We start from the raw sequence: 57,671 nt of genomic DNA, 5'->3' as shown, positions 1-57,671 counted from the left end.
TGCCCGACATCGCAGACCACGGCCCGCCATCCCGGTGGCGGCCAGCCGGTGAGGATACGGGTGACGGGTGCCGGGCGGCAGATCGCCAGGATCAGGGCCAGGGCACAGAGCACACAGAGCCAGCGGTGGCGCAGCGCTCTGCGGCCCACCGCGACCAGGGCGGCGGTGGCGGCCGCCAACAACAGGCCGCCCGGCCAGCCGCCCGGCCACTCCAGCTCCGCTCCGGGCAGCGACGCGCCCGTGCGGGCAATCCAGGCGATGCCTTCCGCGGGCCAGGCCGCGCACCACGCCAGTGCCTGGGCGACCGGTGGAGCGATCGGGGCGAGGGCTAGGGCCGCGAAGCCGAGCACGGTGGCCGGGGCCACGGCCAGCTCGGCGAGCAGGTTGCAGGGCACGGCGACCAGGCCGACCCGGGCGGCGAGCACGGCGACGACGGGAGCGCAGACCGCCTGTGCGGCGGCCGCGGCGGCCAGCACCTCGGCCAGGCGGGGCGGCACCCGGCGCCGCTGGAGGGCGGCGCTCCAGCGCGGCGCGAGCAGGAGCAGCGCGCCGGTCGCCAGGACGGACAGCAAGAAGCCGTAACTGCGGGCGAGCCACGGGTCGTAGAGCACCAGCAGCAGGACCGCGGCGGCAAGCGCCGGGAGCAGGGAGCGTCGGCGGCCGCTGCCGATCGCGAGCAGGGTGATCAGCCCGCAGGCGGCGGCACGCAGCACACTCGGGTCCGGTCGGCACACGACGACGAAGGCGAGGGCGAGTGCGCCGCCGAGGAGAGCGGTGCCACGCAGCGACAGGCCCAGGCGAGGCGCCAGACCGCGGCGTTCGGCACGCAGCGCGAGATGGGGCGGGCCGATCAGAAGGGCCAGCACGATGGTCAGGTTGCTGCCGGAGACGGCGAGCAGATGCGTCAGGTCGGTGGCGCGGAAGGCGTCGTCCAGGTCCGGCGGCACCCGCGACGTATCGCCCACGACCAGGCCGGGCAGCAGCGCTCGGGCATCGGGACGCAGCCCGTCCGTGGCCTCGCGGAGCCCGGCGCGCAGGCTTCCGGCCAGCCGCTGGAGGGCGGAGGGCGACCCGGTCCTGACCGGCGGCGTATCGGCGCTGACCCGCAGCACGGCGGCGACCCGGTCGGCCGGCGACAGCGGCGGGGCGGCACGCGCCACCACACGGATACGGGTCGACGGCAGCAGCCCGCGCCACCCGGGGGGCGGCCCGCGGACCGCCTCGCCGTCCGCCGGCCCCCGGCCGTGCCCCTGGACGACGACCAGCGTCGGCGTGCGGAGAGCGGTCGCGGTGCCGTCCGGCGCGGTCAGCCGCACCGCGTCGGCGGTGAACACCAGTGCCGGAGGCGTCCGTTGGGACCCGCGTACCTTGGGCCGGGTCGGCCGAGGGTCGCCGGTGACCGTCAGGTCGACCGTGACCCGCGCATATCGCTGCGCCCAGCCGGGCAGGGGTCCCCGCCGCAGATCCGCCGCATGCAGCGCCGCCGACGCGGCCCCGGCCACCGCGCACAGCAGCACCGCCGCCAGCGCGACGAACGCGCCGGGCGACCAGCGCCGGGAAGACCGGTCGCTCCGCCGCACCACCGCGACCCGCAACGCGACCACCGCGAGGACGACGGCCCCTGCACAGGCAGCCACCACCGCGCCGCCCGGTGCGCCGAGGCCCGCCGCCGCGGCGCCCCAGGCGGCCAGGGCCGGCCCGACGAGCCGGAGGTCGGCCGGGCCCTCCTGATACGGCTCCGAGTGGCCGTACGGCGAATGTGCCGAGGCGTGCACGGGAGGGCGGGTGGTGTTCATGGCTGCACCAGAGGGCGGAGATCGGCGAACCGGCGATCACCGATCCCGGTCACCTGACGGAGCTGGTCCACCGCGGTGAACCCGCCGTGCTGCGTACGGAATTCGATGATGTGCCGGGCGAGCACGGGTCCGACTCCGGGGAGCGTGTCGAGTTGCTGCTCGGTCGCCGTGCTCAGGCTGACCGGCCCGCCGGCCCCGCCCCCGCCGCCCGTCGCCGCGCTCCCGTCGCCGCCGTCCCCTGCGGCGCCGCTCCCGGCATCCGGCATACCGCCCGCACCCGCCTCGCCCACCACGATCTGTTCGCCGTCCGTCAGCAGCCGCGCCCGGTTCAGCCCACGCATGCCGGCCCCGCGCAGGGCACCGCCCGCGGCGCGTAAGGCATCGGTCACCCGCGAGCCCGGCGGCAGCCGGTGGATCCCGGGATGCCGCACCTTGCCCGCGACATCGACGACCAGCTCACGCGCCGCGGCGCCCGGCGGCCCGCTCCCCGCCGAGCCGGTCGGCGAAAGGGACGGCGAGAGAGGCGGCGACAGCGATGGCTGTCCGGAGCCGGCGCCCGGTGCCGCCTCCGTCCGCGCGGCCGCCGGGGTACGTACCGGCTCCGGCCGCGCGCCCCAGAAGTGGTGCACGGCGAACCCCAGGGCCACCACGAGCACCAGGGTCAGAGCGGCGAGCGCCTTCAGGTCCGTTCCGCACCGTAACTGCACCCACAGCGGGAGCCGTTCGCGTACCGCAAGCCGCAGCCTTTCCCCTCGGCGGTCGCCCGGCGGATCGGGAGGACGAGGCGGCCCGTGGTCGCGAAGGCCGCTCGGGGGGTCGTGCTCGCGGCGCGGCGGATCGGGAGCGTCGGGCGGCGCGCCCGGCCCGGGACCGACGGGCGCGACTCCCGCCTCGGCGAACAATGCGGCGGCCCGCTCCCGAACCGACGGAACCGAACGCCCGGAAGGCGCCGGGCCGGAAGGCGCTACCCGAGGAGTCGGAGGGGCGGGCTGCGCTGCGCGAGGAGGCGGAGGAGCGGAAGCCCAGGGGACAGCGGCCGGCGGGCCGGAAGCCGAAGGGGCCGAAAACGAAGGCACCGAAGTCTCGGATGAGACCAACCAGTCCGGCGAGTCCATCGACCCCGGCGGCGCCATCGCCTCCGCCGACCCCGGCGACCCCACCCACCCCGGCGAATCCACTGAACCGAACAGAGAAGACGAAGCTGATCGAGAGTTCATGCCCTCGACGCTAAGCACCTCGCGCCGATCTCGCCGATCCACCTCAAATTCCGTGGATAACGGGCCAGTTGTGGAAAACTACGTCACCCACAGGAGCGTTCCGACACGCCCCTCACCTCGGCGACACCACGGCCCCCAACAGCCCCGGCCCGGTGTGCGCGCCGATCACCGCGCCCACCTCGCTCACATGCAGCTCGTTCAGCCCAGGCACCCGCTCCCGAAGCCGCTGGGCCAGCGCGTCCGCACGCTCCGCCGCCGCAAGATGGTGGACCGCGATATCGACCTCGCCCTCCCCCGCCCGCTCCGCGGCGATCTCCTCCAGCCGTGCGATGGCCTTGGACGCCGTACGGACCTTCTCCCGCAGTTCGATCCGCCCGTCGGCCAGTTGGAGGATCGGCTTGACGGCCAGCGCCGAGCCGAGCAGCTTCTGTGTCGCGCCGATCCGGCCGCCGCGACGCAGGTAGTCGAGGGTGTCGACGTAGAAATACGCGGAGGTGCCGGCGGCCCGCTTCTCCGCGGCCGCCACCGCCTCGTCGGCGTCCCCGCCGCTCTCCGCCACCTCGGCCGCCGCCAGGGCACAGAACCCGAGGGCCATCGCGACCATCCCGGTGTCCACGACACGCACCGGCACCGGCGCGTCCTTGGCCGCGAGCACCGCCGCGTCATAGGTGCCGGAGAACTCCGAGGAGAGGTGCAGCGAGACGATGCCGCTCGCGCCGCTCTCCGCGACCGCGCGATAGGTGTCCGCGAAGGTCGCGGGGCTGGGCCGCGAGGTCGTCACCGCGCGGCGCTTCTGCAACGCCTGGGCGACGGATCTCGCGGAGATCTCGGTGCCCTCTTCCAGGGCCTGGTCCCCCAGGACGACGGTCAGTGGTACGGCCGTGATGTGGTGACGCTCGATTTCCGTCCGCGGCAAGTAGGCCGTGGAATCGGTGACGATGACGACATGGCGGGACATGACTGGGAGGTTAGCCGGGGAACCCGGCACCCGACAGTGTGGGCCCCTCCCCAAGATCTTCCAAGTTTGGCCAAGGCTCCGCCAAGAGGCCTCCGGCCGGCGTGATCAACGCTACGGCTCTCCTCTCCCCCGCTCCACCCCCGCCCCGCCCCTCCCCCTCCCGTGCCGTGTGGTCAGATCACGTCGACGTGCCCTCCGCCCGGGACGGGCGCTCCATCGGGGGCGCCTCCTCCTCGGCCCGCGGCGGCTTCTCCCACGCATAGGTCGGCCGGGCGTGCGGGTCCCTGGCCGTGATCGCCGGAGCCTCCTCGCCCACCGGGCCCCAGGAACGCGAGGCATCGGCCCCGCCAGGAGACGCCGCCGCATCCCCAGCGGGCGCCTGCATCGATTCCCCCGCCGGCCCCTCCGTCCAGTGCCGCAGCGCGCCCGCCTCGACATCGATCTGGTCGCTCAGCGCAGCCAGATCGTCGTCCGCGAACTTCCGGGCCCGGTCGCGGGCCGCCCAGCGCAGGGACTCCGCGGAGTGGGTGATCCGCTCCATGCGCTCGCGCAGCTCCGGCAGGCGGGCCGCGATGGTGGCGCGGTCGGGCTCGCGCTCCAGGCGCTTGAGCTCGTCGTCGAGCTCACGGCCGTGCGCGCTGAGGCGCTCGAAGAGCCTTACCGACTCGCTCAGGGAGGCATCGTCCGGTGAGCCGGTACGCAGCGCTTCCTGCGTGGCGCGCATGGAGGTGCGCAGCGAGAGCCGCAGCTGTGCCAGGTCACCGACCACGCCCGGCTGTGTGAGCCGGCGGGCATGCAGGCTGGTGTCCTCGACGGTGCGCCGGGCCTGGGCGACCGTACGGTCCACGCCGCGCTTGGCCGCCTTGACGGCCTTGACCGTGACGATCGCCCCGGCAGCGACGAACAGCACGAAGAGCAGCGCGAAGATCGCGACGGCTACTTCCATGGGCTCTCCCCAACGGTCTCGGAGGCGCAGGTTCGTGCCCCGCGCTCTCTCCCTCAACCGTAAACGGCGCGGGCAGGCCAGGGGTTCCAAACGAACCCCCAACCTGCCCGTAGGGGAAACCCCCTATGCGCCTCAACCACGGCGCGCGTGCGGCGTTCCCCGGCGCCCGGCCGTCGACCCACCGGCGCGCGTCAGCCGGCTACGCGGGGACGATATTCACCAGCTTCGGCGCCCGGACGATCACCTTCCGGATGCCCGCGCCGCCCAGCGCCGCGACCACACCCTGATCGGCCAGCGCGGCGGCCTCCAGGTCGGCGTCGGAGATCGTCGGGGCGACCTCCAGCCGCGCCTTGACCTTGCCCTTGACCTGAACGACGCAGGTCACGGTCTCGTCCACGACATACGTGGGGTCGGCGACGGGGAAGTCGGCGTGCACGACGGAGTCGCTGTGGCCCAGCTTGCGCCACAGCTCCTCGGCGATGTGCGGGGCCAGCGGCGCGATCAGCAGCACCAGCCGCTCCGCGACCGTGCGCGAAACCGGCCCGCCCGTCTTGGTCAGGTGGTTGTTCAGTTCGGTCACCTTGGCGATGGCGGTGTTGAAGCGCAGGTTCGCCATGTCCTGGGTGACGCCGTCGATGGCCTTGTGCAGGGCGCGCAGGGTGGCCTCGTCCGGCTCGGTGTCGACGACGGTGACCTCGCCGGTCGCCTCGTCGACGACATTGCGCCACAGACGCTGCAGCAGGCGGTACTGGCCGACGACGGCCCGGGTGTCCCAGGGGCGGGACACATCCAGCGGGCCCATCGCCATCTCGTACAGCCGCAGCGTGTCCGCGCCGTACTCGGCGCAGATCTCGTCCGGCGTGACGGCGTTCTTCAGGGACTTGCCCATCTTGCCCAGCAGCCGGGAGACCTTGCCGCCCTCGTAGTAGAAGACGCCGTCGCGCTCCTCGGCCTCCGTCGCCGGGACGGCGATGCCGCGGGCGTCCCGGTAGACGTACGCCTGGATCATGCCCTGGTTGTACAGCTTGTGGAACGGCTCGCGGGACGAGGTGTGGCCCAGGTCGTGCAGCACCTTGGACCAGAAGCGGGCGTACAGCAGGTGCAGTACGGCGTGCTCGGCGCCGCCCACGTACAGGTCGACGCCGCCGTGCGGCTGGCCCTCCCGCGGGCCCATCCAGTACTGCTCGGTGGCCGGGTCGACCAGTGCGTCGCTGTTGTTGGGGTCCAGGTAGCGCATCTCGTACCAGCACGAACCCGCCCAGTTGGGCATGGTGTTGGTCTCGCGGCGGAAGCGCCGCACGCCCTTGCCGTCGCCCAGGTCCAGCTCGACGTTGACCCAGTCCTCGTTACGGGACAGCGGGGTCTCGGGCTGGGTGTCGGCGTCGTCTGGGTCGAAGGTGCGCGGGGAGTAGTCCTCGACCTCGGGCAGTTCCAGCGGCAGCATCGACTCGGGCAGCGAGTGCGCCACGCCGTCCTCGTCGTAGACGATGGGGAACGGCTCGCCCCAGTAGCGCTGACGGCTGAACAGCCAGTCACGCAGCCGGAAGTTGACGGTGCCCTCGCCGATGCCCTGGGCCGCCAGCCAGTCGGTGATCTTCTCCTTGGCGCCGGTCACGCCCAGGCCGTCCAGCGAAATCGTCGAGTTGGACGAGTTGACGATCTTCGCGTCGTACGAGGAGAAGGCGTCGTCCCAGGTGGCGGGGTCCATGCCGCGGTCGTCCGACGGCTCGACCACGCAGCGCATCGGCAGCTCGAAGGCGCGGGCGAAGGCGAAGTCGCGGCCGTCGTGCGCCGGGACGGCCATGATCGCGCCGGTGCCGTAGCCCATCAGGACGTAGTCGGCGATGAAGACCGGGACCCGCTCGCCGCTGACCGGGTTGGTCGCGTAGGCACCGGTGAAGACGCCGGTCTTGTCCTTGGCCTCCGCCTGACGCTCGACGTCCGACTTCGCGGCGGCCTGCTTGCGGTAGGCGGCGACGGCTTCGGCGGGGTTGGCGTGGCCGCCGGTCCACACCTCGTGGGTGCCCTCGGGCCAGGCGTCCGGGACGATGGAGGGCGTGCCGTTGGAGCCCGAGATCAGGTCGTGCTCGGGCGCCAGCACCATGTAGGTCGCGCCGAACAGCGTGTCCTGGCGGGTGGTGAAGACGGTGATCTTGTTGTCGCCCACCGGGAAGTCGACCCGGGCGCCCTCGGAGCGCCCGATCCAGTTGCGCTGCTGCAGCTTGATGGCCTCGGGCCAGTCCAGCGCGTCCAGGTCGTTCAGCAGCCGGTCGGCGTAGGCGGTGATGCGCATGTTCCACTGGCGCAGCTTGGCCTTGAAGACCGGGTAGTTCCCGCGCTCGGAGCGGCCCTCGGCGGTGACCTCCTCGTTGGCCAGCACCGTGCCCAGGCCGGGGCACCAGTTGACCGGCGCGTCGGAGGCGTACGCCAGGCGGTACCCGCCCAGGACGTTGGCCCGCTCCACGGCGCTCAGCTCGCTCCAGGCGCGGCCGTCGGGGGTCGGGCGGGCGCCGGACTCGAACTGGGTGACCAGGGTGTCGATCGGGCGTGCCGCGTCCGCCTCCGGGTCGTACCAGGAGTTGAAGATCTGCAGGAAGATCCACTGCGTCCACTTGTAGTACGCCGGGTCGATCGTCTCGATCGAGCGGCGCTGGTCGTGACCCAGGCCCAGGCGGCGCAGCTGGCGCCGCATGTTGACGATGTTGGCCTCGGTGGAGACCCGCGGGTGGGTGCCGGTCTGGACGGCGTACTGCTCGGCGGGCAGGCCGAAGGCGTCGAAGCCCAGGGTGTGCAGGACGTTGTGGCCCGTCATGCGCTGGTGGCGGGCGTAGACGTCGGTGGCGATGAAGCCCAGCGGGTGGCCGACGTGCAGCCCCGCGCCCGAGGGGTACGGGAACATGTCCATGATGAACTTCTTGGGACGGGCCGCCACGTCGGCGTCGCCGGCCAGGTCACCCGTCGGGTTCGGGGCCTCGTAGGTGCCCTCCGTCTCCCAGAAGTCCTGCCAGCGTGCCTCGATGTCGGCGGCCAGCGCGGCCGTGTAGCGGTGCGGCGCTGCCACCTCGATGGGGGCACCGCCCGCGCCATTACCAGCGGGGGAGGTGGTCGTCTCGCTCATCGTCCTCAAAGCTCCATCAATCGTCTCTGCCTGCGGCTGCTGCGGACACGGTTTCTGCGGAAACAAAAATGCCCCTCGCACAGGAGGGGACGCCACGCCGATGCCGACCCAGGCGGCCACAGCGGTTGGCCCGGTCGGGACTGATCAGCGCGGCCCGCTAAGCAGAAGGCGTACGGCACGCATGGCGCCAGGGTACCGCAGGGCGTACGGGGCCCGCGCGGAGGATTCCCCGCGCGGGCCCCGTCACCTGTGCGCCCCGTTACGGGGCGGTCGTGGCCCCTCAGGGCCGGTAGGAGCTCACATATCCGGCACCCGGGGTGCCCACGCCCGTGACGTCGTCATAGCCGACGGTCGCCTTGAGCGAGCTGTCCTTGCCCAGGCTGCGCAGCGAGGTAGTGGTGCCCTTGCTGTCGTCGGTGCTGTTGACGTAGTCGACGCGGACGACCGCCAGATCACGGCCGACGCCCAGCGGGTGGTCGGTGACGTCGTGGTACGCGGCGGTGCCGTAGCGCTGGTAGATGCCGGGGTTGGCGAAGCCGATGGCGACGCCGTGCCGGGCCTGCTGTGCCAGCGCCTGGACGCCGGCGATCACCGGGGCAGCCAGCGAGGTGCCGCCGATGCGGTACTCGTCGTACCCGAGCTTGCCGCCGGGCAGGGTCTGGGTCTGGCCGACCAGGAATCCGGTGTTGGGGTCGGCGACCGCGGCGATGTCCGGGACGGTGCGCATCTTGCCCTTGAGGGGCACGGTGGAGAGCCCGTCGGGGACGATGCCGCGCTGGTAGTAGGGCTGCTGGACGGAGTGGCTGACGCCGCCGCCCGCACCGCTGGTGAAGGCGCCCGGGAAGCCGGTCCAGTCCTGGCCGTCCTTGGCGAGCGTCGCCTTGAGGGTGCCCCAGCCGGTCTCCCACTTGTACGCGTCCCGCTTGCCGACCGCCAGCGAGGTGCCGCCGACCGCGGTCACCCAGGCGGAGTTCGCCGGGGTGTCGACCTGCTTGATGCCGGTGCGGGCGACCTCGTCGCCGTTGTCGCCGGAGGAGAAGTAGAAGCCGATGCCCTGGACGGCGCCCTGCTGGAAGAGCTGGTCGTAGGCCGCGGCCACGTCCGGGGTCTCGTTGGCCTCGATGTCGCCCCAGGAGTTGGAGACGATGTCGGCGAGATGCCCGTCGACGATCTTGCCGAGCGAGTCGAGCAGATCGTTGTCCTGGCAGGAGGCGCCGCCGACGTAGACGATGTCGGAATCGGGGGCGACCGCGTGCACGGCCTCGACGTCGAGGGTCTCCTCGCCGTACCAGCCGGCCGCGTCGCAGTCCTCGATGTGCGAGTAGTCCTTGGGCAGCACCTGGGAGAGCTGGCCGCGGCGGTAGGGCCGGTCGCCGTTGCGGGCGGCGTACTTGCTCGCGTCCTGGGCGATGGTCGGCGAGGCGTAGGCGTCGGTGATCGCTACGGTGACGCCCTTGCCGGTCCACTTCTTGGCCCCGTAGGCGGCGCGCAGCTGCTTGCCGGTGTAGCCCTTGACCGCGTACGGCGCCTTGCTCCCGTAGGCCGACGGCAGGCTCGTGTCCGTCCTGGACCCGTAGTAGGAGGAGAACGGACCGGAGTTACGGAAGACCGGCGACGGCGGCGGCAGTTCGGCGGAGTGGTGCTTGGCGAACTTCGGCGCATTGTCCAGGCCGGTGACCGTGAGGACCGCGTCGGCCAGAGAGGCGGGCGCGGAGGCGGTGGCCGACGGCGCGTGGTACGTGTGGCCGCTCTTGAGGTAGTTGTGCAGGTCGGTGGCGAAGGCGCGCTCGGCGGCGGCCGCGTCGCCCCGGACCGTGACATAGCGGTTGGTGGTTCCGGTGACCTTCAGGCCGGACTGCTTCAGCCAGTCGGTCACCTTGGCTATCTGGTCGTGCGTGGCCCCGTAGCGGGCACGCACCTGGGCGGCGCTCAGATACTTCCCGTACGCGGCGGAGTGCGGGTCGGACACCGCCTTGGCGTAGTCGGCCAGGCCCTTGGCGTCGCGGCCGGCCAGGTAGACGCGGGCGGAGATGCCGGTGGAGCCGGAGGTGGCACCCCGGTCGGCCTTGCTGGTGGCCCAGAGCGGCTTGGTGCCCAGCAACGCGTGCCGGCCGCCGTCGTGGCCCGCGGCGTCGGCCGCCGGGGCGCCGAGTGCGAGCGCGCCGGCGACCAGCGGCAGAGCCGCCGCCCAGGCCAGACCGGTACGGGCGCGCAGTGCTCTGGTGCGGCTTGATCTCATGTAACCCCCTGCTGTGGCGATGCGGTGGGCTGCGTGGTGACGCGCTGCGCCGGTGCGCCGGTGCGCGTCACCGCACGAGCGGTGAAAGGCGTTGGTGACGCTCACGCGATCCGCCACTCTCTCGGTGAACTGTTCATGTCAGGGGAATGCGATCACCAAGAAGAAGTCAAGGAACGGCAAGGATCGGACAGGAATGACCCCTGAAGCACCCAGAAGAGGAAGCCAACTCACCACATCGCGCGGCCCACTGACTGAATATCAGGGCAACTCGGGAAAAACCCCCCGCGATCCGGGTGGCACCACACGACAACACACAACAAAGTGGGCCGTCCGATTCGGACGACCCACTTCGCTTTCTGTGGAGCTAAGGAGAATTGAACTCCTGACCTCCTGCATGCCATGCAGGCGCTCTACCAACTGAGCTATAGCCCCTTGCTGTGTTTCCGCCCGGTTCCCCGCTGCGGCATCGCCTACATTACACGGCTCTCCCGGGCTTTCGCCAAATCGTTCTGGCGGGGCCCTCCGGCGAGACGCCACGGTACTGTCGACCGTCCATGCCCGATTCGTCCTGGGGAGCCGTACGCCGTGACCGCGCTGGAGCTGGAGCAGCCCACCGACCCCCGCGGCTCCACCCCCCTCCGGGGCCTCCTCCGTCGGCACCCGACCCTGATGGCGGCCCTGGCCTGCGCCGTCTCCTTCACCGCCTTCTGGATCGCGCAGCGGCTCGCCCATGTGACCATGATCGACCTCATGGTCTACCGCGCCGAGGGCTGGACCGCCCGCAACGGCGAGGACCTCTACGACATGGTGGCCACCTCGGCCCACCTGCCCAACACCTATCCCCCCTTCGCCGCGCTGCTCTTCACCCCGCTCACGCTCGTCGGCGTCCCGGCGATGCGCACCCTCGCCACCGCCGGCAACCTCGCGTTGTTCGTCTGCGTCGTGCACCTCTCCCTACGACTGGTCGGCCGGCCGCGACGGCTCCCCCGGCCCGCGGCGACGCTGGCGGTCTCCGCGCTGCTGGTGTGGGTGGAGCCGGTCTGGACGACCCTGCGCTACGGGCAGATAAACCTCCTTCTCGCCGTGCTGGTGCTGTGGGACCTCACCCGCAAGGACACCAACCGCTGGGCGGGCATCGGCATCGGTCTCGCCGCCGGCATCAAACTGACCCCGGCGCTGTTCGCCGTCTTCCTCGCGCTGACCGGAGCCGTCCACGCCGGGCGGCGGCTGCGCGCCGGCGCGGGCGCGCGGGCCGCCTGGAACCCGTGGCTGCGGCAGGCCGCCGTCGCCACCCTCACCTTCCTCGTCACCGCCCTCCTCGCTGCGCTCGCACTGCCGCGTGACACCCACCGCTTCTGGACCGAGATCGTCTTCGCCGCCGACCGGGTCGGCGAGGTGGAGATCACCGCGAACCAGTCGCTGCGTGGCGCCCTCGCCCGGCTGCTGCACACCCACGACCCGGGCGTGGCCTGGCTCGTGGTGGCCGGGCTGACGGCCGCGCTCGGGCTGGCGCTGGCGGCCGGGTCGCTGCTGCGCGGCCGGCGGGCGTGGGCGGCCGCCGCCTGCGCCGTCACCGCACTGCTGGTCAGCCCGATCTCCTGGTCCCACCACTGGGTGTGGGCCGTACCGATGCTGATCCTGCTCGGCTCCGAGGCACTGGGCCACAGCGGCCGGACCGCCCGGCGCCGGTGGGCGACCACCTGGGTGATGGGCCTGCTGTTCTGCTCGTTCGCCCTGTGGTGGGTGCCGCACCGCTGGAACCATCACCAGGAACTGCACCAGAACGGCATCCAGATGCTGCTCTCCGACGTCTATCCGATCGCCGGCCTGGTGCTGCTCGCACTGACCGCGGCCCGGCTGCGGCGGCTCGACGGACCGCCCGCTCGAGCAGATGGCAGTGCCAGGTGAACCCGCCCCGCACGCCTTGCAGTTGACCTCTCGCATGCACCACCGGCCCGGTGGTGCATGTATGGCGCCCTCCGGGCACAGGCCGCCAGGGCTCGGACTCCCGGGACTCCGCGGCGCGCCGCTCGATATCGCCATCACCATCGCCTGCACACCGGGCTTGGCTGCGGCTGGGGCGGAGGCGTAATGCGGCGGTGAATGGCGTCAGTTGGTTCGGCCCCCGTGTCGCTTCCCCGTGCCACCGGCCGTCTCCGGCGGCAGCTCTTGGCCCCGCAACGTCCCGCAAATCCCCGGAAGTTCCGCTCCGCCCGAATCGGCCGGAAAAATCTTCACAGGGCGACGAATTCGACCCGTTCGGCCCAGTCGGTCCTGCGAGCCCGGTCAGGCCGTGGCGAAGGAGTAGAAGCGTTTCAGCGTGCAGTGCTCGTCCAGCAGCCGGCCGTAGATCGGCTCCCCGTCTAGCTCGCGGTAGGTCTCGATCGGGTCGCCCTTTATGACCAGGGCGCGGGCGCATTCCTCGCACCAGTACTGATAGTCGGAGTTAACCGGCTCCATGTCACGGACGATGGGCGTACCGCTGCCGCACCAGTCGCATTTCCTGCTATGAGCGCCCATCAGTCAGCTCCAACTGTGGCCGCAGGCCGTGCAGACGAAGGAAATACCGCCGTTGTCACCCAGCACCTGGGCGACATGGGAGGAAGCACACGAGGGACACCGCAAAGCGGAAGCATCGCCGCCGCGACGGACGGCCCAGGGGCCGTCGACGGGGCAGGTGAAGCGAAGCGCGTATTCCGGCAGCCAGTCATATCCCTGCGCCTCGGCCAATTCGAGCAGGTCATTGACCTCCTCAAGGATGCTCGGCGGCATCACTATCTCCTCCCCTGGGCGCCGTCCGATTCTGCCACGGACTATCGACGGGGTCAGGTCCGCCTTTGCGCCGACCCGGTGAGCCCACCCATGGCCGCCGCATCTGCCGGCGCCGGCGGCCCCACACCCGCCCCCATCGCATCCAGACGATTCCAGGAAGAGCGCCCCGAAAAGGGATGCCCCGAGCAGCGGCCCGAACTGGCTGACGGCCATCACGAGGCCGCTCGCCTCCGCCGGCTCCTGCCGCGCGAATGCCAACGCGCCGTACGGATGGGGCCTGTGGGCAAACCCACCATCACCTCGCCCATGAGTACCACCCCGACACCCGACAGCGCGGCGCACCACTCACGAATCCACCGGGAACCAGGACCGGGTGCAGCCCCCAGGGAAGCCGCTACCACCACAGCACCCCCTGAAGCATCCGAAAGGCCATCAATCGGCCGGTGTGCGCGGCCAGTCGACAGGCAGGCCATGCGGTGTGACGTACGCGACGGCGGGGCCGGCGATGACCAACTGGAGTGCGGCGCCCCAGGCCTGGAGATCCCCGCCGCCGAGGGCGGCGGCCGTCGCGGCGGGGCAGCGGCGGCATGGACGATGGAGGCGCCCGGCGGGGGTCCTGGGCCGCCGATCGGCCGGCCCGTGCCGTCCACGGCCCGCCTCGCCGGCCCGTGACCGCACCGGCGCACAACACCCACGCATAAAGCCGGCGCATTACGCCCACGGACAGCGCCCGCACATAATGCCGCCGCATAACGCAGAGATCCCGTCCCCTCATGAGAGGGGACGGGATCTTCCGGGTTGTGGAGCTAAGGAGAATTGAACTCCTGACCTCCTGCATGCCATGCAGGCGCTCTACCAACTGAGCTATAGCCCCGGGTCTTGCTCCGCTCCTCCGGGTTTCCCCCGGCGGCGCCGCGAACAAGAAGAACTTTAGCCTGCGACCTGCCCAGATGTGAAATCCGGGCCCCGAAGGCCGGTGGCAACGGCCGGCCCAGGGGGTCAGTCGTCGTCGCCGAGGACCGGCTGGGGGAGCGTGCCGGCGTTGTGCTCCAGCAGGCGCCAGCCGCGGGCGCCCTCGCCCAGGACGGACCAGCAGCAGTTCGACAGGCCGCCCAGGCTCTCCCAGTGGTGGGCGTCCAGGCCGAGGAGGCGGCCGATGGTGGTGCGGATGGTGCCGCCGTGACTGACGACGACCAGCGTGCCGTTCGCGGGCAGCTTGTCGGCGTGGTTGAGCACCACCGGGGCGGCACGGTCGGCGACCTCGGTCTCCAGCTCACCGCCGCCGCGGCGCACCGGCTCACCGCGCTTCCAGGCGGTGTACTGCTCGCCGTACTGCGCGAGGATCTCGTCGTGCGTGAGCCCCTGCCAGGCGCCCGCGTAGGTCTCCCGCAGGGCGGCGTCGTGCGTCACGTCCAGCTGGGTGAGGGCGGCCAGCTCGTTCGCCGTGGCGGCGGCGCGCCTCAGGTCGGAGGCGATGATCGCGTCCGGCTCGAGGGCGGCGAGCAGCCGGGCGGCGCGGCGCGCCTGCCCGACGCCGGTGTCGGTCAGCTCGATGTCCGTCGAGCCCTGGAAGCGGCGCTCGAGGTTCCAGGCCGTCTGGCCGTGGCGCCACAGGACGACGCGACGGCCACGGTCGGCTTTCGTGCCGTTCAGTGCAGCTCTCCGTCCTGTACGCCCGCCGTGGCCTCGGCGTGGGCCGCGGCCTTGCCACGAGTGGCCTTGGCCTCCTCGGGGAGGTCGATCTCGGGGCAGTCCTTCCACAGGCGCTCGAGCGCGTAGAAGACACGCTCCTCGCTGTGCTGGACGTGCACCACGATGTCGACGTAGTCGAGCAGCACCCAGCGGGCCTCGCGGTCGCCCTCGCGGCGCACCGGCTTGGCGCCGAGGTCCTTGTTCAGCCGCTCCTCGATCTCGTCGACGATCGACTTGACCTGGCGGTCGCTGGGCGCCGACGCCAGCAGGAAGGCGTCGGTGATCGAGAGGACGTCGCTGACGTCGTACGCGATGATGTCGTGCGCGAGCTTGTCGGCCGCTGCCTGAGCGGCGGCGTTGATGAGCTCGATGGAGCGGTCCGTGGCGGTCACAAGCGGCTTTCCGGGTCGGGGGCAGCCTCGCGGCCGGGGCGGCCGGCGAGGCGGTGGAGTACCCCTCAAGGGTCTCACGGACCGCCGACACTCCCGGCGGGCTTTTCGAACCCCCCGTTCGACGGAACCTCCGGCCGATTCTTCGGCCGGAGGTCCGATCGGGCCGGGATCACCCGAACCCGCTGGTCAGCCCTTGAAATCCTGCCCCAGGACGACCGTGATGTCGGCGTTCGCGGCGCCCTTGCCCTGCTTGACGGCTCCGGCCGGCAGGCCCAGCGTCTTGGCGACCTCCACCGCCTTCGCCTTCTTGCCGGCGTCCGCGTACGTCACCTGGGACGTGGCCCTGGCCACCGCCGCGCTGCCGTCGTCGACGAAGGTGTAGCCGCCGTTGAGCAGCGCGACCTGAGCCTTTCCGGTGGCGGACTTCACGCCGCTGGCGTTGGTGACCGCGACCCGGGCGACGGCATCGGGTGCGGTCTTCTTGACCGTGCCGCCGAGCACGTCCTTGACCACGGCGTTCGAGGCGGCCTGGCTGAGCGTGCCGTTGGCCTGTACCGGCAGCAGGGTGGTGCGGTAGGCGCCGGTCTTCGCCAGTTCCGCCCGCTGCGCCAGCGAGCTGCCCAGCTCGGCCTCGGTCAGCGGCGGGTCGAGGACCTGAAGCAGCGTCTTGACGGTGGCGGTGGCGCCGTCCGCATCGCTGGAGACCTTCTTCAAGGTGGCCTGCATGACCTGTCCGAAGCGCTCCAGCTGCTTGACCTGGGTCTCGCCGGGCCCCTGGTAGGTGGCGTACGCCACGGCCGCCGGACCGTTCAGGTCCTGGGCGCGGCCCTGCTTGACCACCGGGGAGTCGCCCTTCTTGGCGCCCGGCACGGTGGCGTCGGTGTCGAGCGTGATGCCACCGACCATCTCGACGAGGTTCTCCAGGTAGGGGGTGTCCAGCCGCCAGCTGGCCTTGAGGTCGGTGCCCAGGAGGGTGTTGAGGGAGTCCTTGGTGGCGTCGGCGCCGTCCTCCTTGACGGACTTGGCCAGCGTGGTGGGCGTCCCGTCGTCCTTGGGGAGGACGAGGCTGTTGGGCAGCAGGACGGTGGCGCCCTTGTGCGTGGTCGTGTTGTCCACCAGGAGCGCCGTCGAGCTGTTGCCGTTCTTGGTGTCCCTCAGGTGAACGACCAGGACGTCGCGCTTCTGCCCGCCGGCTGCGGCGGCCCGGTCGGTGCCCGGCCCGGCCAGCCCCGGCAGCTTGCCCGCCCACCACAGATAGCCGACGCCGCCGGCCACCAGGAGCGCGAGGACGACGGACAGCGCGACGATCCGGCTGCGGCCGCGCCGCTTGGCCTCCTCGCGCCGCTCGGTGCGGCTCTCGGTGAACTTCAGCCAGTCGATGACGTCTTCGGAGTCCTCGTCGGGCTCCTCGATGAAGGAGAACTGCTCGGTCTGGTAGCCGCCGTCCGCGCCGGCCTCCGTCTTGGGCGGGCCCGACCTGCCCGAGGGGGCCGACGGAGCCGGTTCCGCACGGGGCTCGGGCGGCGGCTCCTCGTCGTACCCGGGCTGCTGGTACGGCGGCCGCGGCGCCTGCTGCGGGATCCAGTCCTGCTGGGGCTGCCGGCCGGGCTGCTGCTGACCCGGTTGCTGCTGACCCGGTTGCTGCTGGGGCTGCGCGTACGGGTCGTACTGCGGCGCATAGCCCTGCTGCTGCACCGGCCCGCGGCCGTAGGCGTCGTAGCCGTAGTCCTGCCGGCCCTGGTACTGCTGCCCGCCCTGGTACTGCTGCCCGCCCTGGTGGCCCTGCTGACCGCCGTAGGGGTCATAGCCGTCGTACGGCCCGGCGGCGGGCGCCACAGGCTGCCCGTACTGGTCGTAGGACTGCTCGTACGGCCCCTGGGACGCGTCGCGGTACACCGGCTGCCCGTAGGCGTCGTAGGTGTAGCCCGGCTGACCCTGCCGCTCCTGGGCGTACGGGTCCTGGGCATACGGGTCCTGCGGCCCGTACGGATCGTGTCGGTCGCTCACCGGTGCCCCTTCCGTCAGGTGCGTCAGCGGTCGCTGCGGTACAGCTGTTTCTTGTCGATGTAGCGCACCACTCCGTCGGGCACGAGGTACCAGACCGGCTCGCCCTCGGCGACGCGCGTCCGGCAGTCGGTCGAGGAGATGGCCAGCGCGGGCACCTCGATCAGCGACACCGCCCCCTCGGGCAGCCCCGGGTCCGCCAGGACATGGCCGGGCCTGGTCACCCCGATGAAGTGCGCGAGAGAGACCAGCTCCGCGGCATCGTGCCAGGTCAGGATCTGGCTGAGCGCGTCGGCGCCGGTGATGAAGAACAGATCCGCGTCCTGGTGCTCGGCGCGCAGATCACGCAGCGTGTCTATCGTGTACGTCTTGCCGCCACGGTCGATGTCGATGCGGCTCACGGAGAACTGCGGGTTCGATGCGGTCGCGATGACCGTCATCAGATACCGGTCCTCGGCCGGGGACACCGTCTTGTGGCTCTTCTGCCACGGCTGACCCGTGGGTACGAAGATGACCTCGTCGAGGTGGAACTGGCTGGCCACCTCGCTGGCGGCGACGAGGTGTCCGTGATGGATCGGGTCGAACGTCCCGCCCATCACTCCTAGCCGCCGCTTCACGGGCCCTGTGTGCTCTCCCATGCGTGCAGACCCTACTGGGCGCCGCGCGATGGCGGGGGGCCGGTGCCGGGGCTCAGCGGTCGCGGTTGAAGCGGGTCGTGATCCACAGCAGGAGAAGAAGGATAAACAGGGCGCCGCCGCCGGTCAGGAAGGGGCTGAGGCTGGCGTGGCCGCCCTCGTGTCCGGGCTCGGCGGCGAGGGAGACCAGGGACTGTGCGGTGGTGTGCAGGCTCATCGTCGACAGGACCAATCCGGGCTGGGGTCGGACAGTAACTTCCGCCACATCGTAAGCGTCAGCTCACCGCGGGCTCACGGCGACTCCACCCACAACCGCCCCGGGCGCCCGCGAGGTCAGTCCTGATTGCCGTATCCGCGCAGCAGGAACCACGCCAAAAAGACCGCACCCAGGACGCCGACGACTATCACGGTGCGCAGGATCCAGCCAGGGCCGTCGGCGCCGGAGGACTGCTGGACGGCGGCGAGCAGCATGCTCGATTGCAGCATGGGGACGCTCCCTTTTGTACGAACGTGTACGGGCATTGGTGCGATCGCCAGCGTACGCCCGAGCATCCAATCCGCTGTCGGTGGCGTCCTCTAGTCTGAAACACACGAAGTCGAACAGGGGGAGGCCCCAATGACGGAGAGCCCAGGCGGCAGCGACAACGTACCCAGCCGGGACCGCAGGCGGTTTCCCGGAATCTCGTCCCGGGCGTACGAACACCCGGCGGACCGCTCGGCGCTGGTGGCGCTGCGCAAGCTGAGCGGGTTCGACACCGTCTTCAAGACGCTCAGCGGCCTGCTGCCGGAGCGCAGCCTGCGGCTGATGTTCCTGTCGGACTCGGTCCGGGTCGGCGACCAGCAGTTCGCGCACCTCAACGACATGCTGCGCGACGCCTGCTACATCCTGGACCTGGAGAAGGTCCCGCCGATGTACGTCAACCAGGACCCGACCCCGAACGCCATGTGCATCGGCCTGGACGAGCCGATCATCGTGCTGACGACCGGCCTCGTCGAGCTCCTGGACGAGGAGGAGATGCGGGCGGTCATCGGCCATGAGGTCGGCCATGCGCTGTCCGGTCACGCCGTGTACCGCACGATCCTGCTGTTCCTGACGAACCTGGCCGCGAAGGTCACGTGGATCCCGCTGGGCAATGTCGCGGTCATGGCGATCGTGGCGGCGCTGCGCGAGTGGTTCCGCAAGTCGGAGCTGTCCGCGGACCGGGCCGGCCTGCTGGTCGGGCAGGATCTGCAGGCCTCGATGCGCGGTCTCATGAAGCTGGCCGGCGGCAATCATCTGCACGAGATGAACGTCGACGCCTTCCTCAAGCAGGCGGAGGAGTACGAGGCGGGCGGCGATCTGCGCGACTCCGTACTGAAGATCCTCAACCTGCTGCCGCGCAGCCACCCGTTCACCACCGTGCGGGCGGCCGAGCTGAAGAAGTGGGCGGCCAGCCGCGACTACCAGCGGATCATGGACGGCCACTACCCGCGCCGGGACGAGGACAAGGATGCCTCGGTGTCCGACTCCTTCCGGGACTCCGCGGCCCACTACGCCGACTCGGTGCGCAACAGCAAGGACCCGCTGATGGGTCTGGTGCGCGATATCGCGGGCGGCGCGGGCGACTTGGGCGGCAAGCTGCGCGACACGGTCTTCCGCGGCGGCTCCCGTCCCGAGGGCGGCGCCAACGGGTCGGACGGTGCTAACGGATCGGACGGATCGGGTCCGGCTGGGAGCTAGGCGCCAGTTCACCGCAGAGCGAGGCATTGGCCCGGCCCCTGGCGTAGGGGTCGGTGCTCGTCGGCCGGTCGTCCCCGGCGTGCTGCCCGGCAAGCAGCGGGCGCAGGGTGTCGGCCGGCTTCGAGGAGCAGGCCAGCGGCCCCGCCTGGAGGTTGCTCTGCACGACTTCCAGGCGGTCGTCGGCCAGGTCGTCCCGGCCGATCCGGAAGTGCACCTCGCGCCGGACGGTGAACAGCGAGGCGGCGCCCGGCGTGACCTTGCCCACACCATGGTCCGCCGGGCCGGTCTTCAGCGCCCGTGCGGTGGGCCGTACGGCGTAGACGAAGGTGTAGTCGGCGGTGACATCGAGCGCGTCCGGGCTCGACTCCGTCGCCGAGATCGTGCCGTTGACCCGTACGTTCCGGTCGGCGAGCTGGATCTGCCGGGGGTCGAAGCGGACCAGCCAGCCGGTCGCCGCAAGGCGGCCGTTGTCGTCGGGGTGCGTCATGCTCCGGTCGAACTGGTCGAGTTGCCCGGTGTCCAGCAGCAGCCGCACCGGCCGCACGGATCCGCCGGTGAGCGTCGCCGGATCCACCGAGGAGCGCACGAGGTACTCCTTCGCGAGGGACATGGCGGAGACGATCTGGCTGTCGGAGAAGTGCTCGGTACGGGCGACGGGCGGGAGATTGACGCCCGCGGCGCCGACGTGGAAGTCCTTCGCCGGGCTGTGCGCGAAGAGATCCTCGGGCGTCGCGCCCGGCACGGCACCGGCCGGCGCGAGCGGTACGACCGAAGAGCGCAACGGCTGCACCCGGAGCGCGTCGGGGGTCTTGTAGGGGTGGCGGACGCCCATGTAGACGGCGGTGCCGAACGCGAGCACGATCAGCAGCACCAGCAAGATCGCCTGCCGGGAGCCGCCGACGGCACGCAGCAGCCAGCGATGGCGGGGTTTGACGGCGGGCGAGTGCTGCTCACCGAGCCGCTCGTCGGCGGAGAATTCCTGCAGCCGCGCTGCACGCACAAACGATTCGTCGAAGACAACGGATCGGTATTCGTCCTCACCGCCTCCCGGGGCGCCCTTGGGCGTCCCTTCGGGAGGGTCACCAGGCCCGGTCATACAACTAGGGTAGGTCCGCGAAGGCGAAGGTAAACGCCGGGACGGGCGCCAACTTCACCGAACCGGTCCGTTTCGCCCACCGGGCGGCCCGTCGGCCGGCCAAGCCCCCGCCCGCGCGGTCAGTGCGCCCTGGGCGCCCCGGAGGCCGACGGCGGCGCGGCCTCGGCGGACGCGGAGGGCAGCAGGCCTGGCCGCATCGTGCGGACGCCCTTGGGATCGCCCGAGGACGGCTCGCTGGAGGCGGGCCGCGGCGCCGGGCTCTGGTTCTTGCCGGAGGCCCCGCGGTAGACCGCGCTGAACGCCAGCGCGACCAGCCCTATGCCCATCACGACGGCCAGTACCCAGGCCATCGGCCGGTGCCAGCGGGGCCCGCCGCGGTAGGGGCGCAGCGACCCGCCGTAGAGGCCGTACGGACCGTGCTCGCCGTGTACCCCGTAGTCGCCGTATACGTCGTAGTCCGTGCGAGTCCCGGCGCCGTCGCGGCCCTGGGGGCCGCCGTCCGCGCCCTCCGGCCCGAAGCCGTGCCCCGAGCGGGCCGCCTCGGCCTCGGCGCGCGCCTCGGCGGCGGCCAGCATCCGCTCGACCGCCGAGGGCTCATGAATGCGCGCGGACCGGACGAATTCCTCGTCGAAGACCACGGAAGCGAATTCCTCATCCGCTCTTCCGTGGCTCCCGTGGTGGTGCTCATCGGGCTCTTCGCCGTCCGGGAACGGCTTGCCCCCCACGTCGTCCGGCACCCGTCCAGGTTAGCCCCGGCCGCTCGTTTTGGGCAGAGAGATTCCGGCAGAGAACCGGAATCCCCACAGCAACCGACAACGGCTCCCGCCCCGGCCCACCACGCCGCAGGGGGCTGCTAGCGGGTGTGCCCGTCGCCCGTGAGGACGTACTTGGTGGAAGTGAGCTCCGGCAGGCCCATGGGGCCGCGGGCGTGCAGCTTCTGGGTGGAGATGCCGATCTCGGCGCCGAAGCCGAACTGGCCGCCGTCCGTGAAGCGGGTGGAGGCATTGACCGCGACGGTAGTGGAATCCACCAACTGGGTGAACCTGCGGGCGGCGGCCTGCGAGGTGGTGACGATGGCCTCGGTGTGGCCGGAGGTCCAGCGGCGGATGTGCGCCACCGCCGCGTCCAGATCGGGCACCACGGCGGCCGCGATGTCGTACGAGAGGTACTCCGCCGCCCAGTCCTCGTCGGTGGCGGCCGCGACCAGCCCGGGGCCGGCCTGCTGCCAGGCGGCGTCGCCGTGCACGATCACCCCGGCCTCGGTCAGCGCCGCCAGGGCGCGCGGCAGGAACTTCTCCGCGATCCCGGCGTGCACCAGCACCGTCTCGGCGGCGTTGCAGACGCTCGGCCGCTGCGCCTTGGAGTTGATCAGGATGTCGATCGCCATGTCGATGTCGGCGGCCTCGTCGACGTAGACGTGGCAGTTGCCCGTGCCGGTCTCGATCACCGGGACGATGGATTCCTCGACGACCGTACGGATCAGCGAGGCGCCGCCGCGCGGGATCAGCACGTCCACCAGGCCGCGGGCGCGCATCAGCTCCCGCACCGACTCCCGGCTCTCGCCGGGCACCAGCTGCACCGCGTCGGCGGGCAGCCCGGCGCCCTCGACGGCGTCGCGCAGCACCTGGACCAGCGCGGTGTTGGAGGCGTACGCGGAGGACGAACCGCGCAGCAGCACGGCGTTGCCGGACTTCAGGCACAGGGCCGCGGCGTCCACCGTCACATTGGGCCGGGCCTCATAGATGATGCCGATGACACCGAGGGGCACGCGGACCTGGCGCAGGTCCAGGCCGTTGGGCAGGGTCGAGCCGCGCACCACCTCGCCCACCGGGTCGGGCAGCGCCACCACATCGCGGACGTCGGCGGCGATCGCCGCGATCCGCTCGGGGGTCAGGGTGAGCCGGTCCACGATCGACTCCGAGGTGCCGGCGGCGCGCGCCTTGGCGATGTCCTCGGCGTTGGCGGCGACGATGGCGTCGGTGCGTGCCACCAGGGCGTCGGCGATGGCGAGCAGCGCACCGTCGCGGGCCGTCCGCGGCAGCGGCGCCAGGTGGGCGGCCGCCTCCTTCGCGCGGCGGGCGGTCTCGAGCACGGGCGAGGTCTGGGATGCGCTGCTGGTCATGGCCGCAGCCTAGCTCGGCGCCGGGCCGCGGCCATGCCGGATTTCACAGTGCGGGACGTCGGTGACCGCGGGGCGGGCCCTTAGGGGGCGGGCGAACACATCCCGTAGGGGATGCAGGCGCCCCCTGCGGGGCCACAACGCGGCGGTCCCGGGCGGTATTCCCGGGAATACCGCCCGGGGACCGGCAGGATCCCCGCGCTCGGCAGGATCGGCGGGCCGGTGCCCGGGTACGGACCGATGCCGGTGCCCGGGTACGGACCGAAGCCGATACCCGAGCCCCTTCCCGGCGCTGTTGCCCGTGCGCGTGCCCGGCGCTGTTGCCCGTGCACGTCCCCGTCGCTGATGCCCGAGCACCTGCCTAGTACGGATGGACCCCGACCGGTGACGCAGGTGGCGGGCCGTAGCCCTCCGCGATGCGCTGGTGGTAGGTCTCGCGGTCGATGACTTCCAGGCCGACGATCTCCCACGGCGGCAGCTTGGCCGTCGAGCGGTGCTCGCCCCACAGCCGCAGCGCGACCGCCGCGGCGTCGTGCAGGTCCCGGGCCTCCTCCCAGTAGCGGATCTCCGCGTGGTCGTTGGCGTAACGGCTGGTCAGCAGGAAGGGATGGTCGTGGGCGAGCTGTTCGAGCGAGCGCCGGACCTCCTTCAGGGGCGCCTCGGCCCCCGAGACGCTCAAGGTGATGTGCCACAGCCGGGACGCCTCCCGGCGCGCGCCCTCCGGCGCCGCCGGTGCCGTCCCGTTCCGCTCCGTACGCTCGTCGTCCGGGAGTCCGGCATCGTCGCCGGCCCGGACGCTGGTCAGTGTGCGCTCCGCCGTCCCTCGGGGCAGAGCCCCCGGGCGCCCTCGTCTCACCGGCGGCCTCCTGTGATGCGAATCGCTCCGCCCTCCGGAGGTGCGGAGCCGATTGGTGCGGTCGTACTTCGGCGTGTGCGCTCGCGCGCTGCGGGCGCCGCTCCCCTACGGCGCCCCCGCAACAAAGTTGACCAGTCCGCGGGCCCTCGCGGGGCCGTTTTCGAGAAGGTCTCCGTGGAAAGGCTGGACTTCTCACCGCGCCGGGGAGCGTGATTGCCGGTGATCCGGCGGTGTTTTCCCGCCGTGACGGCCGTCAGTGGCGCGGCAGGTTTTCAGTGGTGCAGCAGGACGAGATCGTCGCGGTGGACGACCTCTCGCTCATAGGCGGGGCCCAGCTCACGGGCGAGATCCCGGGTCGAACGTCCCATCAGACGAGGGATTTCCCGCGCATCGAAATTGACGAGCCCGCGGGCCACCGCGCGGCCGCCGGCGTCCCGCAGCTCGACCGGGTCCCCCGCGGAGAACTCCCCTTCGACGGACGAGATGCCGGCGGGCAGCAGCGAGGAGTGCCGGTTGACGACGGCCGCCACCGCGCCGTCGTCCAGGATGAGCGCGCCCTGCGGCGTGGAGGCGTGCGCCAGCCACAGCAGCCGGTCGGCGGAGCGCCGGCCGGTGGGCAGGAAGTGGGTGCCGGTCGGGCCGCCGGCCAGCGCGTCCGTGGCGTGCACGGCGGAGGTCAGGACGACGGGGATGCCGGCCGCGGCCGCGATGCGGGCCGCCTCGACCTTGGTGACCATGCCGCCGGTGCCGACCCCGGCCTTGCCCACGCTGCCGATGGAGACGCCTTCCAGGTCCTGGGGACCGGTGACCTCGGCTATCCGGGACGTTCCGGGGGTGGACGGATCCCCGTCGTAGAGGCCGTCCACATCGGAGAGGAGGATCAGCAGATCGGCGCGCACCAGGTGGGCGACCAGCGCCGCCAGCCGGTCGTTGTCGCCGAAGCGGATCTCGTCGGTGGCCACCGTGTCGTTCTCGTTGACGACCGGTACGGCGCCCATGGCCAGCAGCTGGTCGAGGGTCCGGTAGGCGTTGCGGTAGTGGGCGCGGCGGCTGGTGTCGTCGGAGGTCAGCAGCACCTGGCCGACCCGGCGGCCGTAGCGCGCGAACGACGCGGTGTAGCGGGCCACCAGCAGGCCCTGCCCGACGCTGGCGGCGGCCTGCTGCCGGGCCAGGTCGCGGGGCCGCCGCTCCAGCCCCAGCGGCGCCAGGCCGGCCGCGATGGCGCCGGAGGAGACCAGCACGATCTCCTTGTCCTGATGCTTGGCCAGCACGTCCACCAGCGCATCCACGCGGTCCGCGTCCAGCCCGCCGGCAGCCGTGGTCAGCGAGGACGAGCCGACCTTCACCACGATCCGCCGGGCGTCCGCCACGTCCTGCCTTGCGCCTGCCACCTGTGTAACCCCTGTGCTCGCCGGTCCCGCTGCCGTACGGACGATCCGTGCCCGATCCGTCGTACGGCCCCTACGGGCGCAATCTACGGCAGTACGGCCCGCCGGTGCGTCCGGATATCGCCTGACGGACGCCCGCGCGGACACCCGGGTTCGCCGCGGCGTCGTCTCCGTGCGGTCCCCTATACCTAGGGACATCTGAAGGAATGCCCGGCGGGACGGCGGAAGGGATGCCTGAGGGACTGCCGTGCCGTCGGCCCGTGGCGTCCCGGCGTTGCCCTGGAATTTCTAAGACGACCACGGGGGCCAACGGGTTGCGTTCGATTGGTCCGCTTTCGCGGTGATGAGAGCCACAGCAGATTGTCACCAAGGCCAACAAGGTCATACGGTCGGGTGTCCATCGGTCCCGTTTCGCCGCTCCGGCGGCGTCGCAGCGCGGGACCCGGCCGCCCCCCTCGGCCTCCCCCCTGACCTTTATTGCTGCCAGGAGCCCTCCCCCGTGCCTTCCGCCGGAATCGTCCCCCGCCGAGCCGTACAGCTCGCGGCCCTCTTCGCGATGATGCTCGCGTTCACCGCCCAGCTCATCGGTGCGCTGCTGCCCGTCATCCCGCTGTTCATCGCCGCATCCGTGGTCAACCTGGGACTCGACCTGATCCTCCAGCACAAGCAGCCCGGCCTGCTGTCCGTGCTCGGCCGGATCCGGTTCGACGTCACGGTGCGCCAGCTGCTGCGCGACATGCTGATACTGGTCGGCCTGCTGCACATCGACGGCATCAACCCGCTCGAGGAGCAGGCGCCGCTCACCATCACGCTGCTGCTCTTCTACGGCACCCACTTCGTGTGCCAGGCGGTCGCGGTGCTGGTCCGGCGGACCCGCAGTCTGCCGTTCGTGACGCGGAACATCGACGCCAGTGCGCTGCGGCTGTCCGATGCCCCGCCGCGCATCCTCTCCCGGCAGACCGGCCGGCGGCTGCTGCGCTTCTCGGTGCCCACCACGACGGGCATGATGCTGACCTCGATCACGACGGACGCCACCTGGGGCGGCATCGGCATCGCCGTCTCCCTCGTCCTGTCCGCCGCCGGCACCGCCTACCTGGGCACCTGGCTGCTCCCCAAGAAGCGGGTCCTGTCCGAACAGCGGGCCCTGGAGTGGCTGGACAAGTGGCTCGCCGAGTACCGGCCCACCGTCGGCATGTACTTCTCCGGCGGCGCCTCGTCCGCCTACCAGGCCAATATGTGGCTGAGCACCCTCGCCGACCTGGACGGCAACCCGATCATCGTGCTCCGTGAGCGCTTCATGGTGCAGAAGATCGAGGCCACGGACATCCCGATCGTCTGCATCCCCAAGGTCGCCAACCTGATGCGCCTGGAGCACTCCGCGCTCCAGGTCCTGCTGCACCCGGCGAACTCCGGCAAGACCTCGCAGATCCTGCGGATCCCCTCCATCAAGCACGCCTTCATCAACCACGGCGAGAGCGACAAGCTGTCCTCCTGCAACCCGTACGCGAAGGCGTACGACGAGGTGTGGGTGGCGGGCCCGGCGGCCCGTGACCGCTACCAGCTCGCCGACATCGGCGTCGAGGACAAGGACGTCGTCGAGGTCGGCCGCCCGCAGCTGTCCCCGATCCGGCCTTACGAGGGCGCCCCGGCGGGCCGTCTGACCAAGGTGCTGTACGCCCCGACCTGGGAGGGCTGGGACGGCAACCCGGGCAACACCTCGGTGATCCTTGCCGGCGAGAACATCGTCCGGGAGCTGCTCGCCGACGAGAACGTCCAGCTGCTGTACAAGCCGCACCCGATGACCGGCTCCGTCGACCCCCGGGCGAAGGCCGCCAACACCCGCATCCAGGCGATGATCACGGAGGCCAACGGCAGGCGCAGCGGCGCGCAGCCCGGCCCGGAGGCGGCCGCCGAGCTGGCCCGCCGCGCCGAGGAGCTGCAGCGGCTCACCACCTCCGGCTTCCGCAAGAGCGCGGACGAGCTGGAGCGGATGCGGCTCCAGGGCACCCCGGAGGAGGGCCGTGCGGCCGCGGTGTCGGCCGCGGTGGACGCCTGGGAGGAGGCGTACTGGAACTCCTTCCCCGAGTGGGAGCACCGCATCATCACGACGCCGAAGCCCGGCATCTTCGGCTGCTTCAACCAGGCCGACGTGCTGATCAGCGATGTCTCCAGCGTCGTCTCCGACTACCTGAGCAGCGAGAAGCCGTACGCGGTCGCCAATACGTCCGGGATGGACGAGGCCGACTTCCGGGCCAACTTCCCGACCGTCCGGGCGGCGACGATCCTCACCCCGGAGGCGGACGGCGTGGCCGAGCTCCTGGAGGCCGTACGCAATCCCGAGCGCGACACCCTCGCCGCCGAGCGCGCCGAGCTCAAGGAGCATCTGCTCGGGCCGTCCGACCCGCCGTCCCCGGTGCGCTTCAACGAGGCCGCGATGGCGCTGTGCGCGAAGGCCGACGAACGGCGCGTGCGGATGGAGAGCCGGCTGGCGGGTATCCCGGGGCAGCGGGCGCAGAGCGCCGTGGAGGACGCCGAGGACGCAGACGGCGCCGAGACGGCCGATCTCGAGTCCAGCGGCGCCCCGGACGCACCGGCGGCCGTCTAGCCCGCAGCGGGGCGCCCACGGCCCGCACAGCGGCTTTGCGACACGGGGAAGGCCCCGGGAGGAGATCCTCCCGGGGCCTTCCCTTTTGCCATGCGTTGCCGTGCCCGCCCCGAAGGGCCGCCGGCGGCGCCGTCAGAACGGCCGGAAGCCGTCGTACTCCTCGTCGGCCTCGTCCCGCGCCGCGTCGCGGTCCCGGCGGCGCTGCGTGGCCGGCCGGGGCGCCTCCAGGCGGTGGTCCTCGCCACGGCGGCCCAGCATCTCCGCACCGGCCGCCATCATCGGCTCCCAGTCGAAGACGACGGCGTTGTCCTCGGCACCGATGGCGATGCCGTCGCCGGCGTGGGCGCCCGCCTTGCGCAGCGCGTCCTCCACACCCAGGCGGTTCAGACGGTCGGCGAGGTAACCGACGGCCTCGTCGTTGTTGAAGTCGGTCTGCAGGATCCACCGCTCGGGCTTCTCGCCCCGTACGCGGAAGAAGTTCTCGCCCTCGGCCGTGACCGTGAAGCCCGCGTCGTCCACGGCCTTGGGCCGGATGACGATACGGGTGGCCTCCTGTACGGGCTTGGCCGCACGGGCCTTGGCGACGATGTCGGCCAGCGCGTACGACAGCTCCTTGAGGCCCATGTGGGCGACCGCGGAGACCTCGAAGACGCGGTAGCCGCGCTCCTCCAGGTCGGGGCGGATCAGGTCGGCGAGGTCCTTGCCGTCCGGCACGTCGATCTTGTTGAGGACGACCACCCGGGGACGGTTGTCGAGACCGCCGTACTGGGTCAGCTCCTCCTCGATGGTGTCGAGGTCGGAGACCGGGTCGCGGTCGGACTCCAGGGTCGCGGTGTCCAGGACGTGGACGAGCACCTCGCAGCGCTCGACGTGCCGCAGGAACTCCAGGCCCAGGCCCTTGCCCTGGCTGGCGCCGGGGATCAGACCGGGGACGTCCGCAATGGTGTAGACGGTCGAACCTGCGGTCACCACACCGAGGTTGGGCACCAGGGTGGTGAAGGGGTAGTCCGCGATCTTCGGCTTGGCGGCCGAGAGGACCGAGATGAGGGAGGACTTTCCGGCGCTGGGGTAGCCGACCAGGGCCACGTCGGCGACGGTCTTCAGCTCGAGGACGATGTCGCGGGCCTCGCCGGGCTCGCCGAGCAGCGCGAAGCCGGGGGCCTTGCGGCGGGCCGAGGCCAGTGCGGCGTTGCCGAGGCCGCCGCGGCCGCCCTGACCGGCGACGAAGGTGGTGCCCTGCCCGATCAGGTCGGCGAGGACCTCACCGTTCTTGTCGAGGACGACCGTGCCGTCGGGGACCGGCAGCACCAGGTCCTGGCCGTTCTTGCCGGAACGGTTGTCGCCCGCGCCCGGCGCACCATTGGTGGCCTTGCGGTGCGGGTGGTGGTGGTATTCGAGGAGCGTGGTGACGGCCTGGTCGACGACCAGGATCACATCGCCGCCGCGGCCGCCGTTGCCCCCATCGGGGCCGCCCAGCGGTTTGAACTTCTCCCGCATCACGGAGGCCACGCCGTGGCCTCCGTTACCCGCGGCGACATGCAGCTCGACGCGGTCCACGAAGGTGGTCATGGTGGGTGCCTCCAGGAAGAACGGAATGGTCTGGGTACTGCGGAATCTCTTGGGATATCTCTGTCGTAACACGCCAGAGGCGGACCGGCCTTCCCGCTCACGCGGGAAAAGGCGGTCCGCCCCTGGTGTGATGCTGTGCTACGTCCGGGCCGAGATTATTCGGCGACCGGGACGATGTTCACGACCTTGCGGCCACGGTGGGTGCCGAACTGCACCGCACCGGCAGCAAGGGCGAACAGGGTGTCGTCGCCGCCGCGGCCGACGCCCGTGCCCGGGTGGAAGTGGGTGCCACGCTGGCGGACCAGGATCTCACCGGCGAGGACGGCCTGACCGCCGAAGCGCTTCACGCCGAGCCGCTGAGCATTGGAATCGCGACCGTTCCGAGTGGACGATGCGCCCTTCTTATGTGCCATGTCTCCTCAGTCCCTTACTTCGCCGGAGCGTCGATGCCGGTGATCTTCAGCGCCGTGTGGAGCTGGCGGTGGCCGATCCGCTTCTTGTAGCCGGTCTTGTTCTTGTACTTCTGGATCCGGATCTTGTCGCCCTTGTGGTGGTCGACGACCTCGGTCTGGACCTTCACGCCCGCCAGGACCCACGGGTCGCTGGTGACCGCGTCGCCGTCGACGACCAGCAGCGTGGAGAGCTCGACGGTGTCGCCGACCTTGCTGGTGGAAATGCGGTCAACCTCGATGACGTCGCCAACAGCAACCTTCTGCTGGCGTCCGCCGGTGCGCACGATCGCGTACACGCGGAACTCTCTTTCGCTAGGAACGGATCCTCTGATGCCAGCCGCTCACACGGGCTCGGGATACGGCCCGTGAAATCCGAGTGGACGAGCGGCCTCCCTCGGCGAACCGAGAGGTGTTTGCTCAGGGGTTTGGCGTCACACAGACACCGACGGTCAAGGTTACGGGGCCTTGACCAGGGGGTCAAACCGGCCCCGGACCGCCGTAACGGTCCGAGGCGCGGCGGGTACTGCTAGTCCTCCGTCGAAGCGGACACCGACGCCACCGCGGGCTGCTCGGCGGCAGCGGTCTTCTTGGCCGCCGCCTTCTTCGTCGCCGTCTTCTTCGTGGTGGTCTTCTTGACCGTGGCCTTCTTGGCGGTGGTGGTCTTCTTCGCCGCCGCCTTCTTGGCCGTGGTCTTCTTCGCGGTCGTCTTCTTGGCCGCGGCCTTCTTGGCCGTCGCCTTCTTCGCCGTCTTCTTGGCGGCGGGCGCGGCCTCGGGCTCGGCCTCGGCCGGCTCCGTGACCAGTTCCGCCACCGGCTCGGCAACGGCCTCGACGACGGGCTCCGCCACCGGCGCCGTGATCACGACGGCGGCCGCGGACTCACCGGACGCCTCGGGCGATCCCGCCGGAGCGCTCGCCCTGCGGGTGGCCCGGCGGCGCGGACGCGGCGGCGCGGGCTCGGCCACCGGGGCCTCCGCCACCGGCTCGGGCTCGGCGACGGGCTCCGCCACCGGCTCGGCCGGCACCACGATCGCGGCGGCCTCCGCGGCGGCCTTGGGGGCGCCCGCCGGAGCGGACACCTTCCGGCTCACCCGACGACGGCCACGGCCACGACCGGCGGCCGCCTCGGCCTCGGCCGGGCTGCTGAACCACTCGTCGGCCTCGGCCACCGCGGGCTGCAGCTCGGCCTCGGTCACCGCGACGGGCTCCAGCTCCGGAGCGCCGCCGTCCGGGGTCGGCTCGGCCGCCTCGACCTCGTGGACGTGCGGCTCGGCCGGCGCGCCCTTGCCCTTCTTCTTGCGCTTGCCGCCACCGCCGACCACAGCCGGCTGGTCCATGTGGACGATGACGCCACGGCCGTTGCAGTGCACACACGGCTCGGAGAAGGCCTCCAGCAGGCCCTGGCCGACCCGCTTACGGGTCATCTGGACCAGGCCCAGCGAGGTGACCTCGGCCACCTGGTGCTTCGTACGGTCGCGGCCCAGGCACTCCAGCAGCCGTCGCAGGACCAGGTCCCGGTTGGACTCCAGCACCATGTCGATGAAGTCGATCACGATGATGCCGCCGAGGTCGCGCAGCCGCAGCTGGCGGACGATCTCCTCGGCCGCCTCCAGGTTGTTCCTGGTGACGGTCTCCTCGAGATTGCCGCCCTGACCGGTGAACTTCCCGGTGTTGACGTCGATCACGACCATGGCTTCGGTCTTGTCGATCACCAGCGAACCGCCGCTGGGCAGCCAGACCTTGCGGTCCAGCGCCTTCATCAGCTGCTCGTCGATGCGGTACGTCGCGAAGACGTCGACGTCCGAAGTCCACTTCTGGAGCCGGTCGGTGAGGTCCGGGGCGACGTGGGCGACATAGCCGTGGATGGTCTCCCAGGCGTCGTCACCGCTGACGATGACCTTGGAGAAGTCCTCGTTGAAGATGTCGCGGACGACCCGGACGGTCATGTCCGGCTCGCCGTAGAGGAGCGACGGAGAGCTGGTGGAGGTGGCCTTCGCCTTCTTCTGGATCTCCTCCCACTGCGCCTGGAGCCGCTGGACGTCGCGCGCCAGCTCGTCCTCGCTCGCGCCCTCCGCCGCGGTGCGCACGATGACGCCCGCGTCCTCGGGGACGATCTTCTTCAGGATCTGCTTCAGCCGCGCCCGCTCGGTGTCCGGGAGCTTGCGGCTGATACCGGTCATCGAGCCCTCGGGCACGTACACCAGGTAGCGGCCGGGCAGCGAGACCTGGCTGGTGAGCCGGGCGCCCTTGTGGCCGATGGGGTCCTTGGTGACCTGCACCAGCACGGACTGGCCGGACTTCAGCGCGGTCTCGATGCGGCGCGGGCCGTTGGCCATGCCGAGCGCCTCGAAGTTGACCTCGCCGGCGTACAGGACGGCGTTGCGGCCCTTGCCGATGTCGACGAAGGCGGCCTCCATGGACGGCAGAACGTTCTGCACCTTGCCCAGGTAGACGTTGCCGACGTAGCTGGTCGCCTGCTCCTTGTTGACGAAGTGCTCGACGAGGACGTTGTCCTCCATCACGCCGATCTGGGTGCGCTCGCCGCTCTGGCGGACGACCATCACCCGCTCGACGGCCTCACGGCGCGCCAGGAACTCCGCCTCGGTGATGATCGGCACCCGGCGGCGGCCCTGCTCGCGGCCCTCGCGGCGACGCTGCTTCTTGGCCTCGAGACGCGTCGAGCCCTTGATCGACTGCACCTCGTCGGCGCTGGTCGACTCGTCCTTCTTACGGGGCTCGCGGACCTTGACGACGGTGCGCTCGGGGTCGTCGGTCTGACCGGCCTCGCCCTCGGCGGCGTCACCACTGCGGCGACGGCGACGACGGCGACGGCGGCTGCTGCTGCTGGAGCCGCCGCCCGGCTGCTCGTCGGCGGCCTCCGCCTCCTCGGCCTCCTCCTCGGGCTCGGCGGCCTCCTCGGCCTCCGGCTCCTCGGCGGTGCGGGCGTGCTCGGGCTGCTCCTCGCCGCCCTCGGCGAGCTCACCGCGACGACGGCGACGGCCACCACGACGACGGCGGCGCGAGGGACGCTCGCCCGACTCCTCGTCGCCGTGCGCCTCGGTCTCCTCGGCTTCCTCGGGCTCGGCGGCCTCCTCGGCCTCCGGCTCCTCGACCGGCGCGGCGACCTGCGGCTCGACCGGGGCACCACGACGACGGCGACGGCGCGCACCGGCGGCGGGCTGCTCCTCGGCGGCCGGCTCGACGGCGGTCTCTTCCTGACGGGCCGCGGCGTGCGCGGCGGCCGCGCTCTCCGGGGTCTGGAACATCGGCTCGGTGAAGACCGGCGCCTGGAAAACGGCGGTCGGCGGGCGCTGCGCCCGGCGACGGCCGCGGGCCGGAGCCTCCGGCGCGGCCTCTTCCTCGGCGCGGGGCGCCGCGGCGACCGGCTCGGCGACCCGCTCGCCGCGGCGCCGCGCCCGGCGCTTGGGCTCGGCGGGCTCGGCCTCGCGGGCGGCGGGGGCTGCGGGAGCGGCCTCCTCGACGGCCTGCGGCGCGCCCTCGGGCGCGGTGGCCTTACGGGTCGCCCGGCGGCGGGTACGGGCGGGCTTGGTCTCCGCGGCGGGCGCCTCGGCGGGCTCCTCCTCGGCGACCGGTGCGGCTGCGGGCGCGACCGGTGCGGCGGCCTCCTCGGCCTCGCTGACCTGCGGGGCCCCGGCGGGCGCGGTGGCCTTGCGGGTCGCCCGGCGGCGGGTGCGAGCGGGCTTGGCCTCGTCCTGGGCGGCCTCCTGCACGACGGCCGGGGCGGCCTCGGCGGCGGGCTGCTCCTCGGCGGCCGCCTCGACCGCAGCGGGAGCCGGCTCGGCGGCGGCCTGCGGCGATCCGGCGGGCGCGGTGGCCTTACGGGTGGCGCGGCGGCGCGTACGGGCCGGCGGGGCCGCTTCCTCGGCCGCGGGGGCCTCGACTGCTGCCGGGGCCTCGGCCTCGGCCGGCTCGGCGGCGACGGCCTCCGGGGAACCGGTGGGCGCGGTGGCCTTACGGGTCGCCCGGCGGCGGGTACGGGCGGGCTTGGCCTCGTCCCCGGTGATGACCGCGGACGCGGTGGACTCCTCGGCTGCGGGCTGCGCCGCGACCGGGCTCTCCGTGCTCACCACCGTGGTCTCGGCGGTGCCGGCCGGCGGGCCGGCCGGGCGGGATGCCGCACGGCGCCTGCGGCGCGGCGGCAGAGTGTCACTCGGCGAGTGATTGTCATCCGCGCCACGGTCCGTGGACTGCGCGGATTCATTGGGCTCAGTTGGTTCGAGCATGCGGGCGGTTCTCCCGTCACGCTCCCGGGCGCCGCGCCTTGTTCCGGCTGCGGTCCGCGTGATGAGCGCGGTCCCGCCGTCCGGGGCGTGGGCGCCGCACGGGAGCTGTCGTCTCGCTCGCCGGGCCCGTAGGTCGGGGACCGGCGAAAGTCTCCTGGTCAGTGCGTCTGCCGGGCCGGGGACGTTCCCTGGCTGATCGGCGACGCGGCGACGACGGTCCTACGCAGTGCCATCCCCGGCTGCCGGGGAGGCCCCGCTCGCCGCCTTCGCGGCACGTGTTCCGGCGGCCGTTGATGGGGCGGCCGTGGCAGCGTCGCGGTCGGGCGCAAGCGGGTCGGTCACCGTGCCGGACTCCGCATCGAGCGGCCCCTGCGCCAGCCTGGTCACCGCAGCGGGGACCGGCGGCGCCAGGTCGGCCGCAGCTCGGAGACCGGACAGGACGTCGTCGGGTCGTACGGCGGGTGTCAGATGCCGAACAACCAGCCGCAGTATCGCACAGGCTTTGCCGTCGGGCCTATCGCCCTGACATTCGGCGGCCTCCAGACTCAGCACCGCCGCACGGGCGTCGAAGCTGCGCATGCCGTTCTTGGTACGGCGCTCGACCTGCACCTCGTCCGCCGCGAGGAACGCCTCGACGGCGGCGGCGGCCGCATCGGCCTCGACCTCGTCGAGCCGGATCTCCCACACGGAGGCCTCGAGCCGGTCGGCGAGACCGCTGGTGTGTGCCTCGACGGCGTCGGTCACATCGAGCCCGGCCGGCAGCGATTCGTCCAGCAGCTCACGGAGCCTGACCGGATCGCGGTGCTCGGTGAGCGCGATCTCCAGATACTCGGCCTCACTGCCCGTGCCCGTCGGGGCGGCGTTGGCGTACGAGACCTTGGGGTGCGGGGTGAAGCCCGCCGAATAGGCCATGGGGACCTCGGCGCGGCGCAGCGCCCGCTCGAAAGCGCGCTGGAAGTCGCGGTGGCTGGTGAACCGGAGGCGGCCGCGCTTGGTGTAGCGCAGTCGGATGCGCTGCACCGCCGGTGCGGGCGGCGGGCCTTCGGGCTGTCGCTTGCCCAGTTCGCTCAGTCCTTCGTGAGTGCGGTCGTACTGCTACCTAGAGTACGTGCCAGGGGAGTGGCTGGTTCCCGCCGGGGCGGCACCGCCGCTGCGTGCGCCGGTTTTCCGGGCGTGCCGGACGGGACGGCGAGCGGCCCGGATGTGCCTCGGCCCGGCCACCGCGCGGTGCGGGGCCGGGCCGGGCTCGCGTACGGATGCCGCCTATTTGACGACCGTCAGCGGCAGCAGCTTCTTGCCCGTGGGGCCGATCTGGATGTCGAGATCGAGCTGCGGGCAGACGCCGCAGTCGAAGCACGGGGTCCAGCGGCAGTCCTCGACCTCGGTCTCGTCGAGGGCGTCCTGCCAGTCCTCCCAGAGCCAGTCCTTGTCGAGGCCGGAGTCGAGGTGGTCCCAGGGCAGGACCTCCTCGTAGGTGCGCTCGCGGGTGGTGTACCAGGCGACGTCCACGCCGAAGGCGGGCAGCGTCTCCTCGGCTGCCTTCATCCAGCGGTCGTAGCTGAAGTGCTCGCGCCAGCCGTCGAAGCGGCCGCCGCCTTCGTAGACGGCGCGGATGACCGAGCCGATGCGGCGGTCACCGCGGGAGAGCAGGCCCTCGACGATGCCGGGCTTGCCGTCGTGGTAGCGGAAGCCGATGGAGCGGCCGTACTTCTTGTCCCCGCGGATCTTGTCGCGGAGCTTTTCGAGGCGGGCGTCGGTCTCCTCGGCGGAGAGCTGCGGGGCCCACTGGAACGGCGTGTGCGGCTTGGGGACGAAACCGCCGATGGAGACCGTGCAGCGGATGTCGTTCTGCCCGGAGACCTTGCGGCCCTCGGCGATGACCTTGACGGCCATGTCACCGATCTGGAGGACGTCCTCGTCGGTCTCGGTCGGCAGACCGCACATGAAGTAGAGCTTCACCTGCCGCCAGCCGTTGCCGTAGGCCGTGGAGACGGTCCGGATCAGGTCCTCTTCGGAGACCATCTTGTTGATGACCTTGCGGATGCGCTCCGAGCCGCCCTCGGGCGCGAAGGTCAGGCCCGAGCGGCGTCCGTTGCGGGTCAGCTCGTTGGCAAGATCGATGTTGAAGGCGTCGACGCGGGTCGACGGCAGCGACAGGCCGATCTTGTCTTCCTCGTACCGGTCGGCGAGGCCCTTGGCGATGTCGCCGATCTCGGTGTGGTCCGCGGAGGACAGCGACAGCAGGCCGACCTCCTCGAATCCCGTGGCCTTCAGGCCCTTGTCCACCATCTCGCCGATGCCGGTGATGCTTCGCTCCCGTACGGGGCGCGTGATCATGCCGGCCTGGCAGAAGCGGCAGCCGCGGGTGCAGCCACGGAAGATCTCGACCGACATCCGTTCGTGGACGGTCTCGGCCAGCGGGACGAGCGGCTGCTTGGGGTAAGGCCACTCGTCGAGGTCCATGACGGTGTGCTTGGACACCCGCCACGGGACGCCGGAGCGGTTGGGTACGACGCGGGAGATGCGGCCGTCGGCCAGGTACTCGACGTCGTAGAACTTGGGGACGTAGACGCTGCCGGTCTTGGCCAGACGGAACAGCAGCTCGTCGCGCCCGCCCGGGCGGCCCTCGTTCTTCCAGGTGCGGATGATCTCGGTGATCTCCAGCACCGCCTGCTCGCCGTCGCCGACGACCGCGCAGTCCAGGAAGTCCGCGATCGGCTCGGGGTTGAAGGCGGCGTGGCCGCCCGCGAGGATCAGCGGGTGGTCTTCGGTGCGGTCCTTGGCCTCCAGCGGGATGCCGGAGAGGTCCAGGGCGGTGAGCAGGTTGGTGTAGCCCAGCTCCGTGGAGAAGGAAACGCCCAGGACGTCGAAGGCGCTCACCGGGCGGTGGGCGTCGACGGTGAACTGCGGGACGTTGTGCTCGCGCATCAGCGCCTCGAGGTCCGGCCACACGCTGTACGTGCGCTCGGCGAGGACGCCCTCCTGCTCGTTGAGGACCTCGTAGAGGATCATGACGCCCTGGTTGGGCAGGCCGACCTCATACGCGTCGGGGTACATGAGCGCCCAGCGCACGTCGCACTCCGACCAGGGCTTGACGGTGGAATTCAGCTCACCGCCGACGTACTGGATGGGCTTCTGCACATGCGGGAGCAGGGCCTCGAGCTGTGGGAAGACCGATTCGGCAGGCATCTCGACGAACTTTCGTGAGCTGGCAAGGGCGATTCTCAAGCGTAACCCGGCCGACGGCACCCCCCGTACGGGCGACGTGCTACCAGCGGGACGGCGGGGCCGCCTTCGCCCACACCGCGGGCAGCTGCCGCTCCCGCTCGGCCGCCAGGGCCTCCTCGCGCCCGTAGAGCAGGCCGAAGGTGAAACCGGCCTCGCCGGCCCGCTGGGCCTGGGTCGCCAGCTCGCGCAGGGCGCCGCGGGCGACGACGCTGTCCTGGTGGTCGCCGAGCACCTGCTGCACCCGCTTGGTTCGCTTGGCGAACTTTTTTGCGGGTTTGCCGAGCACCGGGCGGGCCGCCTCCGCCGCGTACCGCACCCGCTTGGCCGCCTTGCGGGCGCCGTGCAGCGCCTCGTCCCGGCGAGGCCCAGGTGGCGTCCCGAGCGCGGCCTCGACGCGGCCGGCCAGCCGGGCGTAGTCCTTCAGTACGGCCTTGACCAGCACCTCCGGCGCGGACCGGGCGGCGGCCCCACGCAGCGGCGGATCGGCCAGCAGCGCCTCAAGGCCGCGCAGCAGCTCCAGGTAGCGCTCGCCGTCCAGTACGGCGAGCACCTCCCGCCGCGAGCCCAGACGGCGCCGCTGCGACCAGATGCGCAGCCGTGCGGACACCGGGCCGAGCCGCAGCGTCCGGGGCACCTGCGCCAGGGCCCCGCTCAGCCGCGCGGTGAGCACCTCACGGTCCCGGTCCACTCCCAACTCCGCTGCCAGCCACTGGAGTTCGAGACCGATGGGGCGGGTGACGGCACGGTCGAGGACCTTGGTGTACGAGCGGAACGCGCTGCGCAGGCGGCGGGTGGCGACCCGCATCTGGTGCACGGAGTCGGGCAGGTCGCGGCGTACGGCAGGGTCGAGCTCGATGATCACCCGCACCTGCTCGCGGACGTACCGCAGGACGATGTCCCCGGCGGTGCGCGCCTTCTTGCCGGACCGCTTGCCGGGTTTGCCGGACTTACCCGGCTTGCTGGGCTTGCTGGGCTTGCTGGGCGCGCCCTCCGCGGCCGTCTCGGCAAGCGCCCGCGCCAGTTTCGACGCCGCCGTGGCGGGCCGCACCCCCGCCGCGGCCAGCACCGCGCCGACCTCGTCCAGGAGCGCGGCATCGCCACCGCCCTCCCCCGTCAGCTCCACCTCGATCTCGTGCCAGCGGACCTCGGCGCCGGTCCGGTCGGCGCGGGTCGCCCGCACCGCGTCGACCGCGAGCTCGGCGAGGGCCGTGCCGTCGGCGGCCTGGAGCAGCCGCACCGTGCGCCGCGTCCGCAGCCGGATGACGGGCGCCAGCTCCCGGCCGAGCGTCCGCGACCGTACGAGCGCCGTCAGCTCCGGCGGCGGCGCGTCGGAGAGCGGGGTGCGCACCTCGTCCCGGATCCCGAGCGCGACGGGCAGCTTCAGATGCCAGCCCGCGTCCTCGCCGCCGGTCCGCCGGCGCAGCGTGATGCCGGCCGAGGCCAGCCGCTGGTCGACGGTGTCGTAATAGGTGGCGTCCAGCTCCGCCACGCCCCGCTCCGCCACGGCCGCGACGCGGTCCGCCGCGGTCAGGTCGGGCAGCTGGGTCTCGTCGGTGGCCTCGTACTTCCGCTCGATCTCCCGCACGGTGTCCGCCATGCATCGAATCTAGTCATCCGGCCCAGGGGCGACCACCCATCCGACGGCGCCGCCGGGGGTACCGGGAGCACTGGCGCGCGCAACCGGCGGTGACTTACGGTGTGTCACCGGCCATCCACGCTGGGTGGCGCCAGGCGATCGCTCGACCCTCCGGGGAGGGAGACACCCGTGCACCCCCACACCGTCCCGGCCGTCATCGGGACCCCCGGCCGCATCCCGCCCGACGGCCGCCCCTACCTGCTGAGCATGCCGAGCGGCCCCGCCGCCCCCGGGCTCGCCCGCGACTTCGTGCGCCCCGTGCTGCGCCGTACGCCGCTGCGCCCGCTGCTGGAGACCGCGGTGCTGCTCACCTCGGAAGCGGTCACCCGCTCCCATCTGCGCACCCCCGGGACGGCCGACATCCTGCTGCGCGTGCTGACCGCGCCGCACGGTCTGCTCATCAGCGTCCATGACTCGGCCGCCGGGCCCGTACGGGTCCCGGCGGCGCCCCGGGCGGACGAGGACGCCGACCTCGGGCTGCTGCTGCTCTCCCGGCTCGCCGACGCCTGGGGGACGACGCCGTTCGCGGGGCCGCCCCGGTCCGGGTCGCTGTGGTTCGAGCTGTATGCCCAGGGGGCCGGGGCGGACGCGCCGGCCCCCTCGGCGCTGCACCCCTAGGCGTCCAGCCCTTGCAGGATCTCCAGGAGTTCCTCCGGCGGCTCGATCGCGAGCGTCCGGCTTTCCTCGTCGACCGCGGTCAGCGAGGTCAGCGTGCCGTCATGCCACCAGTACAGCCACGGGGAGACGGAGTAGTCGGGGGATTCTTCGTAGGAGCCGAGGCCGAATTCCGCGAGGGCGTTGGCGGCGGAGACGGCGTGGTGGTCGGTGATCGGGTGGAAGGCGAAGTTCTGCCGGCCGGGGACGGTGACCAGCACGCCTTCCGGTGGCGGCGGCGCGCCGTGCGTGGTCCGCATCACCTCGTCGAGGACCAGCACCTGGCTCGCCACGAACAGCGACTCGCCGCCGACGGTGTGGATGACCGTGCCGTCGTCGAGCATGGCCGTGTCGTACTCGAACGGTTCCCGCGCGAGGTTGGCCCGGCCGGCCGCCCTCAGGGCGTCCAGCCCGAACTCCGCGACATCGCTGTCGGTGAGGAGGCGGATGGCATCGGGCAGATCGAAGGCGAGGGCCTCGACCAGGCCCTCCGCCACGGGCCGTACGTACTGGTAGACGTCGAGCGCCTCCGGCGGCAGGTAGTCATCGGATATCAGCCGGAGACGGACGTGTGCTAACGGGTTGTCAGGAGTCAGTGAAGACATGGCTGGAGCGTAGGGCGCCCCACTGACAGTCCCCTCAGCCGGCCGACACCGGGCGCTGCACCCGGATCGACTGCAACAGCCCTATGGCGATCCATACGGCGAACATCGAGGTACCGCCGTAGGAGACGAAGGGCAGCGGGAGGCCGGTGACGGGCATGATGCCGAGGGTCATGCCGATGTTCTCGAAGGCCTGGAAGGAGAACCAGGCGATGATCCCGGCGGCGACGATGGTGCCGTAGAGCTCGGAGGTCTCGCGGGCGATCCGGCAGGCGCGCCACAGGACGACGCCCAGCAGGAAGATGATCATGCCTGCGCCGAGGAAGCCGAGTTCCTCGCCGGCGACGGTGAAGATGAAGTCCGTCTGCTGTTCGGGGACGAACTGGCCGGTGGTCTGGCTGCCGTGGAAGAGGCCGGAGCCGGTCAGTCCGCCGCCGCCGATGGCGATGCGGGCCTGGTTGGTGTTGTAGCCGACGCCGGCCGGGTCGAGGCTCGGATTGGCGAAGGCGGCGAAGCGGGCGATCTGGTAGTCGTCGAGCAGGCCGAGCTGCCAGATGGCGAGGCAGCCGACGACTCCGGTGCCGAGCAGGCCGAGGATCCAGCGGTTGGAGGCCCCGGAGGAGAGCAGGACGCCGAGGATGATGGCGCCGAGGACCATGACCGAGCCCAGGTCCGGCATGAGCAGGATGATCCCGACGGGGATCGCCGCCAGGCCCAGGGCCTGGAAGACGGTGCGGTGATCGGGGTGCGGGCGGTCGCCGGCGTCGACCCGGGCGGCGAGGATGACCGCCATGCCGAGCGTGATGGTGATCTTCGCGAACTCGGCGGGCTGGAGGGAGAAGCCGCCGGGGATCGCCAGCCAGGAGCGCGAGCCGTTGATGGTGGCGCCGAGCGGGGTCAGGACGAGCAGCGCGAGGATGACCGACATGCCGTAGAGGATCGGGATGGCGCCGCGCAGGGTGCGGTGGCCGAGCCAGATGGTGGCCGCGGCCAGCGCCAGTCCGATGCCGGTGTTGAGCAGGTGGTGCAGGAGGAAGAAGTACTCGTCGCCGTGGTTGAGCTCGGTGCGGTTACGGGTGGCCGAGAAGACCAGCACCGCGCCCATCATGGACAGCGCCACACAGGCCAGCAGCAGTATCCAGTCGAGCTTGCGGACCAGCGAGTCGCGCGCGGTGAGCTTGCCCCAGGTGCCGAGTTCGGGGCTGTAGCGGCGGATGGAGAACGTCCGGGACGTGTGGCTGGTCGTCACTGAGGGCTCCCCGATGCGGATGACGACGGCTTCGGCTGGACGTACGGCTTGATGGCCTGGGCCTGGATCGTGCCGTCGTCCTCGATCTTGGGCAGCTTGGCTTCCGGTGCCGGGAGCAGCGCGGCCTTCTTGTTGATGTCGCCGCTGTCGCTGACGCCGTAGAGGGCGTTGTAGATCTTGCGCACGGCCGGACCGGAGGCGCCGGAACCGGTACCACCCTGGGAGATCGTCATCACGACCGTGTAGTCCTTGGTGTACGTGGCGAACCAGGACGTCGTCTGCTTCCCGTAGACCTCGGCGGTACCGGTCTTGGCGTGCATCGGGATCTTGTCCTGCGGCCAGCCGCCGAACCGCCAGGCGGCGGTGCCCCGGGTCGCCACGCCGGCGAGTGCGCTGTCGATCTGCTGGAGCGTCTTGGGGCTGTCGGGCAGCTTGCCGTGCGAGCGGGGCTCGATCATGCGGACGTGCTTGCCGTCGGGGCTGACGACGGCCTTGCCGACGGTCGGGTTGTAGAGGGTGCCGCCGTTGGAGAGGGCGCCGTAGATGGTGGCCATCTGGATGGGGGTGACGAGGGTGTCGCCCTGGCCGATGGAGTAGTTGACCGAGTCACCGGCGCGCATCTTCATGCCGGACTCGCAGTTCTCCTTGGCGATCTTGGAGACATAGTCGTCGGCGTGCTTGCCCTGCGCGCACCAGCCGTCCTTGTTGGCCTTCCAGTAGTCCTTCTTCCACTGGCGGTCCGGGACCCGGCCGCTGACCTCGTTGGGCAGGTCGATGCCGGTCTCCTTGCCGAGGCCGAACTGGTGGGCCGTCTTGTAGAACCAGTCCGCGGGGTCCCTGGGGTTGTTGCCGCCGTCCTTCTGCCACTGCTGGTACGCCAGGCCGTAGAAGACGGTGTCGCAGGAGACCTCCAGGGCGCGCCCCAGGCTGATCGGGCCGAAGTTCTCCGACTCGAAGTTCTTGAAGGTCTGGCCGCCGATGTTCATGGCGCTGGTGCAGGGATAGTGGCCGTTGAACGGGTATCCGGCGTTGACCGCGGCCGTGGTCGAGATGACCTTGAAGATCGAGCCCGGGGCGGCCTGGCCCTGGATCGCGCGGTTGAGCAGCGGGTAGTTGGACTTCTTGCCGGTGAGGTGGGCGTAGTCCTTGCCGGAGATGCCGCCGACCCAGGCGTTGGGGTCGTAGGCGGGGCTGGAGGCCATCGCCACCACCCGGCCGGTCTTGGCCTCCATGACGACCGCGGCGCCCGAGTCGGCCTTGTAGTTGGTGCCGGTGTTCTTGTCGACCTCTTTGCGGGCGTCCTTCATTGCCTGGTCGAGCTCTTTTTCGGTGACGGCCTGGACGCGGGCGTCGATGCTGGTGATGACGTTGCCGCCGGGCACCTGGGGGTCGCTCTTGGCCTTGCCGATGACCCGGCCGAGGTTGTCGACCTCGTAGCGGGTGACGCCGGCCTTGCCGCGCAGATCGCTGTCGTACGTCCGCTCCAGTCCGGACCGGCCGATCTGGTCGGAGCGCAGCAGCGGGGAGCGGCTGTTCTTGGCCTTCTGGATCTCCTGGTCGGTGACCGGGGAGAGATAGCCGAGGACCTGGGCGGTGTTGGCGTCGCCGGGGGCGGCGTAGCGGCGTACCGCGGTGGGCTCGGCGCTGATGCCGGGGAAGTCCTCGGAGCGCTCGCGGATCTGGAGGGCCTGCTGGGTGGTGGCCTCGTCCGTGATCGGGATCGGCTGGTAGGGGGAGCCGTTCCAGCAGGGCTGCGGGGTCTTGGCGTCGCAGAGCCGGACCTTGTTGCGGATCTCCTGCTCGGACATGCCCAGGACCTTGGAGAGCCGGCCGAGCACGGCCTTGCCGTCGTCCTTCATCTTCAGCAGCTCGGTGCGGCTTGCGGAGACGACCAGACGGGTCTGGTTGTCGGCCAGCGGCACGCCGCGCGCGTCGAGGATGGAGCCGCGGGTGGCCGGCTCGACGACCTGCTGGACGTGGTTGGACTTGGCCTCGTTGGCGTACTCCTGGCCGTTGCGGATCTGGAGGTACCAGAGCCGGCCGCCGAGGGTGAGCAGCAGCGAGAAGACCAGGATCTGAATCGCGATGAGCCGGACCGTGACCCGGGAGGTCCTGCCCGTCTCAGGGATGTTGCTCACAGCGCCCCCACTGTCTGTCCGATGGTCGGCCGCGCGCCTGCGGTGTCTGCGCCGCTCACAGCCGCTTGACCCCCTTGATGCGGTCCGCCTTGCCGCGGGACTGCTTGCCGAGCAGCCCGCCGCGCTGGCCGCCGATCCAGCCGGACTTCTTCATGCCGCCGCGGCTGGACTTGAAGCCGGTGCCGGTGCTCAGCCAGCCGTATGCGGGGTCGCGGCTGCCGGCCGAGCCGCCCTTGCCGCCGGAGCCGTCGGCGGCCAGCGGATCGTTCTCCGTTCTGCGCGCGGCGGCCATCACCAGCGGGACGATGAACGGGGCGAGCAGCAGGTCGTAGAGGGTGGCGCTGAGCAGCAGCCCGACCAGGCCGACGTGCCGGGCCGCGGTGTCGCCGACCAGCGCGCCGACGCCGGCGTACATGAGGGTGGAGCCGATGGCGGCACCGATGACGACCATCAGGGGGACGGTCGCCGAGCGGTGCTGGCCGGAGTCGGGCTTGGTCAGTCCGGCGGCATAGCCGATGACGCAGAGCACCAGCGCGTAGCGGCCGATGGCGTGGTCGGAGGGCGGGGCGAGGTCGGCGAGCAGTCCGGCGCCGAAGCCGACCAGGCAGCCGCCGACGTGGCCGTAGACCAGGGCGAGGGCGAGGACGACCAGCAGCAGCAGGTCCGGTACGGCGCCGGGCAGTTGGAGGCGGGCCAGGACGCCGACCTGGATGACCAGGGAGACGACGACCAGAGGGGCCGCGAGCAGGATCCGGTTGATGCGCATCGGTCAGCTCCTGGGGTCGTCGTCGCTCGCGGTGGGGGTGGCCGTGACGGTGACCGTCGGCGCCGGCTTCGGTTTGGCCGGTTTCGCCGGCAGGACGGTGTCCCGCGGGTCCGTGCGGGGCGGCTGAACGACCACGCCGACGACGTCGAGCTGGGAGAAGGCGACGTAGGGACGGACCTGGAGGGTGCGGGTCAGATCGCCGTTGGACGGCTCGACCTTGACGACCTGGCCGACCGGGACGCCGGGGACGAACGGCTTGTCGGCGCTGGAGCCGAAGGTGACCAGGCGGTCGCCCTTCTTGACCGTGGCCTTGCCGTTGAGCAGCTGGACGCGCAGCGAGCGGCCGCCCTGGCCGTTGGCGAAGCCGATCTCGTTGGTCTTCTCCATCCGGGTGCCGACGGTGAAGTCGGGGTCGTTGGCCAGCAGCACGGTGGCGGTGTCGGCGCCGACGGTGGTGACCCGGCCGACGAGACCGTCGCCGTTGAGGACGGTCATGTCGCGGGCGATGCCGTCGCGGCTGCCGGCGTCGATGGTGACCGTCCAGGAGAAGCCCTGGGCCGCGCCGATGGCGATGACCTGGGCGCCCTTGATGCCGTACTGGCCGGCGCCGGCGGTCTTGAGCATCTTGTCGAGCTGGCCGGCGCGGCTGCGGTTGCGGTCGGCGGAGCCGAGCTTGGCCTTGAGGGCGGCGTTCTCCTGCTCCAGGCGGGCGATGCGGTTGTGCCGTTCCCCGGAGTCCCGTACGGCGCCGACGGCGTTGCCGACCGGGCTGATGACGTGCGCGACGCCGTTCTCGACCGGTCCGAAGGCGGAGGCGGCGGCTTGCCGGGCACCGTCGAGCGGGGACTGTTCACCGCCGCGGATATCGACCGTGATCAGCGCGAACGCGATCGCGACCAGCAGCACCAGCAGCAGCCGGCTCTCTCGTGTGTCCCTCACGTGCGGCGGCCGTGTCCTTCCTCGTAGGACCGGCCGGCTGCGGGCCCGCGCCGGTCTCGTTCGGGAGTTGAGCGTTGTGCCTTATGAGCGGTGCCGATGGTGACGTATCAGGGCACCGTGTCTGTCGGGATGTTGTACCGGTGGAGAAGGGTTGTGTCTGTATATCAACGATTCAGCGGATGAATCGGGTACTGCGGTGTGGCGCCGGCCCCGCGGCGTGCGTACGGCGCGCCGCGGGCGGGGCCGGGCCTCGGGACGTCTTACCTGCGCGGCTGGGAGTCGAGGACCTGCTGGAGCGCCTCGAACTCCTCGACGCACTTGCCGGAACCGAGCGCGACGGAGTCGAGCGGGTCCTCGGCGATGTGGATGGGCATACCGGTCTCGCGGCGCAGCCGCTCGTCGAGGCCGCGCAGCAGGGCGCCGCCTCCGGTGAGCACGATGCCGCGGTCCATGACGTCGCCGGACAGCTCCGGCGGGCACTTGTCGAGGGTCGTCTTGACCGCGTCGACGATGGAGTTGACCGGCTCCTCGATGGCCTTGCGGACCTCGGCGGCCGAGATGACCACGGTCTTGGGCAGGCCGGAGACCAGGTCGCGGCCGCGGATCTCGGTGTGCTCGTCCTGCTCGAGGTCGTACGCCGAACCGATGGTGATCTTGATGCTCTCGGCGGTGCGCTCGCCCAGCAGAAGGCTGTACTCCTTCTTGATGTGCTGGATGATCGCGTTGTCGAGCTCGTCGCCGGCCACCCGGATGGACTGGGCCGTGACGATCCCGCCGAGCGAGATGACCGCGACCTCGGTCGTGCCGCCGCCGATGTCCACGACCATGTTGCCGGTGGCCTCATGGACCGGCAGGCCGGAGCCGATCGCCGCGGCCATCGGCTCCTCGATGATGTGGACCTGGCGCGCGCCGGCCTGGGTCGAGGCCTCGATGACGGCGCGGCGCTCAACTCCGGTGATTCCGGAGGGAACGCAGACGACCACCCGCGGGCGGGCCAGATAGCGCCGCTTATGGATCTTGAGGATGAAGTAGCGGAGCATCCGCTCGGTGATTTCGAAGTCGGCGATGACGCCGTCCTTCAGGGGGCGTACGGCGACGATGTTGCCGGGCGTGCGCCCGATCATCTTCTTCGCCTCGGCCCCTACCGCGAGGATGCCGCCGGTGTTGGTGTTGATGGCCACGACCGACGGCTCGTTGAGGACGATGCCGCGGCCCCTGACGTACACCAGCGTGTTGGCGGTCCCGAGGTCGACAGCCATGTCACGGCCGATGAACGACATGTTGTTCCCCATGAGGATACGTCTGGCCTTCCCAACTGGAGCGAATGCTTACTTGAGGTCGGCAGGAGGTGATGCGCTGAATAACGCGGAAGCTCCATCGTAGTCTCGCCGTGCCACCCACTCGAACACGGTGGAGCCTTGCGCGCCATTGTCAGCCGTACACGCACCCGCCCCCCTTAACGGTGACGTCGTGTCGCGGGGATGCGTTCCCCCGATCGAGTCGCATATGCCAAGGGGCGACCGATGATTCCATCGGTCGCCCCTGGTCACAAGGGTTATACGCCTGACGATGTCTCAGGAAATTCCCGGGAAGAAAATCTTGATCTCGCGCTCGGCGGACTCTTCGGAATCCGAGGCGTGGATCAGATTCTCTCGGGTGATCGTGCCAAAGTCCCCACGAATGGACCCACTCGGTGCGGCAATCGGGTCAGTCGGCCCGGCCAGCGCGCGCACGCCCTCGATGACCCGCTCACCCTCGACGACGAGCGAGACGACCGGTCCGGAGGACATGAACTGGACCAGGGGCTCGTAGAACGGCTTGCCGACGTGCTCGGCGTAGTGCTGCTCGAGGAGGCCACGGTCCAGGGTGCGCAGCTCCAGCGCGGCGATCGTCCAGCCGGCCTTCTTCTCGATACGGCCGATGATCTCGCCGACCAGACCACGTCGGACGGCGTCGGGCTTGAGAAGAACGAGCGTGCGCTGGCTCACGAAGGGGCTCCCAGGTATACGTACAAACGGTCAGCGGGTGCACCGAGGCTACAGGGCCGCTCCGCTGCGCTTTGCCGCTCCCCCACGTTGCCGGCCCTCCGGCCGTCAGCCCGCCGCGGGCGCCTCGGCCTCGGCCCAGCGCGCCTTCGCCTCATCGATCTTGCGGCCGAAGTGGACCGACGCCCACCACAGCGCCGCGAACACCGCGCCCAGGAAGAACATCGCCGGGATGACGAAACCGCTGGCGATCAGGGCGATCTGCAACGCCCAGCCCAGCTGGACGCCGCCGGGGCGGGTCAGCATGCCGCACAGCACGATGCTCAGCAGCATGGCGATCCCGCTGACCGTCCAGACCGTTGCCGTCGGCACGTCGCTGAGCTGCATCGCCACCAGCCCGGCGAAGCCGATCACAAAGAACTCGCCGATCAGCGTGCTCGCGCACAGGGTCCGCATGGTCAGCTCCTCCCCAGCAGCAGCCGGGCCTCGCCGACCGTGATCACGGAACCCGTCACCAGCACACCCGCACCGGAGAACTCGCCCTCTTCCTCGGCGAGCGTGATCGCCGCCTCCAGCGCGTCGTCGAGGCGCGGCTCGACGACGACCCGCTCGGCGCCGAAGACCTCGACGGCGACGGCCGCCAGGTCATCGGGGTCCATCGCGCGATGGCTGGAATTACGGGTCACCACGACCTCGGCGAAGATCGGCTCGAACGCCTCCAGGAAGCCCCGTACGTCCTTGTCCGCGCTGGCGCCGACGACGCCCACCAGACGGCTGAAACCGAACGCCTCGGTGACGCCCTCGGCCGCCGCCTGCGCGCCGGCGGGGTTGTGCGCCGCGTCCAGGACGACGGTCGGGCTGCGCCGTACGACCTCCATCCGGCCCGGCGAGGAGACCGCGGCGAAGGCGGAGCGGACGGTGTCGATGTCGAGCGTGCGGGCGTGGTCGGAGCCGATGCCGAAGAACGCCTCCACCGCGGCGAGCGCCACCGCGGCGTTGTGCGCCTGGTGGGCGCCGTACAGCGGCAGGAAGACCTCCGGGTACTCGCCGCCCAGCCCGCGCAGCGTCAGCATCTGACCGCCGACCGCCACCTCGCGGGTGAGCACCCCGAACTCCATGCCCTCACGGGCGACCGTGGCGTCGACCTCGACCGCGCGCTTGAGCATCACGGACGCCGCGTCCACCGGCTGCTGGGCCAGGACGACCGTGGCGTCCTTCTTGATGATCCCGGACTTCTCGACGGCGATCTGCTCGGGCGTCTCGCCGAGCCGGTCGGTGTGGTCCAGCGAGATCGGGGTGATCACGGCGACATCGCCGTCGATGACGTTCGTCGCGTCCCAGGTGCCGCCCATGCCGACCTCGACGACCGCGACGTCCACCGGGGCGTCCGCGAAGGCGGCGAACGCCATCGCCGTCAGCACCTCGAAGAACGAGAGGCGGTACTCCTGCTGGGTGTCGGTCATCTCCACATACGGCGCGATGTCGCGGTAGGTCTCGATGAACCGCTCGGCCGCGATCGGGGCGCCGTCCAGGCTGATCCGCTCGGTGACCGACTGGACGTGCGGGCTGGTGTAGCGGCCCGTACGCAGCTCGAACGCGCCCAGCAGGGCCTCGATCATGCGGGCCGTGCTGGTCTTGCCGTTCGTGCCCGTGATGTGGATGGAGGGGTAGGCGCGCTGCGGCGAGCCCAGGATGTCCAGCAGCGCCACGATCCGCTCGACCGACGGGTCGAGCTTGGTCTCGCCCCAGCGGCCGGCCAGCTCCTCCTCGACGGCGCGCAGCGCGCGGTCCACCTCGGGGTCGGCGGGCCGGGCGGGCACCGCGTCCCCCTGCGGCGGGCCGGCCTGCGCGCGCAGCGTCCGGCTGCCGGCCTCGATCACCGCCAGGTCGGGATCGCGGTTGGTCTCGGCCTCCACCAGCTCCTCGAAGGCGTCTGCCGGGTCGGGGGTGGTCGGGTCGGGGTCGTCGTTTCCGGGGCGCTCGCTCACGACGACAAGTCTACGAGGCACCTCCGACAGCGGACGCGCCGCGCCGCCCCCGCCGCATTCGCCCAGGACAGCCCCCCTTCCCCTAGGAGAGCGCGGCCTTCATCATGGCGCGGGCCACCGGCGCGGCGAGCCCGTTGCCGGACACCTCGTTGCGCGCCGCATGCCCGTCCTCGACCATCACGGCGACCGCGACCTGCTGCCCCGCGGCATTGCGGGCGTACGAGACGAACCAGGCATATGGCGTACCACTGTTGTCGACGCCGTGCTGGGCGGTCCCGGTCTTGCCGCCTACGGTCAGTCCGTCGATCTTCGCGTTCGATCCGGTCCCCTTGTCCACGACCGTCTCCATCGCCGACCGCAGCTGCTCGGCGGTGCGGGCGGACATCGTCTTTCCGTACGTCTTGGGGCCGTTGCGCTGGACGGTGTTGCCGCCGCCGTCGGTCAGCTTGTCCACCAGCTGCGGCGTCTTCAGTTCGCCGCCGTTGGCGATGGCCGAGGCGACCATCGCCATCTGGACCGGGGTGGCCTGGTCGTTGAACTGGCCGATCCCCGACAGTGCGGTCTGGGCCGCGTCCATGTCCTTCGGGTAGAGGCTCTTGGCCGCCCGGACCGGGACGTCCACCTTGCCGTCGTTGAACCCGAACTTCTCGGCCTGCGCCGCGACCTTGTCCTTGCCCAGATCGGCGGCGATCTTCGCGAAGACGGTGTTGCAGGAGTACTGGAGCGCGGTGCGCAGGGTGGCGTTCCTGCAGGGCGCGGCCGCGTTCTCGTTGGTGAGCTCGGTGCGGGTGTGCGGGAGGGTGTACGGGTCGGGGCTGTGGGTGGGCTCGTCCACCGAGGAGTACAGGCCGTTCTCCAGGGCGGCCGCGGCCACCACCAGCTTGAAGGTCGAGCCGGGCGGCAGGGCCTGGCGCAGCGCGCGGTTCACATTGGGCTCGTCGCCGTCCTCGGACATCGCCTTCCAGGCCTTCTGGTCGGCGCTGCCGGAGCCGGCGAACTTCCCCGGGTCGTACGAGGGCGTGCTGACCATGCCCAGGATCCGCCCGGTCGCCGGGTCCAGGGCGACCGCCGCGCCCTTCTTGTCCCCCAGCGCCTCGTAGCCCGCCTTCTGGACCTTGGAGTCGATGGTCGTGGCCACGTCGCCGCCCTTGGCCCGCTCGTGCAGCACCGCGTCGGCGGGGCTCTGCAGCCGGCCGTCGGAGCCGTCCAGGAGGTCGCCGTAGAGGCTCTCCAGCTGGTTGCTGCCGAAGATCTGCGAGGTGAAACCGGTCACCGGGGCGTACAGCGGGCCGTTCTTGTAGGTCCGCTTGTACTTCAGCGTGGACGAGGTGGCGGCCGATCCGGTCACCGGCTCCCCGTCGACGAGGATGTTGCCCAGTGGCGCCGCGTACTTGCCGATCGCCACCCGGGGATTGTGCGGATCGTCCATGTAGTCGCCGGCCCGTGCGGCCTGGAGCCAGGTGGCCCAGCCCATCAGCGCGAGGACCAGGGCGAGGCAGAAGACCGAGACCCGTCGCAGTGGCGTGTTCATGGGGCTCGGCTCCTCGGTGCTGGACGTGCGGCGCCGGCGAAACCCCGGCATTCCGGTCCACGGTGCCTGGCCTTCATGAGAGCGCCATGAGAGCGCCATGAGGACGGCCGGTAGTGGCGCGCGGCGGGCGAATCGGCGCGGCCGGGGCAACTTTCCGCCGCGTTTTTCCCTCTTCCACGGCGGGCCGTGTGCCCCGGTGATCACCAGCAGGCAGCGAACGGAGAGGCGGGAGCGGAAGACAGGTGCCGGCAATCAGTCAGCGGATGCATTTGATCCTGCTCTCCGCCTGGACCGTCCTCTGGTTCGTCGTGGTCGAGCCGCACGGCGGCTTCTCCTGGCACTATCTGCGCACCGGCGGCGAGCTGATCTACCAGGGCACCGCGGGCGACGGCACCGGCGGCCTCAATCTCTACGCCCATCACCCCGAGCTCCAGATGGGCCCGCTCAGCTTCCTGACCGCCGGCCTGTTCAACCCCTTCCCCGAGGCCACCGGCCAGTTCCTCGCCGCGGCTCTGATGTCGCTGCTCGGCCTGGTCATCGTCGTACTGGCGGGCCGCAGCGCCGCGCACCACTTCCTGGGCACCGGCACGAACCACCAGCGGCTGCGGCAGCGGGTACTGATCGCCGGGCTGGCCTTCATCCCCATGTGGATCGAGGTCGCGGTCCGCTTCGGGCACCTCGACGACGTCCTCGCGCTGTTCTTCACCACCCTCGCGGTACGGTCCGTCACCCGCGGCAACGCCGCCCTGACCGGCGCTTTCCTCGCCCTCGCGATGGACTCCAAGCCGACCGCCCTGGCCTTCCTCCCCCTCCTGCTGGCGCTGCCCCGGGAGAAGTGGCTGCGGGCCGGGCTCTGGTGCGCGGGCCTGGTCGCCGTCGCCTGGCTGCCGTTCTTCCTCGGCGATGCGCAGTCCTTCGCGGCGGCCAAGTTCGCCATCCCGAACCATCCGGCGTCCGCGCTGCGCTGGCTGGGCGTCGGCGACCCGGAAACCCCCGGCTGGGACCGCCCCGCGCAGGCCGCCCTGGGCCTCGCCCTGGGCACCATCGCCGTGTGGCGCGGCCGCTGGGCGGCGGTGGTCCTGCTGGGCGCCAACGCCCGCATCGTCCTCGACCCCAGCGTCTACACGTACTACACCGCGTCGGTGCTGCTCGGCACGCTGCTCTGGGACGTCATCGGCCAGCGCCGCCTGGTCCCCTGGTGGAGCTGGCTGGCCCTGCTGATCCTTTACGGCAGCGTGTTCGTCGTCCCGGACGACTCGGCCCGCGGCCTGATCCGCCTGGTCTTCGTGGTCGTCTCGACGGCGTACGTCCTGCTCTGGCCCGTACGGGAGCGGGGGCGGCGCGGCGGCCGCCGGGGACGCCGCAGGCCCCCCGCCCGTACGGACGAGGGGCCTGCGCCGAGCCATCAGGCAGGTGCTGCTACGCCGTGGGCAGAGCCGCCAGCTGCGCGGTGATCCGGACGATGTCCGCCTCCGCGGCCTCCAGCCGGCCGCGGATCTTGTCCACGACCTTCTCCGGCGCCTTGGCGAGGAACGCCTCGTTGCCGAGCTTGGCGGTGGCCTGCGCCTTCTCCTTCTCGGCCGCGCCCAGGTCCTTCGTCAGCCGCTTGCGCTCGGCCTCGACGTCGATCGCACCGGACAGATCCAGCGCGACCGTCGCCCCCGCGACCGGCAGCGAGGCGGTGGCGCTGAAGCCGTCACCGGCCGGCTGCAGCCGCAGCAGCGACCGCATCGCGGCCTCGTGCGCGGCCAGCGCCGTGCCGGACAGGTCCAGCTGCGCCGGAACCTTCTGGCCGGGCTGCAGCCCCTGGTCGGACCGGAACCGCCGGACCTCGGTGACGACCTGCTGAACGGTCTCGATCTCCCGCTCGGCGGCCGTGTCCCGGAAGCCCGAGTCCTTCGGCCAGTCGGCGATGACGACGGACTCGCCGCCGGTCAGCGTCGTCCACAGCGTCTCGGTGACGAACGGCACGATCGGGTGCAGCAGCCGCAGCGTGACGTCCAGGACCTCGCCGAGGACCCGGCGCGAGGCGTCGGCGGCCGGACCGCCCGCCATGAACGTCGTCTTCGACAGCTCGACGTACCAGTCGAAGACCTCGTCCCACGCGAAGTGGAAGAGGGCGTCGGACAGCTTCGCGAACTGGTAGTCCTCGTAGAAGCCGTCGACCTCGGCGATGACCTCGTTCAGCCGGGAGAGGATCCACCGGTCGGTCGCCGACAGCTGCTCGGCGGGCGGGAGTTCGCCCTCCACCGTCGCGCCGTTCATCAGCGCGAAGCGGGTGGCGTTCCAGATCTTGTTGGCGAAGTTACGGGAGCCCTGGACCCAGTCCTCGCCGATCGGGACGTCGACACCGGGGTTGGCGCCGCGGGCGAGGGTGAAGCGGACGGCGTCCGACCCGTAGGCGTCCATCCAGTCCAGCGGGTTGACCGCATTACCGAACGACTTGGACATCTTCTTGCCGAACTGGTCGCGGACCATGCCGTGCAGCGCGATGGTGTGGAACGGCGGGGTGCCGTCCATCGCGTACAGCCCGAACATCATCATCCGGGCGACCCAGAAGAAGAGGATGTCGTAGCCGGTGACCAGCACGGAGTTCGGATAGAACTTCTCGACGCTCGGCGTCCGCTCAGGCCAGCCCAGCGTGGAGAAGGGCCACAGGCCGGACGAGAACCAGGTGTCCAGGACGTCGGTGTCCTGGTGCCATCCCTCGCCGCTCGGCGGCTGCTCATCCGGGCCGACGCAGACGACTTCACCGTTCGGGCCGTACCAGACCGGAATGCGGTGTCCCCACCACAACTGCCGCGAAATGCACCAGTCGTGAAGGTTGTCCACCCAGCCGAAGTACCGCGACTCCATCTCCTTGGGATGAATCGCGACCTTGCCGTCCCGCACCGCGTCGCCCGCGGCCTTCGCCAGCGGGCCGACCTTGACCCACCACTGCATCGACAGCCGCGGCTCGATGGTGGTCTTGCAGCGCGAGCAGTGCCCGACGGAGTGCGTGTACGGGCGCTTCTCGGAGACGATCCGGCCCTCGGCGCGCAGCGCACCGACGATCGCGGAGCGGGCCTCGAAGCGGTCCAGCCCCTGGAACGGGCCGTGCGCCGTGATGACACCGCGCTCGTCGAGAACGGCGAGGTTGGTCAGGCCGTGCCGCCGCCCGATCTCGAAGTCGTTCGGGTCGTGCGCCGGCGTCACCTTCACCGCACCCGTACCGAACTCCGGGTCGACGTGCTCGTCCGCGACGACGGGGATGCGGCGGCCGGTCAGCGGCAGCTCGATCTCGGTGCCGACGAGGTGGGCGTAGCGCTCGTCCTCGGGGTGAACGGCGACGGCGGTGTCACCGAGCATCGTCTCGGCGCGAGTGGTGGCGACGACGATCGACGCATCCCCCTCGCCGTAACGGATCGACACCAGCTCACCGTCGTCGTCCTGATACTCCACCTCGATGTCCGAGATGGCGGTCAGACAGCGGGGGCACCAGTTGATGATGCGCTCGGCGCGGTAGATCAGCTCGTCGTCGTAGAGGCGCTTGAAGATGGTCTGGACGGCCTTCGACAGCCCCTCGTCCATCGTGAACCGCTCACGCGACCAGGCGACGCCGTCGCCGAGGCGCCGCATCTGGCCCGAAATCTGCCCGCCGGACTCGTTCTTCCACTGCCAGACCCGCTCGACGAAGGCCTCGCGGCCGAGGTCGTGCCGCGAGGCGCCTTCCTTGGCGAGCTCCCGCTCCACGACGTTCTGGGTCGCGATACCGGCGTGGTCCATGCCCGGCTGCCACAGGGTCTCGTAGCCCTGCATCCGCTTGCGGCGGGTCAGCGCGTCGATGAGCGTGTGCTCGAAGGCATGCCCCAGGTGCAGGGAGCCCGTGACGTTCGGCGGCGGGATGACGATGGTGTACGGCGGCTTCTCGCTCTTCTCGTCCGCCTCGAAGTAGCCCCGCTCTACCCAGCGCTCGTACAGCGGCCCCTCTACATCGGCCGGCGTGTACTGAGTCGGCAGTTCGGGGGCGCTGTGGTTGCTCTGCTGAGTGTTCTCGGTCACGACGGACAGTGTACGGGCGGCTATGTAGCAGCTTCGAATCGGTTTCGCCCCCGGGGCACTGACCGTCGGCGGCGTCGTACAGGATGTTCGCAGCGCATAAAAATCAGATGCGGGCAGCACGGCTCAGGTTGGCTGCCAACAGTAGTTACGAGGGGAACCGCTCCATGAGCTTCAACCAGCCGCCGCCCGGCCCGTACGGCCAGCAGCCCCAGCAGCCCGGCCCGTACGGCCAGCCGCAGCAGCCGCAGGCCCCGCAGCCCGGCTACGGCTACCCGCAGCAGGGCGGCCAGGTGCCCCCGCAGCAGCAGGGCTACGGCTACCCCCAGCAGGGCCAGGCCCCGCAGCCCGGCTACGGCTACCCCCAGCAGGGCCAGCAGCCCGGCTACGGCCAGCAGCAGACCCCGTACGGCGCGATCCCCCAGGGCCCGCCGGAGAGCGGTGGCGGCGGCAAGAAGATCGGCCTGATCATCGGCGCGGTGGCCGTGGTGGCGGCGATCGGCGTGGGGGCTTACTTCGTGTTCGGCTCGGGTGGGGGCGGTGATGTGAAGCCTTACACGATCTCACTGCCGGACAAGCTGCTTGGGCAGTACTCCAAGGCCCCCATGTCTGGTACCGCTACGGACTTCAAGGACGAGACCGCCAAGGCACTGGGGGTCACCGAAGGCAAGAAGACCCACGCCGGCTACAAGAAGACCAGCGGTGCAACGCTGGATCTGACCGGCGTCTACGGAAAGATCAGCGACCCCGAGGGTGCTGTCGACCAGATGTTCGCCCAGCAAGAAGCGAACATGAAGAAGAACCTGACAGGCGGAGGCTCAAAGGCCTCGTTCGAAACCGTCGACGATGCGGAGTCTTACTCGCCGGACGGCTTCGACGGTGCGACGCTGCAGTGCAAGAAGTTCAAGATCTCGTTCTCCGCGGGCAGCGTGAGCATGTCCGCCAACGCCGTCAGTTGCATCTGGGCCGACAAGAGTGCGATCGGCGCGGTCACGTTCGTAGACCAGCTGGACGAGAAGACCGGCCAGGTCGGAGAGCACGCGCCCGAGGGTGACGATGCGGCCGAGAAGACCGCCAAGATCCGCGAGGAAGTCCGCAAGGAGAAGTAACACTTCCCCAGCGGTCGGCTGACCACGAAAGGGCCCTCGACGGATATCCCGTCGAGGGCCCTTCGGTTCCCCTGTACGCGAATCGACGCATTCGGCAGGTCATTGGCCGAAACATTACGAAAACCTTTAGTGCGGCCATACCCGCCGGTATGTTAACCACTGATCGACCGAAAAGGTCGCCTTCAGCCTAAGGGGGGTTTCTTATGCGCAAGGCAGTACGACGCATAGCGGCAGCTGCGGCCAGGGCTTCAAGTTGCCACCACACTGACCCGAGACAGCCTGCTACGCGGCTTCTGCACACCTGACAAGCCTCTACAACACACCGAACCGCCCGGCAGCACCCCGCTGCCGGGCGGTTTCGCGCATCTATCGGAGTCGGCTACAGCTACGCGCTCTTCTCGTGCGGCTCGCCCGACTCCCCGCGGGTGCGCGGGACCAGTGTCGGGTTCACGTTCGAGTGAACGACGTCCGCCGTGATGACGACCCGGGCGACGTCCTTGCGGGACGGCACCTCGTACATGGCGGAGGACAGGACCTCCTCCATGATCGCGCGCAGGCCGCGCGCGCCCGTGCCGCGGAGGATGGCCTGGTCGGCGATGGCCTCGAGGGCGGGGCGGTCGAAGTCCAGCTCGACGCCGTCGAGTTCGAAGAGGCGCTTGTACTGCTTGACGAGGGCGTTGCGCGGCTCGACGAGGATCTGGAGCAGCGCCTCGCGGTCGAGGTTGTGGACGGAGGTGAGGACCGGGAGGCGGCCGATGAACTCGGGGATCATCCCGAACTTCACCAGGTCCTCCGGCATGACCTCCTGGAGCTGGTCCTTGGACTCGATCTCCCGCTTGGAGCGGATCGTGGCGCCGAAGCCGATGCCCTTGGCGCCGGACCGGGCCTCGATGATCTTCTCCAGGCCGGCGAAGGCACCGCCCACGATGAACAGGACGTTCGTCGTGTCGATCTGGATGAATTCCTGGTGGGGGTGCTTGCGGCCGCCCTGCGGCGGGACCGAGGCGGTGGTGCCTTCCAGGATCTTGAGGAGGGCCTGCTGGACGCCCTCGCCCGAGACGTCTCGCGTGATCGAGGGGTTTTCGCTCTTGCGGGCGACCTTGTCGATCTCGTCGATGTAGATGATGCCGGTCTCGGCCTTCTTGATGTCGAAGTCCGCGGCCTGGATCAGCTTGAGGAGGATGTTCTCGACGTCCTCGCCGACATAGCCGGCCTCCGTCAGCGCCGTGGCGTCGGCGAACGCGAAGGGGACGTTGAGCATCCGGGCCAGCGTCTGTGCCAGCAGCGTCTTGCCGGAGCCGGTGGGGCCGAGCAGCAGGATGTTGGACTTGGCGAGCTCGATGCCCTCGTCCCCGCGGCCGCCGCCGTTCTCGCCCGCCTGCACCCGCTTGTAGTGGTTGTAGACGGCGACCGAGAGCGCCTTCTTGGCGGGGTCCTGCCCCACCACATAGCCGTTCAGGAACTCGTAGATCTCCCGGGGCTTGGGGAGCTCTTCCCAGCGCACCTCGGAGGTCTCGGCGAGCTCCTCCTCGATGATTTCGTTGCAGAGGTCGATGCACTCGTCGCAGATGTACACACCAGGTCCCGCGATGAGCTTCTTCACCTGCTTCTGGCTCTTTCCGCAGAATGAGCACTTGAGCAGGTCGCCGCCGTCACCGATGCGTGCCACGAGGTGCTTCCCCTTCGCCTGGGATCCGCATTGCTCCACGGACCCGGGTGCTTGCCTATCGACGGTACCTTGCCGGGCCCCCTGTACGGGCCCCCCTTGGACCGACTCGGTTCACTCGGTCCCGACCCGGTCCAAGGGGGCAACGCTCCGGCTCACTTAGCGAAGATCGCTAGCCGATCGAAACGGACGACTTCCGCGTCGAAACGATCTGGTCGACCAGACCGTACGCCAGCGACTCCTCGGCGGTCAGGATCTTGTCGCGCTCGATATCGTCGCGGATCTTCTCGATGGGCGTCGAGGAGTGCTTGGCCAGCAGGTCCTC

At 71.0% G+C, this 57,671-nt stretch carries 45 protein-coding genes and 2 tRNA genes (2 of these 47 running past the window's edge); 6 read left to right on the top strand and 41 right to left on the bottom strand.

Annotated features, from left to right (window positions below):
- The 7 genes from ACIRPT_RS08115 to ACIRPT_RS08085 all read right to left on the bottom strand — a co-directional run.
- Nucleotides 1–1,796, bottom strand: partial view of a ComEC/Rec2 family competence protein gene (locus tag ACIRPT_RS08115; protein ID WP_403823960.1) — the 5' portion only. It extends 868 nt beyond the left edge of the window; the window shows 1,796 of its 2,664 coding nt (coding positions 1–1,796); its start codon is at nucleotides 1,794–1,796; its stop codon lies beyond the left edge, outside the window.
- Complete coding sequence (locus ACIRPT_RS08110; RefSeq protein WP_403823957.1) at nucleotides 1,793–2,503, bottom strand: ComEA family DNA-binding protein; 711 nt, start codon at nucleotides 2,501–2,503, stop codon at nucleotides 1,793–1,795. The genes ACIRPT_RS08115 and ACIRPT_RS08110 overlap by 4 nt, the downstream gene beginning before the upstream one ends.
- A gap of 622 nt (nucleotides 2,504–3,125) precedes the next feature.
- Nucleotides 3,126–3,971, bottom strand: coding sequence for a DegV family protein (locus tag ACIRPT_RS08105; protein ID WP_403506602.1), 846 nt, complete (start codon nucleotides 3,969–3,971; stop codon nucleotides 3,126–3,128).
- 178 nt (nucleotides 3,972–4,149) lie between these two features.
- A complete protein-coding gene (locus ACIRPT_RS08100) occupies nucleotides 4,150–4,917 on the bottom strand; it encodes a hypothetical protein (protein ID WP_403823954.1) in 768 nt (255 codons plus the stop codon).
- A 199-nt stretch (nucleotides 4,918–5,116) separates the two neighbouring features.
- Nucleotides 5,117–8,035, bottom strand: coding sequence for a leucine--tRNA ligase (locus ACIRPT_RS08095; protein ID WP_403823951.1), 2,919 nt, complete (start codon nucleotides 8,033–8,035; stop codon nucleotides 5,117–5,119).
- A gap of 280 nt (nucleotides 8,036–8,315) precedes the next feature.
- On the bottom strand, nucleotides 8,316–10,274 hold the full coding sequence (locus ACIRPT_RS08090; RefSeq protein ID WP_403823948.1) for a protease pro-enzyme activation domain-containing protein: 1,959 nt from the start codon (nucleotides 10,272–10,274) through the stop codon (nucleotides 8,316–8,318).
- A gap of 359 nt (nucleotides 10,275–10,633) precedes the next feature.
- Nucleotides 10,634–10,706 (bottom strand) — tRNA-Ala (locus ACIRPT_RS08085).
- Between the two features lie 153 nt (nucleotides 10,707–10,859).
- Between ACIRPT_RS08085 and ACIRPT_RS08080 the strand changes: the two genes are divergently transcribed.
- Nucleotides 10,860–12,182: a glycosyltransferase 87 family protein gene (locus ACIRPT_RS08080; RefSeq protein ID WP_403823945.1), complete on the top strand. Its 1,323-nt coding sequence runs from the start codon at nucleotides 10,860–10,862 to the stop codon at nucleotides 12,180–12,182.
- 378 nt (nucleotides 12,183–12,560) lie between these two features.
- Here ACIRPT_RS08080 and ACIRPT_RS08075 read toward each other — a convergent pair whose 3' ends face one another.
- The 9 genes from ACIRPT_RS08075 to ACIRPT_RS08035 form a co-directional block, all read right to left on the bottom strand.
- Nucleotides 12,561–12,794 carry a hypothetical protein gene (locus tag ACIRPT_RS08075; protein WP_360122434.1) on the bottom strand — a complete coding sequence of 78 codons (234 nt, stop codon included), beginning with the start codon at nucleotides 12,792–12,794 and terminating at the stop codon, nucleotides 12,561–12,563.
- Between the two features lie 3 nt (nucleotides 12,795–12,797).
- Nucleotides 12,798–13,046, bottom strand: coding sequence for a hypothetical protein (locus ACIRPT_RS08070; protein WP_403823942.1), 249 nt, complete (start codon nucleotides 13,044–13,046; stop codon nucleotides 12,798–12,800).
- Between the two features lie 801 nt (nucleotides 13,047–13,847).
- Nucleotides 13,848–13,920, bottom strand: a tRNA-Ala gene (locus tag ACIRPT_RS08065).
- A 125-nt stretch (nucleotides 13,921–14,045) separates the two neighbouring features.
- Nucleotides 14,046–14,699 (bottom strand): histidine phosphatase family protein, encoded by a 654-nt coding sequence (locus ACIRPT_RS08060; protein ID WP_403824622.1) that lies wholly within the window; start codon nucleotides 14,697–14,699, stop codon nucleotides 14,046–14,048.
- A complete protein-coding gene (gene rsfS / locus ACIRPT_RS08055; protein ID WP_403506585.1) occupies nucleotides 14,696–15,130 on the bottom strand; it encodes a ribosome silencing factor in 435 nt (144 codons plus the stop codon). Before rsfS ends, ACIRPT_RS08060 begins: the two co-directional genes overlap by 4 nt.
- A 186-nt stretch (nucleotides 15,131–15,316) precedes the next feature.
- On the bottom strand, nucleotides 15,317–17,137 hold the full coding sequence (locus ACIRPT_RS08050) for a LytR C-terminal domain-containing protein (protein ID WP_403823939.1): 1,821 nt from the start codon (nucleotides 17,135–17,137) through the stop codon (nucleotides 15,317–15,319).
- A gap of 23 nt (nucleotides 17,138–17,160) precedes the next feature.
- Nucleotides 17,161–17,772 (bottom strand): nicotinate-nucleotide adenylyltransferase, encoded by a 612-nt coding sequence (gene nadD, locus ACIRPT_RS08045; RefSeq protein ID WP_403823936.1) that lies wholly within the window; start codon nucleotides 17,770–17,772, stop codon nucleotides 17,161–17,163.
- Between the two features lie 52 nt (nucleotides 17,773–17,824).
- On the bottom strand, nucleotides 17,825–17,986 hold the full coding sequence (locus ACIRPT_RS08040) for a hypothetical protein (RefSeq protein ID WP_362708628.1): 162 nt from the start codon (nucleotides 17,984–17,986) through the stop codon (nucleotides 17,825–17,827).
- 116 nt (nucleotides 17,987–18,102) lie between these two features.
- Nucleotides 18,103–18,255 carry a hypothetical protein gene (locus ACIRPT_RS08035; protein ID WP_403506574.1) on the bottom strand — a complete coding sequence of 51 codons (153 nt, stop codon included), beginning with the start codon at nucleotides 18,253–18,255 and terminating at the stop codon, nucleotides 18,103–18,105.
- A gap of 130 nt (nucleotides 18,256–18,385) precedes the next feature.
- Between ACIRPT_RS08035 and ACIRPT_RS08030 the strand changes: the two genes are divergently transcribed.
- Nucleotides 18,386–19,489, top strand: a complete 1,104-nt coding sequence (locus tag ACIRPT_RS08030; protein WP_403823932.1) for a M48 family metallopeptidase — start codon at nucleotides 18,386–18,388, stop codon at nucleotides 19,487–19,489.
- On the opposite strand, the gene ACIRPT_RS08025 is transcribed toward ACIRPT_RS08030, so the two are convergent.
- The 5 genes from ACIRPT_RS08025 to proB form a co-directional block, all read right to left on the bottom strand.
- Nucleotides 19,452–20,585: a hypothetical protein gene (locus tag ACIRPT_RS08025; RefSeq protein WP_403823930.1), complete on the bottom strand. Its 1,134-nt coding sequence runs from the start codon at nucleotides 20,583–20,585 to the stop codon at nucleotides 19,452–19,454. The two genes, ACIRPT_RS08030 and ACIRPT_RS08025, sit on opposite strands and share 38 nt — an antisense overlap.
- Before the next feature lie 119 nt (nucleotides 20,586–20,704).
- Nucleotides 20,705–21,322 (bottom strand): hypothetical protein, encoded by a 618-nt coding sequence (locus ACIRPT_RS08020; protein ID WP_403823928.1) that lies wholly within the window; start codon nucleotides 21,320–21,322, stop codon nucleotides 20,705–20,707.
- A gap of 116 nt (nucleotides 21,323–21,438) precedes the next feature.
- Nucleotides 21,439–22,707 carry a glutamate-5-semialdehyde dehydrogenase gene (locus tag ACIRPT_RS08015; protein ID WP_403506563.1) on the bottom strand — a complete coding sequence of 423 codons (1,269 nt, stop codon included), beginning with the start codon at nucleotides 22,705–22,707 and terminating at the stop codon, nucleotides 21,439–21,441.
- 358 nt (nucleotides 22,708–23,065) lie between these two features.
- Nucleotides 23,066–23,560, bottom strand: a complete 495-nt coding sequence (locus ACIRPT_RS08010; RefSeq protein WP_403823925.1) for a hypothetical protein — start codon at nucleotides 23,558–23,560, stop codon at nucleotides 23,066–23,068.
- A 272-nt stretch (nucleotides 23,561–23,832) separates the two neighbouring features.
- Complete coding sequence (proB, locus tag ACIRPT_RS08005; protein ID WP_403823922.1) at nucleotides 23,833–24,951, bottom strand: glutamate 5-kinase; 1,119 nt, start codon at nucleotides 24,949–24,951, stop codon at nucleotides 23,833–23,835.
- A gap of 496 nt (nucleotides 24,952–25,447) precedes the next feature.
- On the opposite strand from proB, the gene ACIRPT_RS08000 reads away from it, so the two are divergent.
- Nucleotides 25,448–27,553, top strand: a complete 2,106-nt coding sequence (locus ACIRPT_RS08000; protein WP_403823919.1) for a hypothetical protein — start codon at nucleotides 25,448–25,450, stop codon at nucleotides 27,551–27,553.
- 132 nt (nucleotides 27,554–27,685) lie between these two features.
- On the opposite strand, the gene obgE is transcribed toward ACIRPT_RS08000, so the two are convergent.
- From obgE to ACIRPT_RS07965, 7 genes are all read right to left on the bottom strand, one after another.
- Complete coding sequence (gene obgE, locus ACIRPT_RS07995) at nucleotides 27,686–29,122, bottom strand: GTPase ObgE (protein ID WP_403506551.1); 1,437 nt, start codon at nucleotides 29,120–29,122, stop codon at nucleotides 27,686–27,688.
- A 155-nt stretch (nucleotides 29,123–29,277) separates the two neighbouring features.
- Entirely contained in the window at nucleotides 29,278–29,535 is a 258-nt protein-coding gene (gene rpmA / locus ACIRPT_RS07990; RefSeq protein WP_018088248.1) for a 50S ribosomal protein L27, read from the bottom strand.
- A 14-nt stretch (nucleotides 29,536–29,549) separates the two neighbouring features.
- Nucleotides 29,550–29,870, bottom strand: coding sequence for a 50S ribosomal protein L21 (gene rplU / locus ACIRPT_RS07985; protein WP_393542324.1), 321 nt, complete (start codon nucleotides 29,868–29,870; stop codon nucleotides 29,550–29,552).
- Nucleotides 29,871–30,100: 230 nt separating this feature from the next.
- A complete protein-coding gene (locus ACIRPT_RS07980) occupies nucleotides 30,101–33,817 on the bottom strand; it encodes an Rne/Rng family ribonuclease (RefSeq protein ID WP_403823915.1) in 3,717 nt (1,238 codons plus the stop codon).
- Nucleotides 33,818–34,036: 219 nt separating this feature from the next.
- On the bottom strand, nucleotides 34,037–34,837 hold the full coding sequence (locus tag ACIRPT_RS07975; RefSeq protein WP_403823912.1) for a TIGR03936 family radical SAM-associated protein: 801 nt from the start codon (nucleotides 34,835–34,837) through the stop codon (nucleotides 34,037–34,039).
- A gap of 243 nt (nucleotides 34,838–35,080) precedes the next feature.
- On the bottom strand, nucleotides 35,081–37,006 hold the full coding sequence (locus tag ACIRPT_RS07970) for a TIGR03960 family B12-binding radical SAM protein (protein ID WP_403823909.1): 1,926 nt from the start codon (nucleotides 37,004–37,006) through the stop codon (nucleotides 35,081–35,083).
- 79 nt (nucleotides 37,007–37,085) lie between these two features.
- On the bottom strand, nucleotides 37,086–38,642 hold the full coding sequence (locus ACIRPT_RS07965; RefSeq protein ID WP_403823906.1) for a CHAD domain-containing protein: 1,557 nt from the start codon (nucleotides 38,640–38,642) through the stop codon (nucleotides 37,086–37,088).
- Nucleotides 38,643–38,810: 168 nt separating this feature from the next.
- Here ACIRPT_RS07965 and ACIRPT_RS07960 point away from each other — a divergent pair, with 168 nt between their 5' ends.
- Entirely contained in the window at nucleotides 38,811–39,299 is a 489-nt protein-coding gene (locus ACIRPT_RS07960; protein WP_403823903.1) for an ATP-binding protein, read from the top strand.
- Here the strand turns inward: ACIRPT_RS07960 and ACIRPT_RS07955 are convergent.
- The 10 genes from ACIRPT_RS07955 to ACIRPT_RS07910 all read right to left on the bottom strand — a co-directional run bounded on the left by ACIRPT_RS07955 (nucleotide 39,296) and on the right by ACIRPT_RS07910 (nucleotide 50,533).
- Nucleotides 39,296–39,940: a hypothetical protein gene (locus ACIRPT_RS07955; protein ID WP_403823900.1), complete on the bottom strand. Its 645-nt coding sequence runs from the start codon at nucleotides 39,938–39,940 to the stop codon at nucleotides 39,296–39,298. The two genes, ACIRPT_RS07960 and ACIRPT_RS07955, sit on opposite strands and share 4 nt — an antisense overlap.
- A gap of 34 nt (nucleotides 39,941–39,974) precedes the next feature.
- Complete coding sequence (gene rodA / locus ACIRPT_RS07950) at nucleotides 39,975–41,186, bottom strand: rod shape-determining protein RodA (RefSeq protein ID WP_403506529.1); 1,212 nt, start codon at nucleotides 41,184–41,186, stop codon at nucleotides 39,975–39,977.
- The gene (gene mrdA / locus ACIRPT_RS07945; protein ID WP_403506526.1) at nucleotides 41,183–43,324 is read right to left on the bottom strand and encodes a penicillin-binding protein 2; all 2,142 of its coding nucleotides are present in this window, start codon (nucleotides 43,322–43,324) and stop codon (nucleotides 41,183–41,185) included. Before mrdA ends, rodA begins: the two co-directional genes overlap by 4 nt.
- Nucleotides 43,325–43,379: 55 nt before the next feature.
- Complete coding sequence (mreD, locus tag ACIRPT_RS07940; RefSeq protein ID WP_403506523.1) at nucleotides 43,380–44,090, bottom strand: rod shape-determining protein MreD; 711 nt, start codon at nucleotides 44,088–44,090, stop codon at nucleotides 43,380–43,382.
- Nucleotides 44,091–44,093: 3 nt separating this feature from the next.
- Complete coding sequence (mreC, locus tag ACIRPT_RS07935; RefSeq protein WP_403823896.1) at nucleotides 44,094–45,029, bottom strand: rod shape-determining protein MreC; 936 nt, start codon at nucleotides 45,027–45,029, stop codon at nucleotides 44,094–44,096.
- A gap of 260 nt (nucleotides 45,030–45,289) precedes the next feature.
- Entirely contained in the window at nucleotides 45,290–46,309 is a 1,020-nt protein-coding gene (locus tag ACIRPT_RS07930; protein ID WP_003985182.1) for a rod shape-determining protein, read from the bottom strand.
- Between the two features lie 294 nt (nucleotides 46,310–46,603).
- Nucleotides 46,604–47,017, bottom strand: coding sequence for a nucleoside-diphosphate kinase (gene ndk / locus ACIRPT_RS07925; protein ID WP_403506517.1), 414 nt, complete (start codon nucleotides 47,015–47,017; stop codon nucleotides 46,604–46,606).
- A 105-nt stretch (nucleotides 47,018–47,122) separates the two neighbouring features.
- Complete coding sequence (locus ACIRPT_RS07920; protein WP_403823893.1) at nucleotides 47,123–47,470, bottom strand: DUF4233 domain-containing protein; 348 nt, start codon at nucleotides 47,468–47,470, stop codon at nucleotides 47,123–47,125.
- Between the two features lie 2 nt (nucleotides 47,471–47,472).
- The gene (locus ACIRPT_RS07915) at nucleotides 47,473–49,002 is read right to left on the bottom strand and encodes a bifunctional folylpolyglutamate synthase/dihydrofolate synthase (protein WP_403823890.1); all 1,530 of its coding nucleotides are present in this window, start codon (nucleotides 49,000–49,002) and stop codon (nucleotides 47,473–47,475) included.
- Between the two features lie 82 nt (nucleotides 49,003–49,084).
- Complete coding sequence (locus ACIRPT_RS07910) at nucleotides 49,085–50,533, bottom strand: peptidoglycan D,D-transpeptidase FtsI family protein (protein WP_403823887.1); 1,449 nt, start codon at nucleotides 50,531–50,533, stop codon at nucleotides 49,085–49,087.
- A gap of 263 nt (nucleotides 50,534–50,796) precedes the next feature.
- Here ACIRPT_RS07910 and ACIRPT_RS07905 point away from each other — a divergent pair, with 263 nt between their 5' ends.
- A complete protein-coding gene (locus ACIRPT_RS07905; RefSeq protein ID WP_403824619.1) occupies nucleotides 50,797–51,987 on the top strand; it encodes a hypothetical protein in 1,191 nt (396 codons plus the stop codon).
- On the opposite strand, the gene ACIRPT_RS07900 is transcribed toward ACIRPT_RS07905, so the two are convergent.
- Nucleotides 51,953–54,574 carry a valine--tRNA ligase gene (locus ACIRPT_RS07900; protein ID WP_403823884.1) on the bottom strand — a complete coding sequence of 874 codons (2,622 nt, stop codon included), beginning with the start codon at nucleotides 54,572–54,574 and terminating at the stop codon, nucleotides 51,953–51,955. The two genes, ACIRPT_RS07905 and ACIRPT_RS07900, sit on opposite strands and share 35 nt — an antisense overlap.
- A gap of 164 nt (nucleotides 54,575–54,738) precedes the next feature.
- Between ACIRPT_RS07900 and ACIRPT_RS07895 the strand changes: the two genes are divergently transcribed.
- The gene (locus tag ACIRPT_RS07895) at nucleotides 54,739–55,680 is read left to right on the top strand and encodes a hypothetical protein (protein ID WP_403823881.1); all 942 of its coding nucleotides are present in this window, start codon (nucleotides 54,739–54,741) and stop codon (nucleotides 55,678–55,680) included.
- Nucleotides 55,681–56,065: 385 nt separating this feature from the next.
- Here the strand turns inward: ACIRPT_RS07895 and clpX are convergent, their stop codons facing one another.
- Both clpX and ACIRPT_RS07885 read right to left on the bottom strand, forming a co-directional pair.
- Nucleotides 56,066–57,349 (bottom strand): ATP-dependent Clp protease ATP-binding subunit ClpX, encoded by a 1,284-nt coding sequence (gene clpX / locus ACIRPT_RS07890; protein WP_403506500.1) that lies wholly within the window; start codon nucleotides 57,347–57,349, stop codon nucleotides 56,066–56,068.
- 169 nt (nucleotides 57,350–57,518) lie between these two features.
- Nucleotides 57,519–57,671: the 3' end of an ATP-dependent Clp protease proteolytic subunit gene (locus tag ACIRPT_RS07885; protein WP_403506872.1), read on the bottom strand. Its footprint extends 525 nt past the window's final position; only the last 153 of its 678 coding nucleotides appear in the window; its start codon lies off the right edge, out of view — the gene reads right to left on this strand; it ends in the stop codon at nucleotides 57,519–57,521.

The organism is Streptomyces sp. NPDC101227, assembly GCF_044767545.1.
Taxonomy (GTDB): Bacteria; Actinomycetota; Actinomycetes; order Streptomycetales; family Streptomycetaceae; genus Streptomyces.
The sequence above is the reverse complement of the archived record's forward strand: the minus strand, read 5'-3'. Positions and strand labels throughout refer to the sequence as shown.

What these genes read in the sequence shown, in the direction of transcription:
- ACIRPT_RS08105 (WP_403506602.1), bottom strand. Translation starts at nt 3,971, where the DNA reads ATGTCCCGCCATGTCGTCATCGTCACCGATTCCACGGCCTACTTGCCG.
- ACIRPT_RS08100 (WP_403823954.1), bottom strand. Translation starts at nt 4,917, where the DNA reads ATGGAAGTAGCCGTCGCGATCTTCGCGCTGCTCTTCGTGCTGTTCGTC.
- ACIRPT_RS08095 (WP_403823951.1), bottom strand. Translation starts at nt 8,035, where the DNA reads ATGAGCGAGACGACCACCTCCCCCGCTGGTAATGGCGCGGGCGGTGCC.
- ACIRPT_RS08090 (WP_403823948.1), bottom strand. Translation starts at nt 10,274, where the DNA reads ATGAGATCAAGCCGCACCAGAGCACTGCGCGCCCGTACCGGTCTGGCC.
- ACIRPT_RS08075 (WP_360122434.1), bottom strand. Translation starts at nt 12,794, where the DNA reads ATGGGCGCTCATAGCAGGAAATGCGACTGGTGCGGCAGCGGTACGCCC.
- ACIRPT_RS08070 (WP_403823942.1), bottom strand. Translation starts at nt 13,046, where the DNA reads ATGCCGCCGAGCATCCTTGAGGAGGTCAATGACCTGCTCGAATTGGCC.
- nadD (WP_403823936.1), bottom strand. Translation starts at nt 17,772, where the DNA reads ATGGGAGAGCACACAGGGCCCGTGAAGCGGCGGCTAGGAGTGATGGGC.
- ACIRPT_RS08040 (WP_362708628.1), bottom strand. Translation starts at nt 17,986, where the DNA reads ATGAGCCTGCACACCACCGCACAGTCCCTGGTCTCCCTCGCCGCCGAG.
- ACIRPT_RS08035 (WP_403506574.1), bottom strand. Translation starts at nt 18,255, where the DNA reads ATGCTGCAATCGAGCATGCTGCTCGCCGCCGTCCAGCAGTCCTCCGGC.
- ACIRPT_RS08030 (WP_403823932.1), top strand. Translation starts at nt 18,386, where the DNA reads ATGACGGAGAGCCCAGGCGGCAGCGACAACGTACCCAGCCGGGACCGC.
- ACIRPT_RS08025 (WP_403823930.1), bottom strand. Translation starts at nt 20,585, where the DNA reads ATGACCGGGCCTGGTGACCCTCCCGAAGGGACGCCCAAGGGCGCCCCG.
- ACIRPT_RS08015 (WP_403506563.1), bottom strand. Translation starts at nt 22,707, where the DNA reads ATGACCAGCAGCGCATCCCAGACCTCGCCCGTGCTCGAGACCGCCCGC.
- obgE (WP_403506551.1), bottom strand. Translation starts at nt 29,122, where the DNA reads ATGACCACCTTCGTGGACCGCGTCGAGCTGCATGTCGCCGCGGGTAAC.
- rpmA (WP_018088248.1), bottom strand. Translation starts at nt 29,535, where the DNA reads ATGGCACATAAGAAGGGCGCATCGTCCACTCGGAACGGTCGCGATTCC.
- ACIRPT_RS07980 (WP_403823915.1), bottom strand. Translation starts at nt 33,817, where the DNA reads ATGCTCGAACCAACTGAGCCCAATGAATCCGCGCAGTCCACGGACCGT.
- ACIRPT_RS07970 (WP_403823909.1), bottom strand. Translation starts at nt 37,006, where the DNA reads ATGCCTGCCGAATCGGTCTTCCCACAGCTCGAGGCCCTGCTCCCGCAT.
- ACIRPT_RS07965 (WP_403823906.1), bottom strand. Translation starts at nt 38,642, where the DNA reads ATGGCGGACACCGTGCGGGAGATCGAGCGGAAGTACGAGGCCACCGAC.
- ACIRPT_RS07955 (WP_403823900.1), bottom strand. Translation starts at nt 39,940, where the DNA reads ATGTCTTCACTGACTCCTGACAACCCGTTAGCACACGTCCGTCTCCGG.
- mreD (WP_403506523.1), bottom strand. Translation starts at nt 44,090, where the DNA reads ATGCGCATCAACCGGATCCTGCTCGCGGCCCCTCTGGTCGTCGTCTCC.
- ACIRPT_RS07930 (WP_003985182.1), bottom strand. Translation starts at nt 46,309, where the DNA reads ATGTCGTTCATCGGCCGTGACATGGCTGTCGACCTCGGGACCGCCAAC.
- ACIRPT_RS07920 (WP_403823893.1), bottom strand. Translation starts at nt 47,470, where the DNA reads ATGCGGACCCTGTGCGCGAGCACGCTGATCGGCGAGTTCTTTGTGATC.
- ACIRPT_RS07910 (WP_403823887.1), bottom strand. Translation starts at nt 50,533, where the DNA reads ATGAACACGCCACTGCGACGGGTCTCGGTCTTCTGCCTCGCCCTGGTC.
- ACIRPT_RS07905 (WP_403824619.1), top strand. Translation starts at nt 50,797, where the DNA reads ATGCATTTGATCCTGCTCTCCGCCTGGACCGTCCTCTGGTTCGTCGTG.
- ACIRPT_RS07895 (WP_403823881.1), top strand. Translation starts at nt 54,739, where the DNA reads ATGAGCTTCAACCAGCCGCCGCCCGGCCCGTACGGCCAGCAGCCCCAG.